The sequence below is a fragment of the Spiroplasma apis B31 genome (assembly GCF_000500935.1).
GTDB lineage: Bacteria > Bacillota_I > Bacilli_A > Mycoplasmatales > Mycoplasmataceae > Spiroplasma_A > Spiroplasma_A apis.
The window spans coordinates 980,416-1,038,086 of the sequence record NC_022998.1; the positions used below are offsets into that span (position 1 = coordinate 980,416).

The window sequence follows — 57,671 nt, forward strand, 5'->3', positions numbered from 1 at the left end:
TGTTGTCTACTAAGTGCTTATCCTTGTCTTTCATATTTAGACTCGAAGAATCTAACCATGCTTTGCTTTTTTCTTTACCATTTAGTAAATACCCATATTCCATATCATTTAAAACAGTTTTACCTAGTAATTCGATTACTTTTGAGTTTGTCAAAGAATATGTAAAATCTTTTTTGACACTGAAGTCAGCTCTCTTATTAGCTTGATCAATATATGATGTCTTGATTTCAAATTGTAAATAAACATTTGATGCAAAAGGTTTATCCTCGTTCCCCACTTGCTTTAGATTTGTCGAGTCTCCAAAATCTTCATTATAATCAATTTTTAAAGAAGGTCACTCGATTTCCAAATCTTCAAAAACTTCATTTAAATTCCCTAAAATTAAAGTATACTTGTTAAGATTTTTTAAATTATTTATTTCTTCTTTTATTTTTGAAACATACATTTTAGTAAAGACATCTTTATAAAGACTTTCTTTATCTTCTTTTTTGACTAAATCTTTTTCTTTCCCGCTATATCTTTCAATGTTTGCTTTATTTAAAAAACTATTTTGCTGTGACTTATTTTCGATTTCAATCAAGCTTTTATTAGCCTCTAGAACATTCGTTGTTACAATATCGATAACCTCGTTTTTAAAATCTTTAATAGCTTCTGAAAAGAATTTTGTATTGTCTGTTTCCTCTTTCGGTGCACTTTCTGTTTTGTTTTTTGAATTACAAGAAACAATAGTTATAGTTGGTGTTACTAATAAACCAACAGACCCTAATAAATTAAGTAATTTTTTCATTTTTGTTTGTTCTCCTTATATATTGCTTTTATATTATCATAAAAAACTTAAAAGTGTTATTTCCCAAAAAAAATAAAAAAACAGGTTTTGCTACCTGTTTTTTTATTTTACGCTTTTTTTTCGAATAATATTTGATTTTTATGTTTTGTGGTTCAAATGCCATCTACCCTGAAGTTGATGTTAACAAAATCTAATGCGAAATTGATGTCTAGATATTTTTCACCAGCATAGTAAACAATTTTATTAAATAATCCTCTTTCATCAATACCAAATAATAGATTAAAAGTTGAACGATCGAATTTTCACTCGAAAGTTTCTTGATTTCCCTCTTTAAGTAAAATCTCTCTAAATTCTTTTTGATCATCATCTTTTAAAGAAAGCGATGAGTTTAAGGCTTGTTTATATTGGTTACCGGTGTTTTTTAATGTATCCCATAGGTTTTTAGCTCTATTAGGTTTAACACCACTAAACGCTGTAATTGCATTGCTATCAGTTGTATTAGTAATACCAAAATTGTTTTTAAAACTGTTTATTCCTTTTAATGAATTGTGATATATTGCTGCTAAAGTTTTTGATTTTTCTATCTCACTAAATGTATCATTTTCTCAATTTTTTTCATTTTTATCAACTGAGTAGCTTGTTAGAATTTTAAACTCAGGTAATTCTTGAGTATAATCATCTCCAATTTTGAATTGTAACCCTTTTAAGTATGCGTATCCAATTTTTGATGTTGAAGATAAATCAATTCCTGTAATTTTTTCATCTTTTAAGTTTGCAACTCAGCTTTCTGTGTTACTTTTGTAATTTTCAAATCAATTACTAGAGTTTTCTTGAATATAATTGTATAATGATTCTTCTACTTCTTGTTCTGATGAACCTAATGATTTTGTCTTTTTATCGCTAAGTCCTTTGAATAATAAATCCATCATTTTTTTACCGTTATTTACTTCATCTTTTCAACCGTATAAAGTTGGTTGTTTATTTTCGATTGAATGTGATCATTCAATCTTTGATAAAACTTCAACCTCTTCAGCAAATGTCAAAGTTTTTGCAAACTCATTATTTTTTGTTTCTTCTAAGTCTCTTTGTATATAACTTATAAGTCCATTTTTAAAATTCACGTTGCTAAAATAGTCAGATACCTTGTTATTATCATGTAATAACTTATCATCTTCAGAGATTTTTAATGAATTAGCATCTAATCAAGCACTACTATTATCATCCTTTTTGTCTTTAAAAAATTGGTTTTGTAAAGTTTGTACGATAGAATTCCCCAACTTTTCTATATTACTAGAATCTGTTAAAGAATAAATGAAGTTACTTTCTATAAGTGTGCTTTCATCATCTTTAGACTCTTGATCTTTAAAAAGTGCTTTTATTTTAAAGGGAATTTTTATATTTGAAGTAAATGATTCTTTTGGTTGAACTTCAGAACCGTCCCTTTTCATAGTTCCTTGGTCTTCAAAGTTTTTATAGTCAATTTTCAATTTATCAAAATCTAATGTAAAATCTTTAAAAACGTTTTCTACACCTTTTAGAATGATATCATACTCACTTTTATCCTTTAATTTATTTAATTCATTCTTAATATTATCTATTGCTAATTTTTTGTTTATATCGTTTTTTAACTTGTTTTTGTCTTCGTCTGTTACTTTTTTTGCTTCATCACCTTTATATTTTTGTATTACATCTTTCTTTAAGAACTCGTTATTAGCTGCTTGACCTTTGTTTTCTACCTCAATCAAGTTTTTGTTAGCTTTAATCAATTCGTTTGAAACAATAGTACTTACTTCTTTTTTGAAATCAGCAATAACTGATGCAAAATCGGGTTTTTCTTCTTGGGTACCTGGTTCGGGTGTTTCTTCAGTACTTTTGTTTTTAGAACCACATGATATAATGGTTGTTACAGGTAAAGCTGTTAACGACAAACTTCCTAATATATTTAATAATTTTTTCATACTTTGTACTTTCTCCTTTTGCAAATTTATAATATCATAAAATAACTTAAAAGTTGTTTTATGATAAAAAAGGTTTTCAAAAATATAAAAAAATGAGATATTATTTCTAGTATTTTTTTATATTATGTGTAGTCTATTTTATAAGAAGTTTAGTTGAGGATATAACCATGGATATAAGAGGCATTATCTTGCAGGGTATGAGTAATTATTCTCCACAAGAAAAAAAACTAGCTGACTATTTATTAAATAATTTATCAACCATTAGCACTTCTTCATTAAAAGCAATTGCAAACAAACTACAAATACAGAAATCAGTAATATCTAGTATGCTTCAAAAAATAGGTTTAGGTGGATTTAAAAATTTTAGATATGTCCTTGATAATCAATGCTATCAAGGACATATCAAAACCTCAAATATTATTGATACATACGAGAAACAAATTATTAAAGATATAAAAAATACTTCAAGTTTACTCAAAACTAGAGATCAGTTATTAAAATTAATAAACATAATAAAAACAGAAAACTACAGACAAATAATACTTTACTCGACAGGCAAAACGAAAAAAATTGTAGATTTTTTATACTTCAATTTATTAGAAAATAACATCAATTGTAAGGTTTTTTCTTCACTATATGATTCTGAACTTTTAGATGTCGAATCAAAAATAGTAATAGTTTTTAGCATCTCTGGTAATAATAATAAAATCTCAAGATTTTTAAAACTGGTAAAACAACAAAATCCTCTTGTTATAGCTTCAATCACCTCAACACTTAGTTGTAACTTCAAGGAATTTCTTGATTTACATATATATGGAAGTTGCTCAACATATTTTAGCAAGGATGGAAAGGTTTTCCCTATTGGCGAAAAAACTCCTATTTGAATGATAATTGACTTATTTTTAATTTATTTAAAAATATAGTTTTTTCACTTCAAGTGGTTTTAAGTTTAAAAGAAAGATAGACATTAAAAAAACTTATGTTGTTTTCGAAACAAACATAAGTTTTTTTAGTTTCTTATTTTTCTATTAAGGTTGTTTTACTAAGAAAGTTGTCAATTCTTTTTCTAATCAAATTTTATCAACATTAAATGTTATATTAACAAAATCTAATGCAAAGTTTATTTCAAGATTCTCTTCACCTGTTTCTTTTGTATACCTACCACTTTGATAAGTTCTATACTCGTATACTACACCTGTATTATTAATGTTGAATATCATGTTGAATGAGTTTCTAACAAATCTTCAACTAAAAGTTTCTTGATTCCCTTTTTTTAATAAGTAATCTCTGTAAGCTTTTTGATTAAATTGATCTTGTGAATCATTTTTTAAAGATAAAGATGAGTTAAGAGCTTGCTTATTAAAATCATTTGTGTTTTGTATGGTTTCTCACAAGTTTTTTCCCATAGTTGGAGTTTTACCACTAAATGTAGCTAAGATCTTTGTATTATCTGTTTTTCCTATACCAAAAGTTTCAATATAGGCATCGATTCCTTGTTTAGCATTATTATAAATAGAAGCAATTGTTTTTGATTCTTCAATAGATTTATATTTATTAGCTTCTCAATTTTTTTCTTTTTTATTTACTGAATAGCCAGTTAACAATTTGAATTCTGGTAACTCTTGAGTGTAATCATCATCTATCTTAAATTGTAAGCCTTTTAAGTATACGTACCCCAACTTTGATGTAGAAGACAAATCTTTTTTGCTGAAATCTATTTGATTTTTAGATTTGAAAGTATCTATTCCACTGTTATATTTTTTGAATCATTCCTCAGATTCATTCTTTACATAGTTGTATAGACCTTTGTTTACACTAGCTTTTTCCCCTGCTAAAACTAGTTCTTCTTTTATTGGATTGTTTCTAAAGATCTCATTAAACATAGGTTTCCCGTTGCCATTTTCATCTTGTCATTCATATTTAGTAGATGTTTTATTTTCTAATTTTAAGTTTCAGTCAATTTTAGAAAAGGCATTCTCGTTGTCCAAAGATAAATTCAATTTTTGTATGATTGGATTTTTAGAAGTCTCTAAAACTTCTTTTTTAAAGTATTTCAAGAAGTTATCCCCAAATTCTTTATTTCTAAAGTATTCTCCAACTTTATTGTTATTATCTAACAATAAACCATTTTTCTCATCTAAACCTAGATTTTTTGCATCTAATCAAATTCCTTTTTCTGTACTTTCATTTTCATCTACAAAGTATTTGTTTTGTATTTCTTTAACTGATGTAGTACCAAACTCTTTTAAAGCTTCATTACTTGTTAATGAGTAAACAAATTTACTGGTAGTTTTATAAACTGTTTGTTGACTGGTTTGATCTTTATATTTAGTGTTAATATCAAAGTTTACAATAACATTTGATGTATAATCATCATCTTTTGTGCTAGCATTATTTTGTTTTAAAGATTCTTGTACTTCTTAATTTGAGAAATTTTTATACTTGAATTCTGCACTTTCAAAATTTACATTCATATTTTCAAAAATGTCCTCTAAACCATCTAGGATAACGTTATATTCTGGTTTATTTTTTAATTTGTTTAGTTCACTTTTGATATTATCTATTGATAATAATGTTTTTATGTCAGATTCAAAATTCTTTTTGTCGTTTTCACTTAAATTCTTTTGCTTTGCGTTTTTTTCAATGTTTTCTTTTACTAAAAATTTATTTCTTAATTTAGCATCTTTCTCTAACTCGAAAAGTTTTTCTCTAGTTTTGAATAATTCTTCAGATATTATAGTAGAAACATCTTTTTTAAACTGAGAAATTAAAGAAGAAAAGTCTGGCGCTTCCTCTTTTTCTTCTGTGCTTGGTTTATTTTCACTTGCTTCATTTTTAGTTTTACATGAAACAATCGAAGTTACAGGCAGTATAGTCATAGACAAACTCCCTAATATATTTAATAATTTTTTCATTTTATACCCTCCCTTTTTCATATGTTAACACAAAAGTGTTAAAAGAAAAAATTTTGTGAGTGGTTAAATACGTTGCATATTTATTTGTTGATTTTAAATATTTAAAGAAAATATTGAAATAATTAAATTCTTTAGAAATTTAAGTTAGTGACAACTAAATAAAATAATAATGGAGGTGAACAAATTTGAAAATAAAGAATATCCCTATTAGGAGATTTTTATCTAATATAAGAAAAAGTTTAGAGGACTTCGGAAGAGCCATATTGGTACCTGTCACTGTAATTCCCTTACTAGCTTTAATAGGAGCAATTGGTTATGCGGGTCAAGCAATTGCAACTGAAGTGGGTACCTATCAAGGTAGTGTAAAAATAGCAGTAGATGCTATAAAAAATATTGGTATGATTGCAATAACAAACATAGACTTTTTAGTAGCTATCGGTTTAGCAGCTGGTCTAGCCAAAAGTGAAAAAGTAGCAGCTGCATTATCTGGTTTAATGGCTTATGCTGCATTACATTTTGCTGCAAACTTGATGCTCCAAGTTTTACAACCAAATATGTTACAAAATCCAAAAGAAGCTGGGTTGGCATTTAGATTTGGAGTTATGTCATTTCAGTATAGTGCCTTTGGAGGTATGATTGCTGGGATTATAGGATACAAAGTACATAAATGAACTTATAAACTGAAGTTCCCAGAATTTCTATCCTTTTTTGGAGGGCCGAGATTTTCCCCTGTTGCAAGTACATTGGCTGCTTGAATAATAGGAATGCCACTCGGGATAGTATGGATATATATCTCAAAAGGTTTAGTAGCTGTTGGAGAAGGATGAAAATATATGGGTGCTGGTTCGCCATTCCTATATGGGATTGCAAATAGAGCATTGATACCATTTGGATTACATCAAGTCATGAATTACTTTTTGTATTATACAGAGGTTGGTGCATCTTGAATAGCTCCTGATGGAAAAATCATCAATGGTATCTACAATATAGCAATAGCAAAACTTGGTTTAAATGAAATGATTTATGCGAAAGATACATGAATTGTTAACGGAACGTTTCCTACAAATATGTTTAGTTTAACTGGTGCAGCCTTAGCTATGTATTTTACAATACCAAAACAAAGTCGTAAAGTAGTTGGTGGTGCAATAATCTCGGCTGCTCTAGCATCTTTTCTAGCTGGAACAACAGAACCGATTGAGTTTACGTTCATATTTACTGCACCATATTTATATATTATTCACATCTTTTTTACTGGTTTTGTTTATATGTCTATGTATCTTTGTAATTTTGCCCAAGTATCAACAAGAGGATCAGGTTTAATAACTTGAATTGTCGTAAATGGAATAAACTGAAATAAAATACAAAATGTTTGAGGGCTATTCATAATTGGACCAATTGCATTCGGAGCATACTTTATAACCTTTTATTACTGTATATTAAAATTCAATTTAAAAACTCCAGGAAGAGTAGATGCAATAACAAAAGATTCAAACAAAATAGAAATAAAAGATAATGAAGAAAAACATATTTCAAAAATTATAGAAGGTTTAGGCGGCAAAGAAAACATAATAATTATGGGTAACTGTGTTACAAGGCTTCGAGTAACAGTAAAAGATATAAATAAAATTAATAAAAACCTGTTAGAAGAAACAAAACCTTATGGAATCAAAGACATTGGTAATAATCAAATTCATATTATTTATGGTCCAAAAGTAGTAAACTTAGCAACAGATTTAAGAGAGTTTCTAGGGGTGATTGAGTAATGCCTTTCAAAAAAATTTTAGATAACTTATATCTAGGCGATCAATTTTCTAACACACTAAAAATAGATTGTGAAGTCAAAATGAGTGATATATTCTACAGGAATCTTTGCAAACGAGAAAACATCATATTTAAAAATAGCAACGTAGTAATAACGAAAGATAAATTAGCAGCTAACATTGTAGATTGTTATCATCCAACTATTTTAAATAAACATTATTTTCTATTTGCAATTAACTTTATAAAACAAAATATAAAACAAAGGCGTGTGTATGTTCATTGTCAATTAGGAGTTAGTAGAAGTGCTTCACTGATTTTTATTTATTTAGTTATAGAAAATATCATCAATATCGAAGATTTTAACTTAGCCTTGAATCACTTTATTGATAATTTCTACCCTTATATGAAATTAAACTCTGGTATTTATCTATATTTAAAAGAGAACTTTCCTTTTCAAGAATTAAAAAATAGTTTAAATGAAAGTAGCGTGAAAATTTAATGTACTACTTGGACTTCGATTATAGAGTTTTATACATATACAAAGATGGTCAGTTATTGCATAAGGAGCCCACTTATTGTCTCTATAATTTGAAAAGTTTAGAACTAATTGCAATGGGGGAAGAAGCAAGACATAAACTAAAATGCGATATAAATTTTTTAGTTTATATTCCAATAGAAAATTCTAAAATAGTTAGTGAGAAACTATTAAATGATTACATAAGTTTTATTTTAAGAAAATACAGTATAAATGAATCCGAAGTGAAGTTAATAATTTACAAATATATAAATAAGTTTAAAAACTATCCATCAATAAGTGGGAAGAATTTCTTACAAAAGTTTTCAAGTAGTGATTATTTTTTTGAGATAAGAGGTACTGAGAGTGTTTTATATGATAAACAAAAAAAACAGCTTAAAGTAATCACATGAGGGCTACAAGATATTTACAAAAACATAAATTATTATTTAAATGATAATTATAATGTCACATTGAACACAAGTAAAATTGAATCTTTAATTAGAGAGACAAAGAATGATATAAGTCCCCTTAACATAGTTGCACGATCTATTTTAAACGGACAAGAAGTCGATATAGAAATTTCGAATATCTCAGAGTTGTTTAAAAGCTCTATTAAAAAATTGCAAAACTTTATTAAAAAAATAGACGCAAGCAAAATAAGCTTTGGACCAAAATTTATTGAGGTGTTTGATTTTGTATATTAAACTAGGTATTGGATTATCTGCTTGTATATTTTTCTTTGTCCTGAGTTTTATAATTTTTAAAACTAGTAAAAAGAGCTCTTTCTCTAACAAAAGACGAAATATTTTACCAATAATATTTTTTGTTGCTGCTCTGATGTGCTTACTTTTCTCTTTACAAGATTATTTATTTAGTTTTTAAAAGAACTACACCTTTATTTGTTGAAATTTATTAAAAAGTTAAAGCTTTATTTCATACAAAAAAAGCACTTTACCAAAGCTAAGTATCATCTACTCTAGTTTTGAAAGTGCTTTTTTATTGTTTATTTTTTATATTTTTCTTTATTTTCCTTTTGACGTGCGCTTCCATCTGAGCAACAAGGACATTTTTTTGATAGACAAGTTTGACAACTGATACATTTTAAGCAACTTTGACACCCATGAAAAGATCCGCTACAAACCCTACAAGTATAACAATTATGTGCTCCACCTGGGCAACAAACTTCCGATGGTGTAATTGATTTATTTTCTGCCATATTAATAAGTTCGCCTCCTTTTGTTAACTAATTATACTCAAAAAGTTCTAGCTTACCAAGTATGTTAATGGTTGTTTTCTTATTTGTGCCATAGCTGCAATCCATCCGAATAACATTATTAGCGAAAGTATTCCATAAGCAAGGAAAGGAACCCAAGGCAGCGATGGGATTAGAACCAAGACACCAAATTTATTTCAAACTATAGTTTGTAATAAATTTCAAGTAAGAATTGAGACAATGTATGCACAGATAAATACTATGGTTCCACCTGTGATATATCTTCCCATTACCATCCAATTAACCTTTGCATTCGAATATCCTAATGAACGCATTATAGTTATAATGTTTATTGCATCAACAATTATAATATTCATTATAACAATCAATAGGATTGTTAATAAAATCATATCGATAATAACGTACATTACCATCGATCAAATTATTGTACCAGTTAGTGCGTCTATTGCAGATTTTATAATTGGCATTACCATTAAACTTTTTCCGAATGTACCCGATAGGACATAATTTAAATTTTCATCTCGTACAAAGTTAACTTTTTCTAGGACTTTTTTTATGATGTCTGCCAAGTCTTTGCCAAGTGCAGGACTATTATTATCAACTGCTTTTCTTAAATATATATCTAATATTGTACCCAATCACGAGTTTTTGGTAGAAGTTGATATAGTGGTTGATTCTAAATGGTTAGTGAAAGATGTGACAAGATTTTGAATATTTTCAAGGTCAAGTTTACCACTTAGACTTTTTTTAGTACTATAAAATGATGTAAAGTATTCCTTTAAAGAACCATTTTCAACAATTGAATCATCTTTGTATTTGTTGAGTAATAAATTATAATCTGCATAAATTGTTTGTTGAAGTGTGTCGGCATTATTTATTCCAACAACCACAAAATCTCCGATTATATTCCCTTTTTTACCAATTTTAAGATTATTTATGATATCTCCAACTTTTGCATCCAATAGTTTTGCGAGACGAAAAGATATGATTACTGGTATTCTTTCGTTAACTTCGGTTCCCAATGATTTAATTGTATCTTGGGTTATTGAACTTAGATTGAAAATATTGTTAATATCACCATGTTTATTAGTTGTATCTATTGCAAATATCTTAGATTTTAATTTATCAACTTCACTGTTTCCCTCGATGAAGTAAGGTATATCAAGAACAAGAGCTTCTTTTGAACTATCATATAATACAACATTAGATGTCAATAATGTATTTACATCATCAGAAGCGAGTAAAAACTCTGTAATAAGACTTCTAAAATTTGTATTTATATTAGAAAGACCACTTGTATCGCTTGCAAAATTGCTAATACCTCTTGGGGCAACTCCTTCGAGTAATGTGTCTCTCATGGTTTTTTTAAATGTTTTTGTGTCATTACAGTCCTCGAAATCCTTGTCTTTGAATGATAAACAAAAATACTTTCCGATGTCGTTTATTTTGATCGCTGAATGTTTATCAGTTTTATTGTTACTCATATTTAAAATGTTTTGTTCACTCAAAAACTCTGGTAAATTGTCTGGGTCTGTTATCAATTTAGAATACATTACTTTTAGCTTATCTATATTTAAATCATCTACTTCTTTCAAAGGATAAGTTAATGAAATAAAGTTGAACAATAGCGGTAGTGGAATTTTTGGAAAACCATTAATAGGTTTTTTAATGACTTCTTTTCTGACATCAGATAGCTTATATAACAGCTTTGATATATTATTATAGTCAATAATTGTATTTTGATTATCGTTATTTAAATAACTTATAACTGAATCGTGACCTTTTATATCTATATATTTTAATTCGCTGCTTTCTGCTTTTCTTGTATCTTTAATCTTGCCATCGAATGATAACGTGCTTGATTTAGAATATTTGTAATAGTGGTCAACATTATTGTTCAAGTAACCAAAACTTCCATTTATCATATTTTTTAATATTGGGATTGATTGTAGTTGCAACATAAATAAGAAACCACTAAATCCAATTAGAGTTAATATTAAAACAAATTTCCCTTTAGCACTAGAAACAAATGCTTCTTGCATTCTATAAGTAAATCCTTGATTTTTTTTCTTCAATACTAGTAATAAAATCTTGTTGATTCCTATAAATAATAATGAAGGAAAGAAAATAACATAAATAATTCAGATGACATAACCCCATTTTTTCTTTTTGACACCAGTACTTAATAATGCAAGAGCATTTTCTGATAGATAAGAATAAATAATCAGATAAGATAAACCAGCAAATAAAAGTGGGACTAGAATAATCAAGCAAGTTAGAAAAATTGGATTTGAATAAACATTATCAAAACTGAATACAACCCAGTTAGCAAAGCTTTTAGTTGAGGCTTCAATTTGAAATGGGATTGATAAAAAGTACCCAATTCCGATTCCAATAGTCATAGAAATAAAAGTCTTAACAGAGAATACTCAAGTTAACTCTCTGGTTTTATAACCAATTGATTTGAAAACCCCTAATTGTCTTCTTGTATTATTTATTTCTTTTTTTAGTACAAAGATAATAAAGAAGAACGCAAGTAAAAATAAAATTATACCGATTGCAAGAAATATGTAAGTCATCACATACAAATTAGTTAAGAGTTTTATTGAGTCATGAGATGAAAAATCTTCAAACACTGTTGTACCAACGTCGAATAACTTTGCATTTTTCTCTTCATTACTGTTAGTTACTAAAGATTCATTAAGTGGCTTCGAATAGTTTGAAACCATTCTATCTTGTGATATTTTGAAATTTGAGTTTTCTTTAAAGTCTTTTAAAATAAAATCATTAAAATAAGTTTGGCTATTATCACTATTTGAAGAGTCACCGATAAAAAATGATTTGTCTACAAAAATGTGGGCATAATTATCAACGCTTGATGTGTATCCTAGTTTTACAGGTGCAAGTGCAGAATATTTTTCGGCATACCCTACTATTTTAAAATTCACAGGAACTCATTTTTTTTCGTCATTTGATGTAGGTAAATTTATTTGAAAGATATTATTATTGATCATTTTTTGTTGCTTTCGAGCAAAATTGTCGTTTATAACAACTTCAATCGTAGGATTAGAAGTTCTATCTCATACAATTTTATTTGGTAGTCTACCAGATCTTAAAACCAAGTTGTTCAATTGTTTATTTTCATCAACAGTATTTGAATATAATGACGATGTTGACTCGATAGTGTAATTATAAGTTTTAGAGAAGTTTGAGGCTTGATCTATAATGTTAATTTTTTGGATTACGTCATACTTTAAATCTTTTTCTTCATTTAATTTGGATACTTCTTTCAAAAAACTATTTACTAAATAAGAGTTTACATCTCTACCCGCATTGAATTTTTTCAATGCATTTTTAACATCTGTTGTAAAAATATCTTTACTTTTAATTTTTTCTGTTTTATAAGTTTTTTGAATACTATTTTTAGTTTCATAAGTAATATCAACTTCAATCTCATCCCCATTACTTTTGTAAGCATCAATTAAAAAATTCGCCATTCTTATTACGGCTTCTCTTTCTTTTTGTTCTTTATTTTCGTTATCTTTGATTTCAATATCATTAACGTAGTTATTTATGATCTTCTGAGCTTCACAAGTAAACCACGAATCTTTGAAAACTTCCAAGTTCACGTCTTCGAAATCATTATACTTTAACCTAAATTTAGAGTCTCCCTTTTTGGAAGAAAAAATATTGTTATAAACAAAATTATCGTCAAGATCTTTGTAACCTTGCATTTGTTGTTGTCAAATATTTGTATTATTTCTTACAGACAAGGCGTGAAGTGATAGCTGCAACGGTGTTGCCAACATCCCCATCACAATCATGGTAAATATTGTTAGAAAAATAATTGTACCCAAAGTTTCAACTCAAGATCTTATAAATAGTTTCATATAAGATTTAAAAATATTTTTCATAAAATTGCCTCTCGCTTATTTAATTATATTATATAGTAGATTAGGAACTTAACTTTGTGTATAAAAAAAACTTTTTCTGTTAAAAAAGTTTTTGAAATTATTCTATACCCATAATAAATGTGTAAACTTCTTGTCCACCTTCGACTACTTCGTATTCAACATCATAGTTCTCATCTAAATATTTCCTTAGATCACTTATGTCTTTGAATGAAGCATCTAATCCAGTGAAGATGGTAATTATCTCAGTTTTAGAGGTTATGTATTTTGCTAATGACTTTGTGAAGATATCTTTTAATGAATTAGCTGCAAATGTAATTTTTTTATCAACAATTATCATGTATTGATCTTTAGAAATTTTAACACCATCGATCACTGCATCTCTAGCAGCTTTGTTTATTGATACAGAAGTAACAGACTTAATTGCCTTATTGATATTTGATTCGTTTTTCTTAGGAGTTTCATCAGGATCTAATGATAAATACCCAGTAATTCCTTGGGGAATAGTTTTAGTTTCTAAAACAACAACCTTAGACATTTTTTCCAAATCTTTTGCCTGTTTTGCTGCTAATAGTACGTTTGCATCATTTGGAAAAATATAAACTACTTTTGCGTCTACTTTTTGAATTGCTTTTAGAAAATCTTGTGTTGAAGGGTTCATTTTAGGACCACCGTCAATTACAAAATCAATATTAAGTTCTTCTTTAAAGTATTTTTGCATTTCTTTTGAGCGAACTACCGCAATTGTTGCGAATGGATTAGAAAGCATACGTTGTCCTTGTGCTGCTTTATTAGCTTCGCTTCCCTTACTAGAAGTATCATTTACATGTTTTTCAGCCTGCAAGTTCATGTTTTCCACTTTAATGGTCTTGAATTCCCCGAACTGTTGAAGATATGTAAGTATTTGTCCTGGCATAAGTGCATGTGTGTGTACTTTTAAAATGTCATTGTCTATTACAGCAACTATAGAAGTGTTACCGTATTGTTCGAATGTACTTCTAACTGTATTTACGTTCAATTTATCAATCAATTCATCATTTAATATAACAATTGCCTCAGTACAATAACCGAACTCATCTTCGATAACCATATCGATGTTTCCACCAGTATTTTCTTCAAGTTTTTTTGTTTTAGCGATCGGTTTGTTAGTTTTAGCGAAGTGTTGCATACCTTCTAAAAATTTTACTAGCCCGTATCCACCGCTATCAACAACACCAACTTCTTTCAATGGTGGTAATAAGTCGGGTGTACCTTCTAGTGATGTGTTTGCTCTTTTTATAGTTTTATCTCAAAACTCTTTAATGTCCATCTCATTGTCTTCGATCGAATTAACAAAATCACTTGTCTCTCTTATAACAGTTAAAATTGTACCCTCAACTGGTTTCATAACAGCTGCATAAGCTACTTCTTTAGCTTGTTTGAATGCTACTTTTCATGTTTCAAGATTAAGTTGTTCTTTATCTTTCATCCCGTTTGAGAATCCTTTGATAATTTGTGAAAAAATAACACCTGAATTACCACGAGCTCCCATAATTAGACCCCTTGAAAACTTTGACATTAATGACCCGATACTGTCAAAGTCACCTTGACTAATTTCTGAATAACCGTTAGTACAAGTTAAATTCATGTTTGTTCCTGTATCTCCATCTGGCACAGGAAAAACGTTTAATTTATCGATGTGAGGGTAATTATTGTAAATGTTATTTACACCACTCGTGATCATGCCTTTTAATAATTGCACTTCTTTCATAGTATTGTCACCTTCTATATTTTGTTTTAAATAAAATTAATTTTAAAAAAGTTGCAAAATTTTCTTTTGCAAGTATATGGTATTTATCTAGTTCTTTAGATGATTTCTAAATCATCAACCGCAATATCTACTATATAATTTCGCACAAACTGACTTAACTTTTCCAGTTCGTACTTTACACGTATTTGAACCTCATTGACAACGTCTCGGATGTTAACGCCATTAATTAAGATAATGTGAATTTTTGTTCTATAAATGTTATCTGTCATAGACATCTCAACAGCTTTATTAATATCGTTAGTTCTAATATCTAGATGAGACTTTGCAGAATAATTGGCAAAAGATACAACACCTGGAACAGTTACAACAGCATCTTTTATTGCTTCATATATTGCTTTATTTTCCATAAGCAAATCCCCCAAAAACCCGCATTACTGCAAGGATACATCGAAAACATGAATATCACAGCTTCAAACTAGTACTAAATTATTTTAGCACTTTAAAGTCAAATAAAATAGGTTATTTGTGATTTTTTTACTAATCGTAAATACTTATCTAACTTTGTAAAAAAGTTTAAGATAACTTTAATTTTGTAAAAATAACAAAATTTTATTATATTTATAGCAATTTGGAGTTAAATAATGTATTATTAATTAGTCCGAGGTGAAATTATATGGCAAGAAAAGATAGTTTAACAGGAAAAGGACCATTATCTGGTAATTCAAGATCACACGCTATGAATTCAAATAAGAGAAAATGAAACCTTAACCTGCAGAAAGTTCAAGTTATGGACGAAAATGGTAAAGTTATGACTTTAAAAGTTTCAGCAAGAACTTTGAGAACTTTGAAAAAAAATAATCAATTAGCAAAATAAATATTATTCAAAAGCCTTTATATTTATTGATAAAAACTTTACCAATTTATAAAAGCTTTTTTTTTATTTGGATATTAATAGAAAAAAAACTAAATTTTGTTAATGAGGCATAAAAAAAGTAATTCAATTGAATTACTTTTTTTTATTTCAAAATGGTGCCCTCTGTCGGAGTCGAACCGACACGATTTTACTCGGCAGATTTTGAGTCTGCTGCGTCTACCAATTCCGCCAAGAGGGCAATTACCTATTTATTATATATAAATAATGAACATATTTGAAAAAAAATATTACAAATTGTGAAATCAAACTTACTTGTTAAAAATTATTATGGCAGGTTTAGATACAATAATATTTGCATCTTTATTCATGCTAAAGCAATTTGAATATGCTCGAGTTGAATAAGGTTCTAAGATAAGATTCTGAACCTCATATTTTAAGTTTTCAATTGTGACAGTTGTGTTTTCAATCGCAAACAATGTTATGTATGTATAATCTTGAAATTGGTTAAATAATATTTTATTACTTCCGACTTTTAATTTAAAAATGTAACTATTGTCATTCAAAATTTTAACATCATCTCTTAGCACAAAATCTATAACACTTAAATTCATATCCATTCTTTTAGTGGGTTTGCAAATGAAGATTATCTCGCTGTAATCAAGAGTTTTAGCAAGTTTTATAGCTTCTTTACCATCTAGTCAGTCCTTTTGTGCATCTAAAATAGTTAGACTCTCTGCGTTTTTTTCAATTAGTTTCATTTCATTTTCTTCAACATTATCAAAGTCGCTAACAGCAAAACTCAACTTTATGTTTTTATTGATGATGTCAATGCATCCTCTTTCAACACCAATAAAAATAGAGTTTTTATCAAATAAAGAAAGATTCAGGTTGTTCTCACAGGTCACTATAAAGATTCTATTTTTCAAGTAACTCAACTCTTTCACATAATTTTGCAGTATCACCATTTACTAAGAAACTTCCTGCCACCAACATATCAACCCCGGCCTCTTTAACAAGTATTGAAGTCTCGGCATTTATACCACCGTCCACTTCAATCAAGTACTTATAATTATTTTTTTCCCTAAGTTTTACTAGTGATTCAATTTTTTCTATAGATGCATTTAAAAATACTTGTCCACCAAATCCAGGATAAACACTCATAACTAAAACATTATCTAATTCTGGTAGATAACTTTGTATCTCATCCACACCTGTATCTGGGTTAATTGCCAATGATGATTTTATATTATGCTTTTTACAAACTTTTATAAAGTCCTTTATTTGTAAATCTGTTAATGATTCATAGTGAACTGAAATTTGATTAGTTCCCGCTTCAATGAATGTTTTTAGATATTCCTCTACAGATCAATTTAATATTTTGACCATTAAATGAATATCGATTTTAAAATTATACTTTTTATTTATATCCGCTAATATTTTAGGACCAAAAGTTAAATTTTTTACAAAGTGAAAATCCATAACATCGTAATGAAGTCATTTTATTCCAGCTTTTTGTAATTTTTCTAACTCGTTACCAAGGTTCAAAAAATCTGCAGTTAATATACTTGTCGCTACACTATATTTTTTCATTAAAATCCTTTTCTTCTTTCATTCAATGCTAACTCCTGTTGCATTTTTAAATAATCTTCATATATAAATTTTGGAAACCTATCTTCAAAGACGCTTTTTATAATCTCACATCCTGGTGTACTTGGAATGTGAATACAATTATTAAATTTACATTTATTCATATTCGAAGCAAAGAATGCATAACTATGTGCAAGCTGATATTGGTCAATATCTTTTAACTCAAATGATGAAAATCCTGGTGTGTCTCCAATAAAGCCTTTTTTATAAGCAAATAACTCATTCTTCGTCGTAGTGTGTTTACCTCTATTTAACGCCTTAGAGATTTGTTGTGTTTTCTCAAATAAATTAGGAATTATATGATTAAGAGTTGTTGATTTTCCAGCTCCAGTTTGTCCAGTGAAAACAGAAACTTTCCCCTCTAATGAGGCAGTGAATCTATTTCATTCTGTATCAGTATCTATCATATTGTTTATAAGAAATGTTTGATACCCTATTTTTTGATAAGCTTTTGCAATTTCTCAAACAACACTAGAACTATCTAACAAATCAACTTTAGTAAATGCTAAAATTGGTTTTATTTTTAAATACTCAACAAAAGCAAGATATTTATTCAAAGTATAAGAATTGAAATCGGGTTCCTTAACTGATGTAACAATTACAACTTGGTCTACATTGGTAATCCTTGGTCGGTATAGTTGATTTTTTCTTTCTTCTATTGAAGTTATTTGACCTTTGTGGTTTTCTTGATCAATAATTTCAAATATAACATTATCACCGGTTGCTGGTGTTTGATTGATATGTCTTAGTTTACCTTTTGCTTTGCATTCATATAGGTTGCCTTCAAAACTAATGTAAGCATACTCACTTACTATTTTTAAAATTCTTCCCTTTAACATTTAAATAACCATAGCAACCACTAATGCTATCAATAGTAATAATGCTAGAAGCAATGAAGTTATGATGAACTTGTTTTTCAATATAAATGGTAATTTTTCAACCGCTGTTCCTAACTTAATATGTAGTGAGCCCCTATCTGTATGAATAGTATTTTTCAAATGATATACATAAGGTTTTGGTGCATCTGTAATTTTGACACTCATTAAATCCGACTGAACTTCTTTCATAGAGAAATATCTATTATCCGGGTCTTTTTCAATCATTCTTAGTATGATATTTTCTAAACTTTGAGGAATTGTCGGATTAATCAGCCTAGGTGCCGTAGGTTTTTCTTTAATGTGCTTAGTTGCGATTTTTTTTGCATCTTTTGCTAGAAACGGGGCAACTCCTGTTGAAAACTCATATAACATAATACCTAATGAATAGATGTCGCTTCTTGGTGTTGCCTTTTTTGCTTCAATCACTTCGGGTGGCATATACTTTGGTGTTCCAATGGCCTTGGCTGCTTCACTAGTGAATCCTTCCATTACAGATATTCCAAAATCCCCTAATTTTACTTCGCCACTTTGTGTTAGAAGTACATTATCTGGTTTTATGTCACGATGAACAATTCCTAAATTATGAGCTGCTTGAAGTGCATCACATAAATTTCCAAAGTAGTATTTTATTTCTTTTAGTGTCATTGCACCTTGTCTTTGTAATTTGTCTTTTAAAGTTCCGCCTTCAACACACTCTAAAATAATAAATCACTCGTCACCAGATTGAAAAAAATCAAAAAGTTGAACTACATTAGTATTTGAACTTAGCTTAGCAAAAGCTTCTTTTTCGATTTCGAATCTTTCTTGGCCAGTTTGCTTAACTATTATTTCGGGTGCAACTACTTTTACCGCAACCATTCTCTCTGTAATTATATCGAAAGCTTTATAGACCGATGCCATTCCACCTTTACCAATAGGTGAAACAACTTCGTATCTCTCCGCCAACAATTGACCCACTTCGTAATTTCGCACACAAAAACCTCCCTTTGTCAAGATTATAATAACAAAAAAGTAGAGTTAATGTGTTACTCTACTTCAATAATTAAAATTGATAAATTATCTGTGGAAACATTGTCTTTAGCATCTTCTATGATGGTATGTGCCTTTTCTTTTAATTTTATTTTTCTGTTTGATAAAGTTGCAGCAACAATGTCTTCATCGATATAATCGTGAACTCCATCAGAAGTTAGCATATAAACACCGGTTGGACTATCAATATAATAGGTATCTATTCTCAACGTTTTTTGCGGTCCTAATGCACTTGTTAAAACTTTTCAAAAAGTAATGTCATTAGCTCGTTCGTATAATCCAGACATTTGTATATCCTTGCGCTCGGCCTCTGGCGTTGAGTTTCAAAGATTTTGATCTTGTGATATTTGGAATAGCTTGTCATCAACTAACTTATATGTTCGAGAGTCTCCAATATTTATAACAAATGCACTACCTTGAGTGAATAAAATAGCTGTAAGAGTAGTTCCCATATCTCTTGTTTCGAAATGATCATTAGAGTACTCGACCATTTCATTTAATATTTCACTGACTGAGTTTCTTAGTCATCTGTTTATAGCCTTTTGGTTCATACCTGAAAAGTTCTGTTTTTTAAATAAATCGACGAATTTTTCAACCGCTATTTTTGAGGCAACCTCTCCATGAGCGTGTCCACCCATTCCGTCGCACACTATTCCGAAAGCATCACCATTTTTATTTGTACAAAAATCTAGATAGTCTTGGTTTGCTTTACGATAATTTCCAATATCAGTTAGTAATGTATGTTTAAATTTCATTTTTAATGACACCTTCTCTTTTAGCTCTCAATTGACCACAAGCAGCATCAATATCCGCACCAAACTCTTTTCTAACGATTGCATTTACACCGTGTTTCTTTAATATCTTAAAAAATTGATCAACTTTTGTAGATTTTCTATATGGATTTTCTTCTACTTCATTATATGGTATTAAATTTACATAAGCATTTATACCCTTTATTAATTTCGCTAACTCGTGAGCGTGTTCTGGAAGATCATTAACATCATCAATTAGTATATACTCAAATGTTACCCTTCGATTTGTAACATCAATATAATACTTAACAGCATCAAGAAGTTGATTTATGGGGAAAGCCCTATTAATTGGCATGATTTTGTTTCTTACTTCATCATTAGGAGCATGAAGAGATATAGCTAAATTTACCTGAGTTTTTAAATCTGCGAATTCTTTTATTTTTGGTACAATACCGCAAGTTGAAACTGTTATATGTCTTGCCCCTATTTCAAAGCCTTTAGGGTCATTTATAATTTTAAGGAATTTGATAACATTATCATAATTGTCCATAGGTTCTCCAATACCCATAACAACTATATGGCTAACACGTCCCCTAGGATTTAAAGGATCATCTTTATATTTTTCCTTAAGTAAAATATTAATCGCATAGATTTGTCTCACTATTTCATCAACAGTTAAATTTCTTTCGGTTTTAATTAATCCAGAGGCACAGAATTTGCATGACATTTTACAACCAACTTGTGTAGTAACGCAAACTGACTGTCCGTATTTTTGAGGCATTAAAACGGTTTCAATACTTTTTTTATCATCTAGCATGAATAATATTTTTATTGTTCCATCTTTTGATTCTTCGGTTATTAAATCATTTAAAAGTTTGGTCTCAAAATTACTTGTTAAAAAATCTCTTAAGTCTTTACTTAAGTTTGTCATATTAGCAAAATTTGTTTCTAATTTAACATAAAGCCAATCATAAATTTGGTTTGCTGAGAATTTTTTAAACCCATTTTTTTCTAGTATATCTTGTAAGTCTGATATTGTGTACTTGAATATATTTTCTTTTCTCATAAAATTGCTCCAAATTATATTTTAACATACAATAACCTAGGCTTTAAACGGATTATTACATTTACTCCTGCTATTAATAATGGTCTATAAGAAAGATGTTTTTCTTAAAAACTATATGGTACAGGGATCAAAAAAACAAGTGAATAATAAATATTAAGAAGTTATACCTATTGTTTGACTAGTTTACAAATATAAAAACCATCACTATTGTTTTCAAAGCCAAATATTTGTCTTTCATAAATCAATTTGATATCTGGGTGGTTTGTAATAAATTCTTTTATTTGATTTTCATTTTCGTCTTTGTTAATTGTGCAAGTGGAATAAACTAAGGTAGAGTCTTTTGACATACAGCTATACGCTGTTTCCAATAAAGTTTTTTGAGTTTGCAAAAGTTTTTGAACCTCCTCTTTCGAAAACTTATGTAACTTTATTTCTGGTTTCTTTCTTATAACACCATAACCCGAACAAGGAGCATCAAGCAATATGTAGTCATACTTTATGTTCGATAAATGTGCTGAGTCAGTAAAGTGCAATTTAATATTTTTCAAATCTAATCTATTGATGTTATCCTCTAGGGTTTTTTTCTTTTTGATATTTAGTTCATAGCCATCTATCTCACCGTCATTTTGCATCAATTCAGCTATATGTGTTAACTTACCTCCGGGCGCACAACACATATCAAGAACCCTCGATTTTGGTCTAGGATTCAATACTTCAACGGCTAATGTACTTGCTTGATCTTGAATTGTAATAAATCCCTTTTTATAAATATCTAGATTCATTACTTTTTCTTTTGTAATAAATGAGTTTTTTGCAAGATTTGACTTCTCAAAAGAAAAAACAGATTTGTAAGTGCTCACAAATTCCTCAATAGAGATCTTCGTTACATTTACTCTAAAAGATATTGGTGGAATCTTATTTGAAAATTCAACTAACTGATTTGCAATTTCTTCACCATAATCGTCTTTCCACTTTTTGTATAGCCAAAAGGGATAACCATTTCTTAATGCCAAGACGTTTTGCTTATTCTTAATATTTATTTCATAAAGTTTATCGTCATTTAGATTTTTAACTACTTTGTTAACTAAACCGACTTTTCGCAAATCAATTTTTTTGCAAATTTCTGCGGCTTCATTAGTGGCTGAATGAATTGGAGTATTAAGGTACTTTATTTGATATAAGCTTAATCATAATAAGATTTGAATATTTTTTGGAGTCTTTTCTTGGTCTATTATTTTGTTGACAATATACTCAAGATAAATTTTATATTGAATAGTGCCGTATACAAGCTTAAACACAAAAGCTATGTCAATATTAGACATAGCTTTTTCTTTGGCAACTTTGTTCAAAAGTTTATTTGAAAATTGCTTTTTTTCAAAAACATCAATTAAAATGTCAAAAGCTACTTTTCGAGGGTTCATTATATTAAAACTCCCTTTGCTCGATACTAAAGAAATTAACATCAATCATAAAGTGTTCAACGATAGAGTCAATAAAATCACTATTGTCAAGTATTTCGATGTCTTCACTCGCAAGAACATGTGCATATGTTTTATCTGTTAGTATATCCACTAGGTAATCATGAAAACTAAAGTTTGATATTTTTTGTTTAATTCCTAGATTTTCAACATTTTCTTTTCAATTTTCTACAAAAAATGAATACTGGTCTTTTACTAATTTTTCTACTTTATTTCTCAATGAGTAATAATAACTTTTTTCGTACGGTATATCCAATGTATTTTCTTTAGTTAAAACCTCTTTAACTTTTGCAACTGCATTTTCCACACTATCGATTTCTATTACATATTGGTATTTATGTTTTAAAGGTATTTCAAGAAGCGCTTTATCTAGACGTTGCTTAATTATAGATTCTTGCTCAGTCCCTCTTCTTCTTAATCTTTGCTCTAGAGATTTCAAACTTGGAGGCATTAGAAAGATAGAAATTAAATCTTCTTTTTTTTCTTTTTTCAAAACTTGAGTAGCACCAACCACTTCAATTTCTAATATAACATTTTCACCGTTTTTAATTTTCTCATAAACTGATTTTCTTGGCGTTCCATAGAAATTACCTATAAATTCTGCATATTCTATTAACTCATTATGTTGGATTGCATCCTCAAATGTTTCTTTGTCTACAAAATAATAATCCACACCATCAACTTCTCCGGGTCTTGGAGCACGTGTTGTCATTGATATAGATTGTACTAAATTTAGACTCTTATCCTTACTTATGGCCTTGTTGACCGTCCCTTTACCTACACCTGATGGTCCTGATAAAATAATAATTTTACCCTTTTTATTCATCGCTAATGCCCTCTTTTTCTAATCTAAATACATAAAGATATTTATTTTTGTATTGCTTAAACTTTAATAGTTTTAATAATTCAATTTTATTTAATTCTAATTCGTTTTCTGATTCTGTAATAACTATACCATAATTATTTAAAATCGAATCTTGCAAAACCAACTCAAAGAAAGTATAGTAATACTCGGTTTTAGCAAACGGAGGATCTAAATATATCAAATCCACTTTTATTGACTGTTTTTTTAAATATTTCATTAAATCAACAAAATCTAAATTCAAAAGTTTATAGCTATTAGCATCAATGCCTTTCAAATTTTGTTCGATAACTTTTAAAGCCGGTTTATAATGATCATTTATGTATGCATATTTAATGCCGCGTGATAAACCTTCAATTGAAAGAGCACCACTACCACCAAATAAATCTAAACTAATTTTATTATCCATAATAAAATAATTATCTAAGATATTGAACATATCTTCTTTTACTCTTGCTGTAGTTGGTCTTGTATTCAACCCTTCAAGTGTTTTTAATTTTCTTCTTCTGTATTTTCCACTAATTACATGCATAATTTCACCATCATTAAATAATTATACTAAATATCTTTATTTATAATGATTATTATCAAAAAATAAAAATAGGTTATAATTATTTTTGACTAGGAGTGGACTATGAAATTAGATTTAAATAAAGATTTGCTACAAAAAGATATTCCATCTAACAAATGGTTATGAAAAGATACACAACCAGAAGTAATTAGGAACAAATCTATTGATGTGGATTTGCCATTATCTAAAGATAATGAAGTTATAATGAAAAAATTGATTGATTTTGTAAGATATTCACAAGATCGTGAACTTAATAATCCGACAAATGAAGACTATTTAAGACCAGCTGTTGGGCTAGCTGCTCCTCAAATTGGGAGTAATACAAATATGTTCTTTGCTCGTTTTGAATGAGATATTCAAAATAATGAAGTTGAAGAATTTGCAATGGTTAACCCCAAAATAATAGCTAGAAGTGAGCAAATATGCTGTTTAAATGGTGGCGAAGGATGCCTAAGCGTTGATATTGACAAAAAAGGAAACGTACCTAGAAATTATAAAATAAAAGTTACTGGTTACGATTGATTACAAGAAAAAGAAGTTGAACTTGATTTAAGGGGTTATCACGCAATTGTGTTTCAACACGAGATAGAACACAACCAAGGCGAACTTTACTATGACAAAATTAATAAAAACAATCCCGATTTCGTTGAGGATGAGTGAATAATTATATAAAAGTGCTTTGCACTTTTTTTTACTTTTTTTAAAAAACTTAGGTTTTAAAATGCATTTTTGTTAAAATATATCTAACGGAATTCTTAATAAATCATTAAACACATAATAATTGAGATAAAACAGGTTAATATAAGTATTTTATTTTTTTGTGTGTAATGATTTGAATTAGTTATTTTTTAATGAAGGAGAAAAAATGGAACAAAAAGAAAAGATAACATCTAGCATCGTAGCGGATCTAGAAAAAAAAATAGAAGTAAAAAAACTAGCAGATAATAAAACACCTAATAAGAAAAAAATGGAACATGCACCGTTTCCGACTAAGGTATTCGCTTTAGGGGGGCTGGAAGAAGTTGGTAAAAACACTTATTGTATAGAGTATGATGATGAAATTATAATGTTGGATGCAGGGGTTAAATTTCCTGATGCAACGCAACTTGGTGTAAGTGCGGTTATTCCTGATTATAGCTATTTAGTGGAAAATAATACAAAAGTAAAAGCATTATTTATCACGCACGGGCATGAAGACCACATTGGTGGAATTCCACATTTACTACAACAAGTTGATATACCTGTTATATATGCACCAGAATTAGCTGCTGCTTTAATCAGAGATAGAATCAGAGAACATAAATTACAAAATAAAACTGTTGTTAGAGAGTATGTTGAAAATGATGTGTACTCGACTAAAAATTTTGTAATTCAGTTTGCAGCAGTCAACCACTCAATTCCCGATGCATTCGGAATACACGTTACAACACCAAATGGAGCAATTTTCTCAACTGGTGATTATAAGTTTGACTGAACACCTTTAGGTCATTCTGCCAATATACAAAGAATGGCTAATTGAGGTAATGAAGGAATAGAATTGCTGATGTCAGACTCAACAAACGCTGAAGTTGAGGGTTACACTTTGGGTGAGAGAAAAGTAATTCAAAACATAGATGCCCATTTCTTAAAAGCTAAAGGAAGAATAATAATCGCTTCATTTGCTTCTAATGTACACCGTATTCAACATATTATAGAATTAGCAAATAAATATGGGAGAAGAATATTAGTTATTGGACGTAGTTTAGAAAGAATAATCAAAATTATACGACAAATGGGTCACTTAAATATAAACGATAAGATGTTCATAAAAGCAAATGATATTGACAATTTTCCAAAAAATCAAATTATGATTCTTTGTACCGGAAGCCAAGGTGAACCAATGGCTGCCCTATCTAGAATAGCACGTCTTGAACACCAAACAATAAAATTGATACCGGGTGATACAGTAATTATGTCTTCGTCACCAATACCAGGAAATAGAGCGGACGTTGAAAATATTGTTAATAAATTAACAAAAATAGGAGCAATAGTTATTGAGAATACTGGTGAACAAAAAATACATACATCAGGTCATGCCAGTCAAGAAGAACAAAAATTACTATTCACATTGTTGAAACCAAGATGTTTTATGCCAATGCATGGTGAGTTTAGAATGCTTAAAACACACGGAGAAACAGCTACAAAAGTAAATGTCAAACCACATAATGTGTTTGTTGTTGCAAACGGGGATCAAATTTTATTACATAATGGGACTGCAGAATTAGGCAAAAGAATACCTGCAGATGCAATATTTATTGATGGAAAAGATATGACAGGAAAAGCAAGTAATGTTATTAGAGAAAGAAATATCCTAAGTCGTGACGGACTTATGGCAGTTATAATATCTATTGACTCACAAGCAAATAGATTATCTGCACCACCAAGAATTGTCTCTAGAGGAAGTTTCTATGTTAGAGAAAGTGGAAATGTTATTGCTGAATCAATAAATATCGTTACACAAGCTGTTCAAAACGTTTTAAGTTCATCAAAACCAACTTTTGGAGCTATTAAAAAAGTTATCAAAGAATCATTATCACCATTCATTTTCAGATATAAGAGAAGAAATCCTTTAATTATACCGGTGATTTTAAATAAGAAGATAGAGGTTAAATAATATGAAAATTAAAAATAAGGAATTAAACTTATTCAGTATAACTTGGATGGGTTTTAGCTTTATTGCAGGAATAACATTCACTGCAAGCTTTACAACAATATTGGGCAAAGATAGTGTTGGAGGTCATATCTACTGAATATTTGCTCTAGAAGGCCTTATAGCATTTATGTGTGCATGGGCTTTTGGTAAATTAGTTCAGGTCCACCCTCAAGCAAATGGTGGTGGTAGTCAATATGCTAGAACTGCTTTTGGTAAATTTTGAGGACTATTGATGGGTATGTTGAATTACTCAGTTATACCACTTGTTGGTATGAATTTATTAGTATCAATGGTTAGACAAAATTTTGATGGTGGTGCAGTTGATTTAGTAGGCTTTAAAAATGGGGTCTTTACAGGAAGTTGAGGAAGTTGAGGAAGTTTATACTTAGACATAATAGCATTTGGTCTATTTATATTTGCTTCAACAGTGATCTTTTTTGGAATCAGAAAATATAAGGTTGTTGGGGTGGCTGTCGGTTACATCACTTGAACACTTACTCTTTTATTGATGATTCTAGGACTTGTTGCTGGTGGACTAAATTTATTTGGTAGTAGTCCAAATAATGGTTTATTAAATCATACAACAGGTATAAAATTAGGTTTTAAAAACTTCAGTAGTGCGTTTACAACCTGTTTCTTAGCTTATGGAGGCATAGAAACTTTTATTACCACGGGTAAAAATATCAAGAATAGAAGCAAAAACGTTCCATTAGCGATAATAATAATCCTAATAGCAACAACATTGTTTTACATTATTTTTACTTTGATTATAATGTTTGCAGTCACAGGTGACTTCAAAGGAAATCCTAATCTGCAAATATTCGATAACTTATCAAATAACGTTATCATAAAAAAATTTGGGGTTTGAATGATAATAGCTTGTACCTTGTTAATGAGATTTAATTCATCATTACAATTAACACTATTCGGTGGTTCAACTCTAGAACCATTGGCTAAACAAAGATTTATCCCTAAAAAACTAGAAAAAGAAAATGGAGAAAATGTACCTATTAATGGTGTAATCACTACAATAATTATCTCAATTTTAACTTCAGTCTTATTTATATTTATTCCAGATATCATCCAAGGTGTAACTGGTAAGCCAACACCGTTTGATTATGCAACATTAGCGAGCGCTGCATCTATAGTTCTTATAAGTATTTATTACTTGATTATTCCAGTAGTACTTGTTCAAGGCTTTAGGAAAAAAATCAAACTTAAGATTTGAGAATATATTGGATGAATTTTAACTATGGGAGTGTTGACATTCATTATTGTAATGTACTTTATCGATCTATTTTCAACACTGGCAAATCCTTACAAGGACGGAGTATTCTTAATCCAACCAGTTCTTGCAAGCACTTTCCAATTAGTCTATCTGTTTGCAATAATTCTAGTAGCTTTATACTTATACTTTGTTTATCACAAAAAACAAATGAAGTTATTGAGCACTAACAAAGAAGAGCTCGAAAAGTTACAAGAATACGAGAAAGTATTTGTAATTTTTGAAAAAGATACAATTATAAAAAACAAAAATTCTTCTGTTTAAAAACAGGGAATTTTTTTAATGTTTTTTAAAGGTAAAAGTAATATAATAATACTTAAAGTAGGAGGAAATTATGAAGAAATTTGTCGCATTAGTATCTACTATTTCACTATCTGCAAGCAGTGTTGCTTCACTACTTCCTAAACAAATGACTAAAGTATCAAAAATAGATAAATCTCAAGGACCAATAAAAAAAATAACAAAAACTTATGAGTATAGTTATGATTTATCGTCTTTTTATTCAGATATAAGTAAACGTGGAAAAGGTACGTATAATATGAATAACGAACCATTAGAGCCATTGATTAATAAAATAAAACAAGAGTTCAAAAACAAAGGTTGAAGTGACTACAAATTAATAAATATTGAGTCGTTTATTTCTAATTTGGATACAAACCCAAAACAAAAAACAATGTTTGAAAAGGTTAATGATTTACTTAAAGATGATAATTTAAAAGTTGAGAGACAATATTTGGATGTCGATAAAGATGATTCGGGTCTAGATGATGCTTATTATTTTTCAATAAGAGCAGATTTCAAAACTAATAATCAGGTACCGAACCAAGTAAAAGGTGTCAAACTTTCTTCTTTTCCTAATTATCGTCCATATAGATTGAAAGATTTTTTAAAATTATTTACAAACAAATTGACCTTCGAGATAGATACACAAATTTATATGGATCACACAGATGAAAAAATGGAAGCTCCAATTGTCCTTAAATATGAGGGTATAGTTTGATATGCTGAACAAATAATAGATAAGTTTAAAGATAATTTTGGAGGTATTTTGCAAGAAACATTAAATTATATCAACAGCAAATTGAAAATAAATTTGGAAAAAATCGATAAAGAAGTAAACATCTACGAAGCAAATTATGATAAAAACTCTGATAAATTTAGTAAAGGTTCTAAACTAGCACCTTTAACTAAGCTTGACCCTTCAACATATCCTTATTTCTATTGTGCAATTACAAGCAAAGATGAAGCAATAGGTACATTCTATATGCTTTTAAAAAATTATAATAAATAAAATTTGCTATGCAAATTTTTTTATTTTTCACTAAAATTAACGAAACAAGTTTTTCGTATGTAAGGTATTATTTAGGAGCACACATAGTTTCAAAGAAACTTCTTGAATTAATTTAAATAACTTATAAATAAGCAAGAATAAATATTATAATATTTCAAAGGAGGTGAGTTAATGAAAGATTACAACATATCAGGTTTGCGTACTTTAACAGTAATAGCGAATATTTTTGGTATTATCGCAGCTGTATTGGGATGTGGAGTGTTAGTTTACTACATGAGACTTGGTTGACAAAACGAAATGTCTGCAGTTATTGCAGCTGCGCTATATGCATTAATCGCATTAGTTCTTGTAACAAACATTGTTTTTTGTTCAATTATTATCAATTTTGTGAGAACAACAGATGACATCACATTTATAAACAATAGATATATACTAATATTATTCTCATTAACTGCTGGTGGTTTAATTACGCCATACATATTAATGAAATTACCAAATATAGATATAAAATCAACAATAACACCAAGAATATTTATTTCAAGAGGTTATGGTATAAGTGCACTAATAGCAGGTGGCGCAGCATTGATTGTGTTTTTAACACAACTTTCAATAAAAAGCGGATTTAATATTATACAAGAAAACCAACAAAATCAAATTATAGGTTATACAACCATAGGAATTAGTGCACTAATTCTATTTTGAGGGGTTTTAAATACAAGTTTATTTATGGGAACAGTTGCTATTGAAAAATATGAACAAAAAGGTTTTAGAAGAGGCTTCATGAATTTTGTCTCAACAATGAACCTAATATTTGCGACAGTAACTTTAATATATATCATATTAGCTTCAATAATAAACATCATATCAGCTATCGGAAGTTTATTTGATAGAAATAGAGGAATATTTGCATCACTATTTAACACAGCTTATGTGGCACTTACAATCATGATGCAGGCATTTGTTATTTTCACAGCTTTCAAAACAATTAAAGGGATTTGAAATTCTCAAGGAGTTGTTGAATACAATAACTATTCAAAACTTGCTGAAAAACAAAACTCAGTCGAAATGAATAGAAATTAGTTATATAAAATCAAAAAGACGTTAGTCTTTTTTTTGTATATAAAATTAAATAATTTTATGTAAGAGTTTCGAAACACTGCTCTAAAAAAGTCTCTAAGTAATTAGAGACTTTTTTAAAGAAATTCATTTATTTGTTTTATTTTCCAAATAAAGTTATTCTAATTACAATAATCAAAAACTTACTCTCATACTTAAAGGCAGATGAAAATTAAAAGATTAATGATAATGGTAGATTTAAAGTTTGATTATTATTACTATCAAATAATTTCTTTGCAATTAAAAGATTATCATCGATAATCAGCGCCCTGAATATATAAAACTCTAAAAACATCATACTTTTTTTTGTTTTGTAGTTGACAATTTTAGTAATGTTACTTTCTTTGTAGGAAATTAATAGATTGTTTTTATTAATATAAAAAATAGAAACAAACTCATTAGCTTTTTCTAATACATCTAACACTTCAAAATTTTTATTACATAGGGTTATCTCACCATTGCTTAAAATGATGTAATTATTTTCATAAACTAGAATTTGGTCTACATTTAAGTTAACTTCTTTTAGGATCTCAAGATCAGGATTGGTAATAGCAACTTTATCATTTATTTTACCAAGAAGTGTACCATTATCAGTACCTAGTATTTGAAAATTACTAAATTTAGTGTTTGTTCCTAATATCATAGTTATCACTTCATTTTTTATTAAATAACTGACGATTTCTTTACCTTCAAAATATAAGTAATTTTGAATATAGTAATCATATTCCTCAATAATCTCAACATCACTAGAACAAGCAATAATAGCATTTGATAATAAGGGATTTGGGTTACCCATAAATACTCTGTCAATGTCTTGCTTGTTTTTTAAGTTTTCTAAAAATATACTTTTCTCAATTCTATAAAGTGAGCTTTTTTTATTCAAAAAATTGCTATCAACTAAGTATAAGTGGTCGTTTCAATAAAAAAAGTTTGTTATTCATCCGCTATTATCAATCGTTCTAATTTTTCTTTTCATATCATGCATTCCATTCTTTTCTAGTATACATAAAAAAAATAGTGACTTTCACTATTTTTCTTTATTTATTTTGAATTGCTTCAACTCCTGGTAGAACCTTTCCTTCCATATATTCAAGAGAAGCTCCACCCCCTGTTGAAATATGTGTAAATTTATCTGCAAAACCAAGTTGGATAGCTGCAGCTGCAGAATCACCACCACCAATTAAGGTAAATGATTTTTCTAAACCGGCTATTGCTTCACAAACACCAACTGTACCTTTTTTATAGTTTTCAAATTCAAATACTCCCATTGGTCCATTTCAAGCGACTGTTTTAGCATCTTTTAAAATATCTTGGAATAATTCTATAGATTTAGGTCCAATGTCAAGTCCCATTACATCGTTTGGTAGATCTACTCCAGAAACACTTCCTTGTATATCTTTAAATTCTTCGCAGTTTGAAGAATCTATTGGTAAAACTATTTTTCCGTTCGCTTTATCTAAATACTCTTTTGCCAATGCAACTTTATCCTCTTCACATAATGATTTTCCGATATTGTGACCTTGTGCCTTGAAGAATGTGTAAGCCATTCCCCCTCCAATAATAATTTTGTCGGCTTTAGTTAATAAATTATCAATTACACCAATTTTATCAGATACTTTCGCACCACCAATGATAGCCACAAAAGGATGTTCTGGTGAATCGATACCTTTTCCTAACATTTCTAATTCTTTTTGTACTAAAAATCCTACACAGCTCTCTGAAATATTAGATGCTACACCTACATTTGAAGCATGTGCACGGTGAGCTGTACCAAATGCATCATTTACAAAAACGTCTCCAAGACTTGCTCAGTACTTACCTAATTCTGCATTATTTTTAGACTCATACTTAACAACTTCGTTGTCCTTAACGTCTTCAAAACGAGTATTTTCGAATAACAATAAATCACTTTCATTTAAATTTTTTATAGCTTGTTCAAGTTCTGCCCCTCTTGTTTCAGGAACAAACTTTACTGGTTTACCTGCTATTTCACTTAATCTTTTTGCTACAGGTGCTAGTGATTTTTTGCTTTTATCCGCTTCTTCTTTGATTCTACTTAGATGTGAAAATAGTACAATTTTAGCTTTATTTTCTATTAGATAATTGATTGTTGGCATTGCTGCTTTGATACGATTATCGTCTGTGATAACTCCGTCTTTTATTGGAACGTTAAAGTCTACTCTAACTAAGACAGTTTTACCCTCCACTTGTATATCTCTTAATGTTTTTTTCATATTAATTCTCCTTTAATACCATATTATTTTAAAACAAATTTTCCTTAATTAAAATAAAATTTAGATAGGAAAATAAATTGTCACTACTAACTTTATGAAAGTTAATTATGTCTTCGTCTTTCATTAAGTTTTTTCTGTTAGGTCTGTAAAACTTTTTTCAGGGTGTTTGTTCATGACAAATCTTTACAATGTCTCAAGTTTTTAACTTCATAAGAAATCTTATTATAACTTCACAGATTCTTACTTCATTGTTCCATAACTCTAAATATTTTTCATATAATTTTTCATCAAAATCTAATGGTACATTATTACCCTTATACTTTGTTTGTTCTTTCCATAGTTCATAAATTACGGGCCCCCATCTTCAAGTTTCGAAGTTTATGTTACATATAGGGGTACGGTAAAGTAAATAATAGGCATAGATAATATAAATAGTTTTTTGAATTTGAATTTGAGTAATCTTAAGATTTGGCATTTCACTCTGAAGTTTGCTCATTAAATTTAATAAATAACTAATGAAATCTTTTTTTGAATAAAAAAACATATTTACCTCCAATATTACTATCGGAGTTAAATATGTTAATATACAAATTAAATGTCTACAATGATAACATGTATTTAATTGTACGGATAAATTGTGAAGTGAATGAACTTTCGTTGTCATATCACGCGAACACTTTAACCATTTGTTTTCCATCAACTTCCATAACTTTTGTTAAAGTTGCATCAAAGATTGATCCATATGTTGATGAAATTACATCTTGTGAAACGATTGGTTGGGTGTTGTATTGTAATGCTTTACCTAATTCTGCATCAGATGTAACTGCACTTTCAACAGCTTTGTTAATTTCTTCTGCAGTAACGTTAGTTTTTAATTCAGCTGTTAAGTCAACAATTGAACCTGTGATAACAGGAACACGTAGAGCCAATCCATCTAATTTACCATTTAAAGAAGGTAACACTTTACCAACTGCTGCTGCAGCTCCAGTTTTAGAAGGCACAATGTTTCATCCAGCTGCACGTCCACGACGAACATCTGCGTGAGGTAAATCTAATAATGTTTGGTCATTAGTTACAGCATGGATTGTATTCATCAATCCTTTTACAATACCAAATTTTTCATCTAAAATTTTAGCAACAGGTGACAAACAGTTAGTTGTACATGAAGCTGCTGAGACAATTTGATCATCTGCAGTAATTGTTTTGTGGTTTACTCCGAATACAACAGTTTTTAAATCTCCTGTTGCTGGTGCTGAGATAATTGTTTTTTTAGCTCCAGCATTTATATGTGCTTTTGCTTTTTCTTTATCTGCATAAAAACCAGTACATTCTACTACTAGGTCGATTCCCATTTCTCCTCATGGTAAGTTATTAGCATCTCTCTCAGCAAGAATTTTAATTTCTTTACCATCTACAATTATAGCCCCGTCTTTAGCTTTGATTTTTCCAGGCATAAATTGACCATGTGCTGAGTCAAATTCTAATAAGTATGCTAGTGTGTTAGCGTTTGTTAAGTCGTTGATTGCAACGATTTCAATATTATCTGATAAAAATAATTGTCTAAATGCAAGACGACCAATTCTACCAAATCCGTTTATAGCGATTTTTTTCATTTTTTATCGTTTCCTTTCACTTAATTATTTTATACTCATTAAAAAGGCTTTTTAAAAACTAATGAAAAAAATTTTCTACACTTTCTAATTTATTTATACAAAATTGGAAGTTTTTCCATTAGTACCTCTTGTTAGAACCATGTAAACGTACACAAAATGATAGACCTTTAATTCTTTCTGTGAACCTTAAAGTTTTCATTTTTTCGAATTTCATTAAACTTTGATCTCTAATTTTCTTATTTAAGTAATGCGTTTCTAATTCTGGTATTGAAAAATTTGATGTAAAAAAAGTAAGTTTTTTATTTTCCATTCTAGTATTTAATAAACCAAATAAAAGCTCATCTCTACTTCAATCACTAACAATCTCAGAACCGATATCATCTAATATCAATACATCCACATCACAGCATTGATCAAAAAACTTGTTGTAATCATTTGACTCTAGACTTTTGAAAGTCTCTTTGACTTTTTTAATTAGTTTATTTACTGTGACTAAAATTACTTTTTTGTCTAACTTAGCATAAGTGTTAGCTAATAATTTCATAATATATGTCTTACCAATTCCTGGTTCTCCATAAACATAGAACCCTTTTTCGGTTTTGGTTTTATTTAATCCGATCAATAGTTTTTCTAAATTACCATCTAGATTTTTTGCTTTATCAGAGTTCAAGAATTCTTCTATCGTTTCTGGAACTTCTTTAAAATCATAGTCAGCGTATAGAATATTTTTTTGTAGCTTATAATCTTTATTTTCAAAAACTCAGTGTTGACAATTTTTACTAGTAACATAGAATGTATTATTTAAAAAAGACAATTTTTGTTGAACACCCGGGATGCTTTGTTTACACATTGACAATGGTTGATTAGGTTCACAAAGAACAAAGTCCCTTTTAAATCTTGAAAGAACAATCATATTTTCACTTAAAACCTTATCGCTGATATTATACTTATCAACAAGTTTTTTGAGTTCTTTATCTTGTTTTAATAAATCTAATGAAAGTTGTTCCATTTTAAACTTCTCCTCAAATAGAGTTTTCTACTTTATCATCAAGATTTATTTCATAAGTTTTTTTAGTTTGCGCTTCTTGTCAAATGATATCTTCATTTTTTAAATATTCGTTTGATTTTTTTGTTGGTGTTTTTTTGTGGGCTACTTTTAAAAACTCCATCGCTTTGTCTGCGGTTTTAATATTTCGTTCATTCATAGTAGAGGCAATTTTAAATAAATAATTACCGACTATATCTTTATTATTTTTATAATACGAAAACTCTAGCAAACAATTAATTACACCGTTTCTAAGCTTATACTTTTCTAATAAAGTTTTTATAACAGTTTCATCATTAGATGAAATTATTTTTTCATCTCCAAACAACAATCTTAAATAATCATAAGGTTCAATAGTTTCCATTTCCTTAATTTTTTTATTAGTTTGTAATTCAATATTATCGCTTGGTACAAACAATTCACTATTATTTTTAGCTAGGTAAAGTTTAGAAATCTCTTCATAAAAATCCGACAAACTAAAATCCATGATCTCTTCATTGTAAATTTTTTTTATTGTAGTTATGATTTCAGAAATTGTTATATTATAGGCAACATAAACATCTTCAATAGACCTTTGCTTTTCGACATCTGTAGGAGATATAAAAATTTTATTCTTTTTCATTTCTTTAATAATATTTTCGTAGTTAAAACCTTTTAATAAAACATTTGATTTTCTTGGTTTAACTTTAATTTTACTAAATGAAAGATAGTTAGACTCCTCAGTAAACTCTGAAAATACCTCTAAAAACTTTGACGATTTATTTTCATAGCCGCTTTCAGTTAAAGGATCACCTTCATCTCTGAATATATATCTCGCAATCTCATAGTTTTTTTCCCCAATTTTGATAAGTAGTGCGTTATTAAATAACCTGTTTTGAAAAAAATCTTTTGCATCTAAAGGTGAATAAATATTAAAACAAGCTAGGTTTTTTTGCTTATTGTATAAAGTTTCAATTAGGCCAGTAGCTTCCAATTTCTTTATTTGCTTATTTAATTTTTCACTTGTAGTTTCGCAAAGCTTCAATAGTCTTTCCTCTTCTAATAAAACAGATTTAAAGTCTCGATTAATTTCTGCTTCATGAATTAGCAACTTATAGAGAGCCATACTATTTAACCCAATTATTGGTTGGTAAAGATAAGAGAGTATTTTATCATCAGAAGAATCTATTCGGTTTTTTAGTGTAATTTTATATTTATAATCTTTCATAGCTTTCTCCTCATTCATTGATATTCTTATAATAAAATCAAATTTCCTTATTATGAATCATTTTGATAAACTTTAATAAAAAATATAATATTTGTGGGAAAGACAAACAAAAATACACCAAGGCGTATTTGTTTCTTAAAGTTTTCCACATATTAAATCATTAATTGACATACTTTACAAAAATATGTACCTCTACCGTTTACTTTAATTTTTTCTATTGTAGAACCACAGATATAGCAAGGTTTATTTTTTCGCGTATGTACTTTTAGTTCATTTTGAAATTTACCGTCGATGCCGTCTTCCATTTGATAAGAATCTATTGTAGAACCACCCAGCTCGATTGCTTTAGTTAATATTTCCTTTGATGCAACCAATATATCCTCATAGTTATTTGCCTTTAAACTTGTTGCTCGATTTAGAGGATGTATTTTAGCTTTAAAAAGTATTTCGTCTGCATAAATATTACCTATCCCTGATAACTTTGTCTGATCCAATAATGCTGTTTTTATAAACTTATTTGATTTTCCAATAGTTTTGACTAAAAAATTCGCGTCCACTTTTGGATTAAATGGTTCGGGACCAACATTACTAATGGGTTTTAATTCCTTATAACTTTCTTTAAGTTGATAATGAAATGTTCCAAATTTTCTTGTATCAAAATAAGCCATTTTTTTTCCACTTTCCAATTCGAAAATGGCTTCCAAATGTTTATTATAATTTACTTCATCATCGTAAATAAATCATTTACCTTCCATTCGAAGATGACTTATCAAAACCATGTCCCCTAAATGAAATATAATATGTTTAGCAATCCTTGACACATCTTCTATCACTCTATTTTTTATATCGACTTCAAAAGCAGATAAAGAAATATCTGTTTTTAATAAATTGGGGTATAAAATTTTTGCATTTACTATTTTTTCGCCTTTAACTTTTTGTCTTAACAATCTTACTACAGTTTCGACTTCTGGTAACTCTGGCATAATACCCTCCTTTTATTTAAGCTCGTATCAATTGTTTCCTATCGAGCAATTAACATCTAGTGGTACAAGTGATATTCTTTTGTGATTTGCTAATTCTAATATATTATTGTAAGCTTCCTTCATATTTCGAATTACAATCTGATTCACGGTATCAATTGTTTCTTCTCTTGCTAGAATGATTATCTCATCATGAATTTGAGCAACCATTTTGGCATCTACATCAAGTCCATTAAGATCATTAAAAACACCAATCATCGCCATCTTCAGAATATCAGCGGCTGTACCTTGTATTGGAGCATTAATAGCTGCTCTCTTCCCGAATTCTCTAATCATATGATTAGAATTTTTAAGTTCTAAAATATATCTTCTTCTATTAGCCATTGTTTTTACATAACCATGCTCCAAAGCAAACTCTAAAGTATTTTTTTTGAAATTATCGACTTCAGAAAAAGATTCGTTATACTTTTGAATATATTCTTTTGCGTCTTTCAAAGGTATTTTAAGGTCTTTAGAGAGACCATAATCAGTCAAACCGTAAAGGATACCAAAATTGAAAACTTTTGCTACTCTTCGCTGGTCCGCAGTTACTTTATCATCGTCATTTATATTAAAAATGTTTTTAGCTGCCAATTCGTGAATATCTAAGTTATTCGCATATGCTTTTATAAGTGTTGGTTCATTAGCGACATCTGCAAGTACTCTCAACTCTATTTGTGAATAGTCGTAACTTATGTACTTATATCCTGGTTTGCAAATGAATATTTTTCTTACATTCTTTTGTTCTTCATCACGGATTGAGATATTTTGAAGATTTGGATCAGAAGAACTTAATCGACCTGTGTTTGTCAGTGTTTGATTGAATATTGTATGTACTTTATTGTTTTCGTGTACAAACTTTTCGAACCCCTTAAGGTAGGTTGAATATAATTTTGAGTACTTCCTATATATTAATATTTTCTCAACGACCGGATGTTCATTTATAAGGTCAGTTAAGGCCTCTTTATCAGTACTTCCCTTATTTGAGTTTCTTATTTTCATTTTATCGAATAAGACTTCTTTCAACTGTTTAGGACTAGCTAAGTTAAAGTCTTCGCTAATATAATCTTTAAGTTCTTCTTTCACTTCTGCTTCAATTTTATTTAAAAGCAAAAGAACTTCTTCTGTTTGTTTTTTCAACTCTTCACGGTCGATTAAAACACCCTCTTGTTCCATAGATAGCAATACTTTAGAAAATGGTAATTCAATATTTTCATATAAACGCAATTGTTCAAGATCTTCTAGAGTATGTAAAATATTATTTTCGGTTGCTTTTATGTGTGATGCTTTTGTTACTAAATATTTTGCTTTAATATCTTTATCTATGTTTTTACTTCGCTTGACACCTTTACCAAAAATTTCATCACTAGATTCAATTTGGATTTCCGGATTAATCGTCATAAGGTGAGATTCAAAGTTAGATTTTACATTGGGATTTAAAACATAGCAAGCCAGCATCATATCATAGATAAAGTTATCTACTGGTGCATCATAACCAAGGCTATTTAAAACATAAATTGTCTTTTTTATATCATATGTTTTAAATTTATTTTTTTTCAAAAAACTTCTGAAGTCTTCGTCATACTTATCTTCTTGTCAATTGAATATGTTTATTTCCTCAGATTCACCAAAAATGTAAAAAAAGTTTCCTTTTGAATTCACTATACCCATTCCAATAACCTCAGAATTATGATAATTTTGATCAAGAGTTTCTAAATAAATATAATTTATTGCATCACTATAACTAGGATTTCATTTTGTTAATATTTGATATTTTAAGACTTCAGGATTCTTAACTTCTTCACTACAAAGTTTTTTAATCAAAGAGTTCATTTCATATTTTATGAAAAAGGCTCTAAGATTATCGAAATCTATATCTGTTTTTCTAATATGAAAGTTATTTAATTCAATATCTAACTTGATAGTCGCTATTTCTTTTGATAAATACGCATCTTCTTTACCTTCTAATAATTTTGCTTGTTTACTTCCTTTGATATCATCGATATTTTGATAAATGTCATCTAAATTTTTATATGTTTGTAAAAGCTCCTTAGCAGTTTTTTCTCCTATGCCAAGAACACCTTTTATATTATCAGAACTATCCCCTCTAAGTCCTTTATAATCGGTAACTTGTTGTGGGTAGATCCCTCACTTTTCAACTAATTTCTCTTGGTCATATACATAAAGACTACTAGTACCAGTTTTAGGCGACAACACAAAAACATTATCACCTATTAATTGATACATATCTTGATCATTAGACAATATGTGTACTATATAATTTTCATCATTTTTTAATTTATTTGAAATTGTCCCAATTATATCGTCGGCTTCGTAATTATCTAATTCAAATCAATCAATTTTAGCTTCAGTTAAAAACTCTCTAACTATCGGGAATTGTGCAACCAATTCGGGAGGTGTTTTTTGTCTACCTGCTTTATATGTTTCTAGCTTTTCATGCCTAAAGGTTTTTTTTCCTTTATCAAAAGCAACTTTTATATCAAAATATTGATGTTCTGCAGCAATGTTACATATCATATTAATAAAAGAGTAAGCAGCATTAGTTGGAATACCTGCTTTTGTACTCAATGGTGTTCTACCATACTGACTATAAAATGCTCTAAATATTAGAGCATTTCCATCGACTAATAAAATTTTTTTCTTCATAATTATCCACCGTTCATTTTAATAATAGCAAAAAAGTAAAACCCTATGTGTAGTAAAAGTTAATTTAGAAAATTTTAATCAAATCCTGAAATACAGCACTAGACTTGTTATTAAAAAACTGGGTCTTGATTCTTAATATAACGGTTTGTCCTTCTTTGATTTTTCCTTTTAAAGTTTCGAAACTAGAAGCAAATATGGTCAATAACATCTCTGATGATTCATCTTCAATATTAACAAAACACATTTCATTTCCATTTTTATCTTTTTTTGTAATCATTTTACCCAGAATAACTAGGGTTTCACAAACGACAGGAGTACCCCTTAGCGAACTAAGAAGTCGAAGTTTTTCTTTATTTTTTAACTTGTTGCGCAAGATAGAAAGAGGATGTGAAGAAATGTAAAAACCTAGGTACTCTTTTTCATATGAGATTATCTCTTCTGGATTATCTTTTCTTTTTTCAATATCTAAGGTTATACTAGGGTCTCCTAACTCTCCGTATACATCACTCAAATTTAAAATCATTTCTTTTTGAGATATTAAGTCTTTACGAGAGTACCCATAAGTGTCAAAAGCCCCAGAGTACACAAGAGCGTTATACTTTTGATCTCCAATTGCATTATATTTTTTCAAATAAGAGAGTAAAGATATTAAACTATCAAAAGCATTCTTACTTTCGGTGTATATTTTTTTTAAATTACGCATAAATTCAGGTCCAATGTGTTTTATTACTGATAACGGCATCATAACTTTGTTGTCTTTAAAATAATAAACACTATTTGGATTTTTAATATTGGGATGCGAAACAAAAAATCCTGAGGCTTTTAATTCATTTATATATTGGAAAGTCTTTATCTCATTTCTAATAACTCCGTTAAGCAAAGCGCAATAAAATTCGGCTTTGTAGTGAGTTTTTAGGTATGCCATTCAATAACTAATTTTTGCATATGCTACCGCGTGAGACTTATTGAAACCATACTCAGCAAATTTTTCAATATAATTTCAAAGTTCAATTGCTTTTTCCATGGAGTAATTATTATTAACTGCTTTTTCTATGAATTCATTTTTAAAAGCATCCATTAACTTTTGATCTTTTTTGCTCATTGCTCGTCGAATTATATCTGCTTTACTCAAACTCAAATTAGCCACTTTTTTCAATATTTGCATAACTTGTTCTTGATATACAATTATTCCATAAGTGCTTTCTAGTATTTGTTTTAAACTTTCTTCAATAATATAATTATTTTCTATGTTGTTTTTTCTTTTTATGAAAGTTGGAATGTTCTCTTGTGGACCGGGTCTAAATAATGCACTAGTTAAAGCGATATCATCAATAGAGTTTACTTTCATTTTTTTTAAAACATCCGTCATTCCTTCAGACTCAAGTTGGAATATCCCGCTAGTATCCCCTCCTCTTAGAAGCGCAAAAGTTTCTAAGTCGTTTTCTGGTATTTTATTCAATTCAATAACTTTGTTTTTAGATTCTCTGATATTTTTTAAAACTTCTTGAATAATCGACAAGTTTCTTAAACCTAAGATATCAGTTTTAATTAATCCGATTTCCTCTAAATAACTCATTGAGTACTGAGTTTGTGTTATTCCGTTCATTCCCAACTTCGTCGGCACAACCTCATGTAATTTAGTATCAGAAAACACAACTCCAGCAGCGTGTGTACCAGTTTGCCTTGGCAGTCCTATAATATTACTAACGACTTCAAAGATGTGTGGGTATTTTTCTTTATACTTTCTAAGTGTTTCCGAACTATCTAATGCCAATTGTAAATCTTTAACATTCCTGTCACTTATTTGCTTTGTCATTTGAGAGACCTCTTCAATAGGCAAGTTGAAAACCCTTCCACAATCTCTAATGGCATTTTTTATTCCTATTGTTTGAAAAGTTACTATTGTTGAGAAATGGTCTTTTCCATATTTTTCAAATAAATAATCCAGGACTTCTTCTCTTCTGTCATCTTGGAAATCTATATCAATATCTGGAAGAGTTATCCTTTCAATATTTAAAAAACGTTCAAATAGCAAACCCCATTTCAAAGGATCCAAATCTGTGATACCTAATAAAAAAGCAACTAAGCTACCTGCAGCAGAACCTCTACCGGGTCCTACTAATATATTTTTTCTTTTAGCTTCAGCGACAAAGTCAGCGACAATTAAAAAATAATCTGCGAAGCCCATTTTTTTTATGACTTCAAGTTCCATATCAAGCCTATCGATATAAATATTTTTAAAGTCTATTTGTTGTTGATAATTTTCGAAAGCTTCTTCACATATTAATCTAAGATAATTATCAGAAGGTATTTTTTTAGAATTTGGGTAACTTAAAAAATGTTTCCTATTGTCATTACTTACATGATTTTCTACTTGATTAACAATTTTTTCTAAGCTACTCAAATGTTTTTTTATGTCAATGAAGTTTGCAATGCTTTCCTGTTTTAAATAAAATGTTTTTTTAATATTTTTTACATCAGTTAATAGCTCACCAGATGCAATTGCCTTTAATGACAAAAAGGTTTGGTATTCAGAATCATACAAGAAGTTCACCTCTTGTGCGAAAATAACATTTTCCTCATTTTTTAAAAAATGGTGGTTAGAACTATCCACACCAAAAAATAAAGATTCGTTACCAAAATGATTTTTTAATTTATTTATATAGTTATCAATAAATTCGACCGTTGGCACAAAAACTACAACTACATTATTTTTTAAAGTTTGAAAAAACTTTTTCTCAGTTTGATCAATGTCTAACTTATCAAAACTTTGCAGGTAAGAAGAAAAGGTAGAAATACTTTTATAACCTTCGTTGTTTTTTGCATAAACGATGATTTGACCAAAAGAAATTGTAAAGCTAACTCCTATTATTGGTTTTATGTTATTAGCTCTACATTGTTCTTCGAACTCAGGAATACCATACATAACATTATAATCTGCTAAGAAACCAAAATTAAAATTTTGGTTCTTCAAAAATTCGACGTAGTCATGGGGTCTTATGGTTGACTCTAAAAAATTGTAACAACTTTGAATATTTAATAAATTTAAATAACCCACCCTTAAGACACCTCTTTAATTTGATTTTACACAAATTTTTATAAAAAAAATCAATTAATGTTTGTTACCATCAATTGATTTAATGTTTTTGTGTTTTTCTACTTTCTGTAATTATTTCGTAGGCATTGTTGATTTTAGTCATCTCCGCTTGTGCTTCAATGTCGTTGGGATTCTTATCTGGATGATATTTGTTTGCTAGTTCACGATATTTTTTTTTGATTTCTGCATCAGAAGCTTTTCTTGTTAATCCAAAAACAGCGTAAGCTTCGTCGATCAATGATGTACTACCTGTATGGTGTGAACTATTTGAACTTCTCGAACCCCTGTTAGATCATTCTTCTTGATTTTGAAAACCTTCGTCGAAGTTATTATGTCCTTCACTATTTTTTCTGTATTTTTGTTCTCTTCGTGCTGATCCATTAAAAATAAGGTTCACAATTCAAAAAATGAAAACGTAATACAAAATTCTCATAATAAATCTAATTAAGTCATCCATAAAAATACTCCCTTTAAACTCATTCTACACCTTTTCAATAACTAATCAAGTAATCATACCTACAATAATAAGCAATATAACTATATAAGAAATAACTTTAAATATTCATACATTTGCCTTTTTTTTAATCTTGGAAGGGTTGATTTCGATTTTCTTGTGTTTTACATCTTTTTCTTTAACTTCTGTAATTGTTATGGAATCATCTCGATATTCTTCAATAGTAAACTCTGGGTCGTATCCAACAGTCTCACTATTAATAACGTTTCCATTGAACACCCCGAACTTATTCTCACCCTTAATTTTCTTTTCTTTGATTTTGTTCAACTTTTTCAATCATTTCACCATCCTTAAAATAAAAAGATTTAATAAATTTGCTAATAGTATATTCAATTAGTTCATCTAATAATATATCTTTTTCCTGTTCTCTTGCAATGTATGCTTTTGGTTTTGTAACAGGTTTATTAGGGACGTACATTGAACAAACATCATCGAAAGGTAAAATTGATGTTTCATAAGTACCGATTTTTTTTGCAAGATGTATTATTTCTTCTTTATCAAATGTTAGTAAGGGTCTCAATATAGTTAAATTTGAGGTCTCGTTAATTGTGTTGATGGACTCGATAGTTTGTGAAGCAACCTGACCAAGATTGTCCCCTGTTATAATAGCTTTGGCCTTAATTTGAGTTGCTAACTTATTTGCAATTCGAACAAAAACTCTTCTCATTATAGTTATCCTATAAGATTCATCTTTTATATGCATTAGCTCGCGTAAAATTATTGAAAAATCGCAAACATACAACATAAAACTAGAGTGGTTAAAAGTTTGAAGCTTTTTTGCGAGTGTAAACACTTTCTCTAAAGCTTCAACAGATGTATGAGGGGGTGTCATAAAGTGTAGAAAATCTACAACCATACCTCTTTTCATAACCAAATAGCTTGCTACTGGTGAATCTATTCCGCCACTTAATAATGATATTGCTTTTCCACTAATCCCAACTGGTAGTCCTTTTATACCATTTTGTCTAGAAGTAAATATATAAATACCGTCTTGTTTTATAATAACAGTTATTTTTAAATCAGGATTATGAACATCGACTTTCAAACCCGCACAATTTTTTAAAATATTAGCCGCAATTTTTAGTTTCATTTCTGTTGAGCCAAGTTCAAAGAACTTATCTTTTCGATCAACTTCTACCTTGAATGTGCCCTTATTGAATGATTGAGCAACTTTTAAAGTATATTCTAAGACCTTGTTAACATCTCTTTCTACGATTTCAGCAACTGATATTGAATAAATTCCAAATACTTTTGTCAAAGACTCACAAATAGTTTCTACAAAGCTATCGTCATTTACTTTTATTGTTAAACTGTTGTGGTCTTTTTTGTATTCTAAGATGTCTTTATATGGTTTTAATTTAAATTTAATATTTTGAATTAGCTTATTTATGAATATATTTTTGTTATTCCCCTTTAAAGTTAACTCTCCATATCTTACAAGTATATTTTTCATTTTATCTCCTTGCAACTTTGATTTTTCCTAAAATATTTAAGGAGTAACCAAGTAGTTGTTCTAACTCTCTATTATGGAATAACATTTCGCATTCTTTAATAACTTTATCAATCTTTTTGTCTAACCCAACAAATCTTTCTAAATAAATTATTATTTCTTGAGAAATAAAATCTAAAAATATAGTGTCGTTTATTGAAGAAGCAATTTCTCACGCCTTACCAAGTTGTAAATTTATATAATTATTTACTCTCTCTTTTTCCTCAACTGTTTTTATCTTCAAGAGATTTTCTTTTGTTAGATATTCTATTTCTTTGTATAGTTGATTGATTGGCTCTGTAAACTTATTAAGTTCCATTATAGATTTATATTGATTTATTTTAACTTCACATTGACTTAGTATTGATTGCATAAATATGACTTGGTTGTAAACTGAATCGATGTTAGTATTTTGTTTTTCTGCATCTTTAGCTGATTTTTCAAGTTTTTCTATATCTTTTAATGCTTGTTGCATTACATCTAGTAAACTATCTTTAATTTCTAAAAAATCAACAGCGCGCCCATCATTTTTTGCAACATCAAGTTTAGAAAAAATTAAGTCACTTTTTTCTTTTGTTTTGATGAACTGTGCTCTAGTTTCTTCGAAATCTAACTTTTCTTTTGATTGTGTTTTAGATGAAATATTGACATTTTTGAATGCTTTTTCGATTGCTCTTGATGCTTTATTAATAAGTTCAAAATTCTCTCTTATATTTTCCGCATTTTCCTCGAAGAATCGTTTCAAATCATCTTCGTACTCCACAGATATTCTAAATTCTTCAACATAATTAAAAGCTTTGTTAAGATTCTTAATAGCTTTTTTATATAAAAGTCTCTTAATATTTTTGTTTATTTTTATTCTTAGAGCATCAACACTAGCCTCTAGTTTTGCATAATTTTCAGCATTTTTGTTTGACTTACGATAATTATTACCAAAAGTAATATGTTTATTTTTTAACTCTAACATCATTTCTGGTATTACAGTAGTTATTGTTGATAAAATATATGGTATTACATCTAATAGTTCAATCAAAAATATTAATGCGGATTCGATTTTATAAAGACAATCTCAACTTTTTTTATAGTCTCCATCATCTATACAAATATAAAAATTTTGAAATAGTTGCTCAATCTTACTTAAAGTTTCGTTCAACATTTCTTTTTCTAGATCTATATCAGAAAATTGTAGGATTATTAGCTCTTCTTTCAATTTAGTAAATAACTCTCTTTGAAATGCCAATGAATCTCTCTGAATATATTCAATTTCAATAGCATCTCTTGTTTCAATGAATAATTCGTGTATTGTTTTATTAATAAATTCTAATTTTTCGCAAATATAACTAAACTTTTTAAAATTTTTCAATAAAGGTCTAGTGTTTTTTTTATCCTTAATCAACTCACCAAAAGCTTTTAAAGTTTTTTGAAGTTCTTTTTCATATATTAACTCGAATTTTGTTCTCCAAATCATGAATTCACTTTCGAAATTCCCTGTTTCTTCAAATATAATAGATATTCGACGCAAGTTTAGTTTTAAAGGTGATTTCTTAATATCATCGACAAGGTCAAGAGTTTTAGCGATGGTTTGCATAATTTTTTTATAAATAAATAAGAATATCATTACAAGATTAACAATTATAAACGCTAAAAAAAACACAGATAAACACACTATGTTAGGTAAGTTGCCTTGCAAATTATTTAAGTCTCAACCCAAAAACATTAAACTACCTCCTTAAAATCAAATTAATTATAGCACATTGAAAAATAGAGATATTATTTTCGATTTATTCTCCCTTATATTAAAAAAATGAGATATAATAATTTTTGGTTAATCTGCAAATAAGCATATTAAAGTTCTTAGTCTATGAAATCACGATTTTATAAATGTAACCCTTGCAGATAAGGGCGAATCATTGACTTCCTTTAATGGAGCTTATCTTTACAAAGGTTTTCCATAATATATAAATAAAGAAAGGGACAAATAATGTCAAGATATACAGGATCAATATTCAAAAAATCAAGAAGATACGGTTTTTCAATTCTTGAAACTGGGAAAGAGTTCTCAAAAGGTAAGAAAAGAGCTACAGCACCAGGTCAACACGGAGGAAGAAGAACTAAGTTGTCTGGTTATGGACAACAAATGCAAGAAAAACAAAAAGTAAAATTCATGTATGGTTTAACTGAAAGACAATTTAGAAATACATATGCTAAAGCTAAAAAAATAAGTGGTATTACCGGTACAAATTTCTTACAAATGTTAGAATCAAGGTTAGATAATATTGTTTATAGAATGGGATTGTCATTAACTAGACAAGGGGCTAGACAACTAGTAACTCACGGTCATATTTTAGTAAATAATAAGAAGTTAGATATTCCTTCATATATTGTTAAACCAGGAGAAATCATTTCATTAAAAGATAAAATGCAAAAGAATGATAAAATTGTCGAGGCGCTTGCAAGTAATGTTGCAACTGTGGACTTCGTTAAATTTGACAAAACAAAAATGTCAGGTACTTTTGTAAGACTTCCAGAGCGAAATGAACTAAACCAAGAAATAAATGAATCACTAATTGTTGAATGATACAATAGGTTAATTAAATAGTAATAAGTTGCTTAAATTTGTTACTAAGTAAATTATAAAAAACGCCAAATATATTTGGCGTTTTTTAATTTAACTAGGGTTTTTTAGATGAGTTCCTAAAGTCGTTTTTTTTGATAGTTGTAGATGAATCAAAGTACTAATTTTCTTCATAATTTACGTACAAAAAATACAGATACTTTGTCTTTTACTCCGACTAGTATCGCTGATTTACCTTTCTTACGTAACCCAATCTTCAGGCTTTTTTTCGCAAATTTTACTACGTTAGCACCCTTTTCATAACTACTTCCTTCTTTATCATTGAATTTACTTACTAAAAAACTTGTGTTCAAAATACCGGGTGTTATGACTTTTACTCTGACATTTGACTTACTTCTTTTTAATTCGTAATCTAATGCAACACTCATACTATATACATAGCTTTTGGTAGCATAGTATGTTGCAAAATAAGGACCAGGAGTATGTCACGCAATAATAGATCCAATGTTCAGAATTATTCCCCTATCATTTTCTTTAAATTTTTTTACAAAAAACCTAGTTAAGTATTGTAAAGAGTAAATATTCAGAGATAGCATTTGCTCATCTTTTTCAAAACTTCCTTCCAAGAAGTTTCCAGATTTACCAACTCCAGCGTTATTGATTAAAACTGTGATGTTTTTATTTTTCACATTTTCGCATAATATCTCGTTGTTTTCTCATTTAGATAAGTCTAAATTGTAGGTTACTATTTCTTGATTAGGAAAAGATGTCTTCAAATCATTAAGACTATCAGTATTTCGTGATACGCAAACTAAGTTATAACCAATCTTCAAAAGTTCTTTACAATATTCTAAACCAAGACCCCTGCTTGCGCCTGTTACTAAGGCATATTCGTTACTAAAGTCTTTTTTATTTTTTTTCATTGTCTTTTCCTGTTCTATCGAATAGGGTTTTTCTATTTAGATAAATATAATTAATAGCTGATACTATCGATAAAATTGTTGCGATATACATTGGTATCATAAGAAGTTGATTTATTCATCCAAACTCATCAAACTTTCCAGTACCCATGCGAACTCCATCAAACATTTTATAACCTACAAAAAAGAGTGAAGATAAAGAAATCATTTCTACTGCGGCTTTATATTTTCCTAATTTATTAGCAGCCATAACATAGTTAGAACTAGCTAATATTTGTCTAACAACATCAATTATAAAATCTCTAGCAATAAGGATAATTACCATTCAAATAGGTAAGATCGATGCACAAGCAAAAACTATAAGCACAGAGTTTGTAAGTAACTTATCGGCAATTGTGTCAAAAAATTTCCCAAAGTTTGTTACTTGTTTATATTTTCTTGCTATATATCCATCAAGTGCATCAGTAAGACTAGCGATTATGAATAACACTCCTGCTATCAAATATGCATAAGGTAACTTATAATTTCCTAATTGTATATAATTACTAAAAACATTGTAGAATGGTGTTGTGTTTTCAAATGAAGTAAGTAACATCAATGTTATTATTATCGGTATCAAACAAATCCTGATCATTGTAATTCTATTTGCTCAATTCATTTTTAATTCCTCGTTTCATTGTTTACTTTAATATTATAATATATAAAAGTAACCATAGTCTTTTTATTATGGGTTTTGAAAGTTGTGACCAGAAATGACAAATATATTATCAGAGAAAATCTATTTAGCACTAGATGAGAGTGGTAAGCTTAATAAAAACGATGTCGGAAACTATTTTGTTGTAGGTGGGTTCATTTATACAGATAAAGAGTTTGTGAAATCAAAGATTAAGAAAGCAGAAAGTGAGATACGGCAAAAATATAATATACCTAAGGAGTTCGAAATTAAAGGCAATAAACTTGAAGAAATGGCAACCATAGAATTAATCAATAAAGTGTTTAATGAAGTGGGTGACGCAATAAAGCCAATATTCTCAGTTGTGTCGAGAAACGAATTAAATGAGCATTTTACAGTTAGTGAAATGTTGGCATACGATTTTTTTGTAAACAACATTATTCACTTTTTCTCAAAGTATTATAATTTTGAAAGTTACTGTCGAGACATTTTTATTTTAATGGATGAACGTAACTTAAAAAAAACAGACCTAAATCAGTTAGAAAACTTACTGAAAACTAATTTCATTGAAAAACCATTCAATATCACCACATATTATTTATCGAGTAAACTAACTGATGTTGTACGTTTTGCTGATATCTTAGATCATGTAGTTTATACGTATTATAATAACCCTGATTCACCAAAGAATGAGTTGTATCAAAAAAACATAAATAAAGATATACTAAATAAGCTGAGCTTAGGAACCATTTATTACCCATTCAAAAAGTCTTATTTTAAATCTCTAAATCAAATGAAGGCAAAATCTAAAAAATAAAAAAGTTGCTTTATAATAGCAACTTTTTTCTATACTTTAATCTTTATCGGGAGTGTATAATGAACATCTTAATAAATTACTATATATGTCGACATTAACCAACATTCCAACAACGTAAGAATTTAGTTTTGAAAGTCTCACAACATCATGAATCCACCCGTATTCTTCACATAAACTATCAATAATAACGAAATAGTCTAAGTTTAATATCTCATTGTGTTTATTTAAGATTTTTTTAGAATAATTCTCAATTAATTTCAAATCTTCTGTTTTTGTGATTTTACAGGTGGAGCGTATTATGCTATCTAAGTGCGCACTACGTTTTAATCTATTTGGTAAATTCTCATATTTGGTCAACAAACTTAGAGCAACTGAGTGAATTTTTCTGACAATAAATTTTTCATTAATATCATATGGCTTGCGCAAATCTAAGGGAGTTTTTAAATATTCAATTTCTTTTAAAACTTTACTAACAGTTTCAAATGAGTTGGAAGCTGATGTTAATAGTATTTCGTTTTTTGCAAAGATTTTTACATCAAACCCATCATTTGTAAGTTGTTGTTGATTTAATTGTCTCAACTCATATATTTTTGAAATAATTTCTTGCAAACAATCTTCCAATTGTTTGCTATCGATAGATTCATTTGATAAATCCTCTATCTTTTTAGTATCTATATCTATCTTTTGGGAGTATATTTTGTGTTTATGAAAACACTCATTATTATAATAATTCGCAATATCTTCAATAGTTTGCTTAATAATTTTTTGAATATTCATCAAATACCTCATTAATGTAACTTGATGCTGAAATAACGTCGTTTACCTTTTTTAACAAAGATAAAGTTATCAATTAAAACATGTGAATCATCAATTACATCGCTTTCTTTAAAATTATTAATTATTCCTATAGTTATGGCATTATTAGAAATAAGTTCTCTAGCTTCACGTTTTGAAGTTGCTATTTGACTTTCAACTAAAAAATCAATGATGTTAAGACCTTTATTTATTTCTTTAAATGGCAGCGATCTAGAAAGCTGTCGCAATTCACTATCACCCAATTTATTTATATCACCTTTAAATAATGTTTCAGTTATTTTTAAAGCTTTTTCTAAACCTTTTTCGCCGTGCACTAGTAAAGTAACTTCTTCTGCTAGTTTTTTTTGTGCTAATCTTTTATGAGGTTCTTTATTATGGTCGTTCATGATAGTATTTATTGTTTCTGTTGATAAAATTGTTAGATAATTTAATAATGTTGCACAATCATCATCATCCTGATTTATAAAAAATTGATAAAACTCATATTCACTAGTTTTATTCGGGTCTAATCAAATAGCTCCAGATTCGGTTTTACCGAACTTGACACCATCTTTTTTTGTTAAAAGGTTCATAGTAATTCCACAGGCTTTTGAGTTCTCTTTACCGATTTTTGATGCTATATAGTCAATACCGCTAGTAATGTTACCTCATTGGTCAGAACCACCGATTTGAACTCAACATGTTTCATTTTGATACAAATTGTAAAAATCATATCCTTGTAACATCGTATAAGAGAATTCGGTAATACTTAAACCTTTTTCGATTCTTGAAGAGATATTTTCTTTAGCCAAAAGATAAGCTAGATTAAAATCTTTTCCAATATCTCTTAAAAAATCTATTAGCGATAACTTAGATAATCAATCATAATTATCAATCACTTTTATCTCAGGTATAAATGTTTCCAACTGCTTTTTTATCATTAAGCTATTTTTCTTAACTTCTTCTAGTTCCAAAAGATTTCGTTCGCTATTTTTGAAGCTTGGGTCCCCAATCATTCCGGTTCCCCCACCAATAATAGCTAATGGAGTGAAACCAAAATCTTTGAATCTTTTTAAGTTCAATATTTGAATCAGGTGACCAATATGTAATGAATCGGCCGTTGGGTCAAAACCACAATAAACACCAGCGCCTGACAGTTGGGCTGTTTTAATCTTTTCTGGATTCGTTGATTGTTTTAACATTTTTCTAGTTTCTAACTCATCTAATATGAATTTCATATTATTTGTCCTCACTTACTATTTTGTTTTTCTGTGAATCATCAAGTTCAAAAACGTCTTCACTCATACTTGAGGATACATCTTTCACTTGTGAGTATACATCACTTGCCTTATCAAGGACATTGACACTTATAACTGCCAAATCCTTTGCAATTAACTTAACATTTTGTGACTTCGAAACTTCTTGACCAATTTTTAAAGATACTAAACCGATTTTTCTTAAAGCTTTATAAGCAAGTTCTTTTGTTTCGGCAGCGTCTAATTCGTCACTTGCTTGTTTAACTTGATCTAATTTCAACTCTATATTAGCGATAACTTCGTCACTCTCATTACCTTGTGATTGTTCTCAAGCTTCTTCAATTGTTGCTATGAACTTTTTAATTTGAGGTCGATATTTTTTTAAGTAGTTTACAAAATCAGCTCTAATTTCAACGCCCCTTTTGGGCGCTAACATCATTCCTAAAAAAAATCAGCCTGTAAGCTTTATTAATTTAAACATAGTAACCCCCAATTAATCCTTAGAGTTGGCAAAATCTCTAAGCTTATCTACCATTTTATAAACGATATCTTTGTTTTTAGTTGCCACTTTAACTCAAGACTTTACATTTCTTTTAGCGAACGCATCGAATATATCAACATAATTAGTTACACGAGCAATTGTATCTACTGTTGCATTCAACATTTCTGATTTGTAAGTAAGATCTTCGAAGAAATAGTCAACTTTTTTTGCTGCTACCCCGACCCTTCTCATAGTAACGATTGTATACAAAGTTAAAAAGATAGCAAAAACTAGTAGAACTATAATTAAAATAGTTTTTGTTCCGTCTAGTGTATCGCTTGCTAATAATAGTGTTAATGTCATATCCTAATTCTCCCTAATAAATCAATCTCATTATACAATATAATATAGTGTGTAACGTTTAGAAATGAAAAACAACAATAAACTTTTTAGATAAGTTATATCGTTGTTAATCTTCTATACCGCTCTTAAATTTTTTTACTTCTTCTTCTCAGTTAGCCTGTCTTTTTCTTTCTTCTAAACTGGCGTTTTTATCAGGCATAACCTTATCAGAGTCATCAACATGATTACCTCAATTAAATTCGCTTTTTCCAAGCTTCACATTTTCTCTCCAGTTTATTATTTTCTGAGCACGTTCTGTTTCAGCATTATATGCATCATTGTATATTTGTTTTCTTCTTTCTTGTAATGACATTTCTGGGGTATACTTTGAAGCAACGGTTTTAATATTATCGTGGATTTCTTTTAATTTAGAGACATAATTTTCTTTTAATTCTAATGTTTTTTCTATATCGGAGTTACTAAATGAGCCTTTTTCCAGCATATTGTTTAATTTTTTAGAAGTCTTAGTCACAAGTTTAGTTAATTTATAACCTTCTTTAATTAGTTTTTTCTCTTCTTTTTGAACAAACTTATCTTTTTGTCTTATTTCGTATCTTATGTCAGATATAGTTTTTTCAATCTCTTTGATTTCTTCATCCGAGAAAGGCATATTTTTTTCTTTTCTAGGTTTAAATACTTGTTCGTTCAGCTCGGGCGCTTGGTCTGTCGATATTCTTTTAGGAATAATAATGTCTCCTTGAACCTTAGACTTTACAAGTTCATCAGATTTCTTTAGTTCTTCCACTCTTTTTTTAGAATCCAAAAGAGCTTTTGCTTCTAATTCTTTTGCAAACTCATCTACAAAATCCTCGGTTACAGTATCTTCGTTTGTAACACCGAAAATATATTCCAACAACTTATCCTTTTTTTTCATTTTTGTCACCCTTACTTTTACCTTGATGGTTTATTTTTTAATAATTATTTTTTTAGCACCTGCTTGAGAAGTTTTTTTTGTTTTTTCAGCTCCCCTGACCATAATATTTTTACTAATATCAATTTTCTTTGTGCCTTTTTCTTTTTTTAAATCTGCAACCAAAGATTCAATATCTTTTAATTTATCTGATAAATAAGATTCCCTCTCTTTATTGGTTTTGAATGTCTTATTTTCTATCTCTGCTATTAAATTCTCGACATTGTTTTCTGCAATATGTATATTTATTTCTTTAAAGTTTTCAAGTTCTTTCTTGATTTTTTCTTCTAGATTCAAAATTGTTTTTGATTTAGGTTTTGCACTTTTAAGAAGTTCTTCTCTTTTACTTTCTGATTTTTTAAATAATTCATTCGTTTTTCAAATAGTTTTATTTTCTTTGATACCAGCTTTTCTTTTTTCTTCTGCTTCTTTAAACAATCGCATTTTTCTTTGAATCTCATTTTCTTGTATGTGCTTTGTGAAGTTTTTTTCATGAAACTCTTGCGCTCTTTTGGCGTATGTTTTTGTGCTATCTGATTTTGATAAGTCCGTATAAAGGTTGGCATCAACACCACCAGTTCTCTTTAATTCTTCAATCTTTTGTAATTTTGCTATTACAGGGTCTTTTTCAATTATCTCTTTTTGTAAGTCATTTGTTTTTTTTCTAGCACCACTTATTATGCTCCCTAGTGGGCTATTATTTAAGGGTTTATTAATTGAAATTCTTTTCTTAATTTCATCAAGTTTAGTAGAGGTATCCTTGTTGTCATTTACCTCGCTTACACTAAAGTCATTTTCCTTTTCTTTTGGTTTCACACTATCAGAGAACTCCGGTTCGATGTTCAATAATGGGTCGTCATTAAATGACCAATGATTGGGTACGCGTGACTCTTCTTGGTTTGCATACTCACTTTTGTTTGGTTTTTTTCTTTTACTAAATAACCCCATAATTGACCCCCTTTGCTCTTACTAATAATATTTTATACTTTTTATTCTGCTTGATTCCATATTTTGCCTTCCGAATTTAGCCTGATTCTTATTATTTATTTTAACAATATCTCCTGTAAAATAAATTTTATTTTTCGTGATAGCTTCACCAACTCCGTAAATATCAACTGGTGTTTTTAAATCTTCAAAGTATTTAATTTTTTTCTCATCAAAACCTGACGAAACTATTATCTTTACATGACCAAATCCTTCAAGATCTAACTTCTGTCTCAATAATTTGACCAAAGTGGGGTTAACACCATGTAATTCATTATCTTTTTCTACTAAATCTTTTAAAGACTCATCAACAAGTGATTGCGAAGTATCAAGACGTACAGCATACAAACTATTGCCAAACTCTTTAGCGACAGCTAAACTATCATTTATACAATCATTATTGTAATCAACTAGGGCTACTAAATTATTATTTGGAAACATCTCCTTATAAGCCTTGGTAGCTTCAATTATATCACCGTCAAAAGCAGCGATAAGGGCATGCGGCATAGTACCACTTAAGTTATATTCTATTTGCAAATATTCAAAGCTTGCTGGAGAGACCAAGGATTTAATGCCACCAACGAAGGACGAATAACCATCAACTTGTTGATTAGAATAGTAATCCATACGATCGTTCATATTAAGTATTTTTTTACCGTTCGATACTTTAGTAAGATTGCGTGCATTTGTTGCTATTGTAGTACATCTTGACAAAATGCCGTCAAATAATCCTTCGTAAATAGCAAACTTCTCGTAATTCCCCGTAATTTTTAGAACGGGTTCATTAGCATTTACTATATCTCCATCTGAAAGTCCTTCAACAATTAAATCTTTATGACCACTTAATCTTAATATTTCTTTTATAATTTCGATTCCGCATAAGACTACATCATTTCGTCTTTGAAATCACTGCATTGAAACAGTTTGGTCGGGTTTATACTTCTTTAAAATCAACTTAGTTTTTTTGAAATAGTCAGCGATATAATAATCTTCAAAAATTCTTAGGTCTATATTAAATTTATTTTTCACCAAAAACACCTTCAAACTTTTGACCAATATAACTGTCTGGAAGATTTAATTCTATGATTCCGCTTGCGTTTGGGTCACTATCAATATTCAATTCTTTTGCAGAGCAAAGCATACCAAATGAGTCATAACCTTTTAATTTACCATGACCTATCCTTATACCATTTGGCATCCATGACCCTTCGGTCGCTAAAACTGTGACTAAGTCTTTTCTTACATTTTTAGCACCACAAACTATCTGGATTGACTGTCCATCAAGTATTACTTCACATAGAGACAAGTGAGTCCCTTCGATTTTTTCACATTTTGTTACTTTGGTAATAACAAATTGCTTATGAAAATCAACTTCCTTGAAATATCCAGAAACTTCTTTCTTTACATAATTTTCATAGTTTTCATTTTGTAAAAAATTATTTTTTGTTTTATCAATATTTGGATTAAAAATATTAAATCCAACAATTTCATTATTTGAGTATAAAATTACTAAATTATTTTTAACTTTTAAAAAATCGATTTTTTTGTTTTCTATAGTTACCAATAAAACGTCGAAAGCATCGCAATATCTAATAAATCATTTCATTTTTACTCTCCTATAACCCTTGGATTATCTTCAAAACAATTATATAATAAATAATGTCTTTTACATAACTAAGCGCGTAAATGCTTCCAAAAAGTGTCTAAGCAAATATCTTGCACCCTTAATGGGTCATTGCTTTAAATAAGCAATTTTAAAAATAAAAGGGAGAAATTATATGAAAATAGCATTAATAATTGATTCTGCTTCAGGAATCAAAAATACTCAAGATTACAAAGATCTTTATCTTGTTCCATTAATGATAACAAAAGAAAACGGGGAACAAGTTGCAGATGATGAAAATTTATCTTTTGATGACTTTTATCAACTATTTGATTCTGAGTTATTAAAAACTTCACAATCAATTCCTGGAGAGATGATGAAAAAATGAGATGAACTTTTAGAGTCTTACGACCAAGTGATTTGCTTATTGATATCAAAAGGATTATCAGGCCAATTTAATACTTGTTACATGATGGCTCAAGATGAGCCTTACAAAGGTAAAGTGTTCGTGGTGGATACTAATGGTGTAGCAATATTACTAAAAAAACAAGTCTCAGAAACGCTTGAGTATATAAAACAAGGAAAAACAGGAGAAGAAATAACTAGACTTATTGAAGAATCAAACCAAGATTTTACTTGTTTTATAATACCAAAATCTTTAAAACAACTTGTAAGAGGTGGAAGAATTAGCAAGAGTGCAGCTAGTTTAGCTAAAATTTTGAAAATAACACCGATTCTAAAATATGACGGAACAATTGACAAAGAAGGAAAGACTAGAACTTTTAAGAAAGCCATTGAACAGTCTTTAGAATTGTTGGAAAAGAAATGCAAAGATGGAGATAAAATCTTGGATATTGCATATTCAAGATCAGAAGATGAAACAATAACTCTTGTAAAAAAATCTATAGAAGAAAAAGGTTTTAAAATTAATGTGACACAAGAGATGCCAAACACAATAACTTGCCATACAGGTAGAGAAACATTTGCCTTAGCTGT

53 protein-coding genes and 1 tRNA gene (2 of these 54 only partly in view) are annotated in these 57,671 nt (G+C 28.9%); 13 read left to right on the forward strand and 41 right to left on the reverse strand.

Features of this window, described 5'->3' with window-relative positions; translation table 4 throughout:
- Both SAPIS_RS04215 and SAPIS_RS04220 read right to left on the reverse strand, forming a co-directional pair.
- A protein-coding gene (locus SAPIS_RS04215) for a lipoprotein (protein WP_023789983.1) crosses the window boundary here: on the reverse strand, window positions 1-787 show its beginning. It extends 1,097 nt beyond the left edge of the window; only the first 787 of its 1,884 coding nucleotides appear in the window; it begins with the start codon at window positions 785-787; its stop codon lies beyond the left edge, outside the window.
- Between the two features lie 107 nt (window positions 788-894).
- Window positions 895-2,745, reverse strand: coding sequence for a lipoprotein (locus tag SAPIS_RS04220; protein ID WP_023789985.1), 1,851 nt, complete (start codon window positions 2,743-2,745; stop codon window positions 895-897).
- A gap of 167 nt (window positions 2,746-2,912) precedes the next feature.
- Here SAPIS_RS04220 and SAPIS_RS04225 point away from each other — a divergent pair, with 167 nt between their 5' ends.
- On the forward strand, window positions 2,913-3,668 hold the full coding sequence (locus SAPIS_RS04225) for a MurR/RpiR family transcriptional regulator (protein ID WP_023789987.1): 756 nt from the start codon (window positions 2,913-2,915) through the stop codon (window positions 3,666-3,668).
- A 105-nt stretch (window positions 3,669-3,773) separates the two neighbouring features.
- Here the strand turns inward: SAPIS_RS04225 and SAPIS_RS04230 are convergent, their stop codons facing one another.
- Window positions 3,774-4,865, reverse strand: a complete 1,092-nt coding sequence (locus SAPIS_RS04230) for a hypothetical protein (RefSeq protein WP_023789989.1) — start codon at window positions 4,863-4,865, stop codon at window positions 3,774-3,776.
- Between the two features lie 300 nt (window positions 4,866-5,165).
- Window positions 5,166-5,660 carry a lipoprotein gene (locus tag SAPIS_RS04235; RefSeq protein ID WP_023789991.1) on the reverse strand — a complete coding sequence of 165 codons (495 nt, stop codon included), beginning with the start codon at window positions 5,658-5,660 and terminating at the stop codon, window positions 5,166-5,168.
- Window positions 5,661-5,845: 185 nt separating this feature from the next.
- On the opposite strand from SAPIS_RS04235, the gene SAPIS_RS04240 reads away from it, so the two are divergent.
- From SAPIS_RS04240 to SAPIS_RS04250, 3 genes are read left to right on the forward strand one after another with little or no spacing between them, the layout of a single operon-like run.
- Complete coding sequence (locus SAPIS_RS04240; protein ID WP_023789993.1) at window positions 5,846-7,423, forward strand: PTS transporter subunit EIIC; 1,578 nt, start codon at window positions 5,846-5,848, stop codon at window positions 7,421-7,423.
- A complete protein-coding gene (locus SAPIS_RS04245) occupies window positions 7,423-7,920 on the forward strand; it encodes a dual specificity protein phosphatase family protein (protein ID WP_023789995.1) in 498 nt (165 codons plus the stop codon). The genes SAPIS_RS04240 and SAPIS_RS04245 overlap by 1 nt, the downstream gene beginning before the upstream one ends.
- Window positions 7,920-8,642, forward strand: coding sequence for a hypothetical protein (locus SAPIS_RS04250; protein WP_023789997.1), 723 nt, complete (start codon window positions 7,920-7,922; stop codon window positions 8,640-8,642). Before SAPIS_RS04245 ends, SAPIS_RS04250 begins: the two co-directional genes overlap by 1 nt.
- A 299-nt stretch (window positions 8,643-8,941) precedes the next feature.
- Here the strand turns inward: SAPIS_RS04250 and SAPIS_RS04255 are convergent, their stop codons facing one another.
- The 4 genes from SAPIS_RS04255 to SAPIS_RS04270 all read right to left on the reverse strand — a co-directional run bounded on the left by SAPIS_RS04255 (window position 8,942) and on the right by SAPIS_RS04270 (window position 15,240).
- A complete protein-coding gene (locus tag SAPIS_RS04255) occupies window positions 8,942-9,154 on the reverse strand; it encodes a hypothetical protein (RefSeq protein WP_023789999.1) in 213 nt (70 codons plus the stop codon).
- A gap of 47 nt (window positions 9,155-9,201) precedes the next feature.
- Window positions 9,202-13,086, reverse strand: coding sequence for an ABC transporter permease (locus SAPIS_RS04260; protein ID WP_023790001.1), 3,885 nt, complete (start codon window positions 13,084-13,086; stop codon window positions 9,202-9,204).
- A 97-nt stretch (window positions 13,087-13,183) separates the two neighbouring features.
- Entirely contained in the window at window positions 13,184-14,833 is a 1,650-nt protein-coding gene (locus tag SAPIS_RS04265) for a DAK2 domain-containing protein (RefSeq protein ID WP_023790003.1), read from the reverse strand.
- Window positions 14,834-14,928: 95 nt separating this feature from the next.
- A complete protein-coding gene (locus SAPIS_RS04270; RefSeq protein WP_023790005.1) occupies window positions 14,929-15,240 on the reverse strand; it encodes an Asp23/Gls24 family envelope stress response protein in 312 nt (103 codons plus the stop codon).
- Between the two features lie 266 nt (window positions 15,241-15,506).
- Between SAPIS_RS04270 and rpmB the strand changes: the two genes are divergently transcribed.
- The gene (rpmB, locus tag SAPIS_RS04275; protein ID WP_023790007.1) at window positions 15,507-15,707 is read left to right on the forward strand and encodes a 50S ribosomal protein L28; all 201 of its coding nucleotides are present in this window, start codon (window positions 15,507-15,509) and stop codon (window positions 15,705-15,707) included.
- Between the two features lie 153 nt (window positions 15,708-15,860).
- Here the strand turns inward: rpmB and SAPIS_RS04280 are convergent.
- The 10 genes from SAPIS_RS04280 to rsmD form a co-directional block, all read right to left on the reverse strand.
- Window positions 15,861-15,945, reverse strand: a tRNA-Leu gene (locus SAPIS_RS04280).
- A 70-nt stretch (window positions 15,946-16,015) separates the two neighbouring features.
- A complete protein-coding gene (locus SAPIS_RS04285) occupies window positions 16,016-16,633 on the reverse strand; it encodes a motility associated factor glycosyltransferase family protein (protein ID WP_023790009.1) in 618 nt (205 codons plus the stop codon).
- Window positions 16,623-17,297: a ribulose-phosphate 3-epimerase gene (gene rpe, locus SAPIS_RS04290; RefSeq protein WP_023790011.1), complete on the reverse strand. Its 675-nt coding sequence runs from the start codon at window positions 17,295-17,297 to the stop codon at window positions 16,623-16,625. Before rpe ends, SAPIS_RS04285 begins: the two co-directional genes overlap by 11 nt.
- On the reverse strand, window positions 17,297-18,193 hold the full coding sequence (gene rsgA, locus SAPIS_RS04295) for a ribosome small subunit-dependent GTPase A (protein WP_023790013.1): 897 nt from the start codon (window positions 18,191-18,193) through the stop codon (window positions 17,297-17,299). Before rsgA ends, rpe begins: the two co-directional genes overlap by 1 nt.
- Window positions 18,194-19,204 (reverse strand): serine/threonine protein kinase, encoded by a 1,011-nt coding sequence (locus SAPIS_RS04300; protein WP_023790015.1) that lies wholly within the window; start codon window positions 19,202-19,204, stop codon window positions 18,194-18,196.
- Window positions 19,205-19,257: 53 nt separating this feature from the next.
- Window positions 19,258-20,016 carry a PP2C family protein-serine/threonine phosphatase gene (locus tag SAPIS_RS04305; RefSeq protein WP_023790017.1) on the reverse strand — a complete coding sequence of 253 codons (759 nt, stop codon included), beginning with the start codon at window positions 20,014-20,016 and terminating at the stop codon, window positions 19,258-19,260.
- Window positions 20,006-21,079: a 23S rRNA (adenine(2503)-C(2))-methyltransferase RlmN gene (gene rlmN / locus SAPIS_RS04310; RefSeq protein WP_023790019.1), complete on the reverse strand. Its 1,074-nt coding sequence runs from the start codon at window positions 21,077-21,079 to the stop codon at window positions 20,006-20,008. The genes SAPIS_RS04305 and rlmN overlap by 11 nt, the downstream gene beginning before the upstream one ends.
- Window positions 21,080-21,246: 167 nt before the next feature.
- On the reverse strand, window positions 21,247-22,500 hold the full coding sequence (gene rsmB / locus SAPIS_RS04315) for a 16S rRNA (cytosine(967)-C(5))-methyltransferase RsmB (protein WP_023790021.1): 1,254 nt from the start codon (window positions 22,498-22,500) through the stop codon (window positions 21,247-21,249).
- Window positions 22,501-22,504: 4 nt separating this feature from the next.
- On the reverse strand, window positions 22,505-23,383 hold the full coding sequence (gene gmk / locus SAPIS_RS04320) for a guanylate kinase (protein WP_023790023.1): 879 nt from the start codon (window positions 23,381-23,383) through the stop codon (window positions 22,505-22,507).
- Entirely contained in the window at window positions 23,376-23,951 is a 576-nt protein-coding gene (gene rsmD, locus SAPIS_RS04325) for a 16S rRNA (guanine(966)-N(2))-methyltransferase RsmD (RefSeq protein ID WP_023790025.1), read from the reverse strand. Before rsmD ends, gmk begins: the two co-directional genes overlap by 8 nt.
- 102 nt (window positions 23,952-24,053) lie before the next feature.
- Here rsmD and def point away from each other — a divergent pair, with 102 nt between their 5' ends.
- The 5 genes from def to SAPIS_RS04350 all read left to right on the forward strand — a co-directional run bounded on the left by def (window position 24,054) and on the right by SAPIS_RS04350 (window position 30,338).
- Window positions 24,054-24,662, forward strand: coding sequence for a peptide deformylase (def, locus tag SAPIS_RS04330; RefSeq protein ID WP_023790027.1), 609 nt, complete (start codon window positions 24,054-24,056; stop codon window positions 24,660-24,662).
- Between the two features lie 193 nt (window positions 24,663-24,855).
- On the forward strand, window positions 24,856-26,643 hold the full coding sequence (locus SAPIS_RS04335; protein WP_023790029.1) for a ribonuclease J: 1,788 nt from the start codon (window positions 24,856-24,858) through the stop codon (window positions 26,641-26,643).
- Window position 26,644: 1 nt separating this feature from the next.
- Window positions 26,645-28,231: an APC family permease gene (locus SAPIS_RS04340; RefSeq protein WP_023790031.1), complete on the forward strand. Its 1,587-nt coding sequence runs from the start codon at window positions 26,645-26,647 to the stop codon at window positions 28,229-28,231.
- A 70-nt stretch (window positions 28,232-28,301) separates the two neighbouring features.
- Window positions 28,302-29,258, forward strand: a complete 957-nt coding sequence (locus SAPIS_RS04345) for a hypothetical protein (RefSeq protein WP_023790033.1) — start codon at window positions 28,302-28,304, stop codon at window positions 29,256-29,258.
- A 171-nt stretch (window positions 29,259-29,429) separates the two neighbouring features.
- Window positions 29,430-30,338, forward strand: coding sequence for a hypothetical protein (locus SAPIS_RS04350; RefSeq protein WP_023790035.1), 909 nt, complete (start codon window positions 29,430-29,432; stop codon window positions 30,336-30,338).
- Between the two features lie 208 nt (window positions 30,339-30,546).
- Here the strand turns inward: SAPIS_RS04350 and SAPIS_RS04355 are convergent, their stop codons facing one another.
- From SAPIS_RS04355 to SAPIS_RS04415, 13 genes are all read right to left on the reverse strand, one after another.
- Window positions 30,547-31,350 (reverse strand): hypothetical protein, encoded by an 804-nt coding sequence (locus SAPIS_RS04355; RefSeq protein ID WP_023790037.1) that lies wholly within the window; start codon window positions 31,348-31,350, stop codon window positions 30,547-30,549.
- A 61-nt stretch (window positions 31,351-31,411) separates the two neighbouring features.
- Window positions 31,412-32,608, reverse strand: a complete 1,197-nt coding sequence (locus tag SAPIS_RS04360) for a phosphoglycerate kinase (protein WP_023790039.1) — start codon at window positions 32,606-32,608, stop codon at window positions 31,412-31,414.
- A 28-nt stretch (window positions 32,609-32,636) separates the two neighbouring features.
- Window positions 32,637-33,152: a type II toxin-antitoxin system antitoxin SocA domain-containing protein gene (locus SAPIS_RS04365; RefSeq protein ID WP_023790041.1), complete on the reverse strand. Its 516-nt coding sequence runs from the start codon at window positions 33,150-33,152 to the stop codon at window positions 32,637-32,639.
- 55 nt (window positions 33,153-33,207) lie between these two features.
- Entirely contained in the window at window positions 33,208-34,221 is a 1,014-nt protein-coding gene (gap, locus tag SAPIS_RS04370) for a type I glyceraldehyde-3-phosphate dehydrogenase (RefSeq protein ID WP_023790043.1), read from the reverse strand.
- A gap of 118 nt (window positions 34,222-34,339) precedes the next feature.
- Window positions 34,340-35,230 (reverse strand): DnaA ATPase domain-containing protein, encoded by an 891-nt coding sequence (locus SAPIS_RS05235; protein WP_023790045.1) that lies wholly within the window; start codon window positions 35,228-35,230, stop codon window positions 34,340-34,342.
- A gap of 1 nt (window position 35,231) precedes the next feature.
- On the reverse strand, window positions 35,232-36,473 hold the full coding sequence (locus tag SAPIS_RS04380; protein ID WP_023790047.1) for a DnaD domain protein: 1,242 nt from the start codon (window positions 36,471-36,473) through the stop codon (window positions 35,232-35,234).
- A 152-nt stretch (window positions 36,474-36,625) separates the two neighbouring features.
- A complete protein-coding gene (gene mutM, locus SAPIS_RS04385) occupies window positions 36,626-37,456 on the reverse strand; it encodes a DNA-formamidopyrimidine glycosylase (protein ID WP_023790049.1) in 831 nt (276 codons plus the stop codon).
- Between the two features lie 12 nt (window positions 37,457-37,468).
- Window positions 37,469-40,159: a DNA polymerase I gene (gene polA / locus SAPIS_RS04390; protein WP_023790051.1), complete on the reverse strand. Its 2,691-nt coding sequence runs from the start codon at window positions 40,157-40,159 to the stop codon at window positions 37,469-37,471.
- A 64-nt stretch (window positions 40,160-40,223) separates the two neighbouring features.
- Window positions 40,224-43,217: a DNA polymerase III subunit alpha gene (gene dnaE, locus SAPIS_RS04395; RefSeq protein WP_023790053.1), complete on the reverse strand. Its 2,994-nt coding sequence runs from the start codon at window positions 43,215-43,217 to the stop codon at window positions 40,224-40,226.
- A 79-nt stretch (window positions 43,218-43,296) separates the two neighbouring features.
- The gene (locus tag SAPIS_RS04400; RefSeq protein WP_023790055.1) at window positions 43,297-43,713 is read right to left on the reverse strand and encodes a DnaJ domain-containing protein; all 417 of its coding nucleotides are present in this window, start codon (window positions 43,711-43,713) and stop codon (window positions 43,297-43,299) included.
- 24 nt (window positions 43,714-43,737) lie between these two features.
- Complete coding sequence (locus SAPIS_RS04405) at window positions 43,738-44,046, reverse strand: hypothetical protein (RefSeq protein WP_041612625.1); 309 nt, start codon at window positions 44,044-44,046, stop codon at window positions 43,738-43,740.
- Window positions 44,009-45,223, reverse strand: a complete 1,215-nt coding sequence (gene thiI, locus SAPIS_RS04410) for a tRNA uracil 4-sulfurtransferase ThiI (protein ID WP_023790058.1) — start codon at window positions 45,221-45,223, stop codon at window positions 44,009-44,011. Before thiI ends, SAPIS_RS04405 begins: the two co-directional genes overlap by 38 nt.
- A gap of 1 nt (window position 45,224) precedes the next feature.
- Window positions 45,225-46,976, reverse strand: a complete 1,752-nt coding sequence (locus SAPIS_RS04415) for a hypothetical protein (RefSeq protein WP_023790060.1) — start codon at window positions 46,974-46,976, stop codon at window positions 45,225-45,227.
- Window positions 46,977-47,240: 264 nt separating this feature from the next.
- On the opposite strand from SAPIS_RS04415, the gene rpsD reads away from it, so the two are divergent.
- Window positions 47,241-47,858, forward strand: coding sequence for a 30S ribosomal protein S4 (gene rpsD / locus SAPIS_RS04420; RefSeq protein ID WP_023790062.1), 618 nt, complete (start codon window positions 47,241-47,243; stop codon window positions 47,856-47,858).
- Between the two features lie 95 nt (window positions 47,859-47,953).
- On the opposite strand, the gene SAPIS_RS04425 is transcribed toward rpsD, so the two are convergent.
- Both SAPIS_RS04425 and pgsA read right to left on the reverse strand, forming a co-directional pair.
- Window positions 47,954-48,757, reverse strand: coding sequence for an SDR family NAD(P)-dependent oxidoreductase (locus SAPIS_RS04425; protein WP_023790064.1), 804 nt, complete (start codon window positions 48,755-48,757; stop codon window positions 47,954-47,956).
- Entirely contained in the window at window positions 48,744-49,412 is a 669-nt protein-coding gene (gene pgsA / locus SAPIS_RS04430; RefSeq protein ID WP_023790066.1) for a CDP-diacylglycerol--glycerol-3-phosphate 3-phosphatidyltransferase, read from the reverse strand. Before pgsA ends, SAPIS_RS04425 begins: the two co-directional genes overlap by 14 nt.
- A 94-nt stretch (window positions 49,413-49,506) precedes the next feature.
- On the opposite strand from pgsA, the gene SAPIS_RS04435 reads away from it, so the two are divergent.
- Complete coding sequence (locus SAPIS_RS04435; protein WP_023790068.1) at window positions 49,507-50,244, forward strand: DUF3800 domain-containing protein; 738 nt, start codon at window positions 49,507-49,509, stop codon at window positions 50,242-50,244.
- Window positions 50,245-50,280: 36 nt separating this feature from the next.
- Here the strand turns inward: SAPIS_RS04435 and SAPIS_RS04440 are convergent, their stop codons facing one another.
- The 8 genes from SAPIS_RS04440 to ytpR all read right to left on the reverse strand — a co-directional run bounded on the left by SAPIS_RS04440 (window position 50,281) and on the right by ytpR (window position 56,678).
- Complete coding sequence (locus SAPIS_RS04440; RefSeq protein ID WP_023790070.1) at window positions 50,281-51,021, reverse strand: hypothetical protein; 741 nt, start codon at window positions 51,019-51,021, stop codon at window positions 50,281-50,283.
- A gap of 11 nt (window positions 51,022-51,032) precedes the next feature.
- Window positions 51,033-52,277, reverse strand: a complete 1,245-nt coding sequence (tyrS, locus tag SAPIS_RS04445; RefSeq protein WP_023790072.1) for a tyrosine--tRNA ligase — start codon at window positions 52,275-52,277, stop codon at window positions 51,033-51,035.
- Between the two features lies 1 nt (window position 52,278).
- Window positions 52,279-52,776 (reverse strand): hypothetical protein, encoded by a 498-nt coding sequence (locus SAPIS_RS04450; RefSeq protein WP_023790074.1) that lies wholly within the window; start codon window positions 52,774-52,776, stop codon window positions 52,279-52,281.
- Window positions 52,777-52,788: 12 nt separating this feature from the next.
- Window positions 52,789-53,139, reverse strand: coding sequence for a hypothetical protein (locus SAPIS_RS04455; protein WP_023790076.1), 351 nt, complete (start codon window positions 53,137-53,139; stop codon window positions 52,789-52,791).
- 106 nt (window positions 53,140-53,245) lie between these two features.
- Window positions 53,246-54,052 carry a hypothetical protein gene (locus SAPIS_RS04460; RefSeq protein ID WP_023790078.1) on the reverse strand — a complete coding sequence of 269 codons (807 nt, stop codon included), beginning with the start codon at window positions 54,050-54,052 and terminating at the stop codon, window positions 53,246-53,248.
- A gap of 30 nt (window positions 54,053-54,082) precedes the next feature.
- Window positions 54,083-55,036: a hypothetical protein gene (locus tag SAPIS_RS04465; protein ID WP_023790080.1), complete on the reverse strand. Its 954-nt coding sequence runs from the start codon at window positions 55,034-55,036 to the stop codon at window positions 54,083-54,085.
- Between the two features lie 21 nt (window positions 55,037-55,057).
- Window positions 55,058-56,101 carry a nicotinate phosphoribosyltransferase gene (locus SAPIS_RS04470; protein ID WP_023790082.1) on the reverse strand — a complete coding sequence of 348 codons (1,044 nt, stop codon included), beginning with the start codon at window positions 56,099-56,101 and terminating at the stop codon, window positions 55,058-55,060.
- Complete coding sequence (gene ytpR / locus SAPIS_RS04475) at window positions 56,091-56,678, reverse strand: YtpR family tRNA-binding protein (protein WP_023790084.1); 588 nt, start codon at window positions 56,676-56,678, stop codon at window positions 56,091-56,093. Before ytpR ends, SAPIS_RS04470 begins: the two co-directional genes overlap by 11 nt.
- Window positions 56,679-56,850: 172 nt before the next feature.
- On the opposite strand from ytpR, the gene SAPIS_RS04480 reads away from it, so the two are divergent.
- A protein-coding gene (locus SAPIS_RS04480) for a DegV family protein (protein WP_023790086.1) crosses the window boundary here: on the forward strand, window positions 56,851-57,671 show its 5' portion. Its footprint extends 13 nt past the window's final position; 821 of the gene's 834 nt are visible here — the first part of the coding sequence; its start codon is at window positions 56,851-56,853; the stop codon falls past the right edge of the window.